This window comes from Variovorax fucosicus (genome assembly GCF_030316825.1).
GTDB classification, from domain to species: Bacteria; Pseudomonadota; Gammaproteobacteria; order Burkholderiales; family Burkholderiaceae_C; genus Variovorax; species Variovorax fucosicus.
Genome location: NZ_JASZYU010000004.1, coordinates 1 through 56,895 on the forward strand (window position 1 = coordinate 1; position 56,895 = coordinate 56,895).

The 56,895-nt window shown below is 65.3% G+C and carries 47 protein-coding genes and 3 pseudogenes (1 of these 50 only partly in view); 32 read left to right on the forward strand and 18 right to left on the reverse strand.

Annotated features, from left to right (window positions below; all coding sequences use genetic code 11):
• The 3 genes from trbG to QTI05_RS22060 all read left to right on the forward strand — a co-directional run.
• Nucleotides 1–700: P-type conjugative transfer protein TrbG (gene trbG / locus QTI05_RS22050; protein ID WP_286619651.1), on the forward strand; the 700-nt coding region annotated here is incomplete at its 5' end.
• 2 nt (nucleotides 701–702) lie between these two features.
• Nucleotides 703–1,989 carry a TraB/TrbI/VirB10 family type IV secretion system protein gene (locus QTI05_RS22055; RefSeq protein ID WP_286619652.1) on the forward strand — a complete coding sequence of 429 codons (1,287 nt, stop codon included), beginning with the start codon at nucleotides 703–705 and terminating at the stop codon, nucleotides 1,987–1,989.
• Nucleotides 1,986–2,243, forward strand: coding sequence for a DUF2274 domain-containing protein (locus QTI05_RS22060; RefSeq protein WP_286619653.1), 258 nt, complete (start codon nucleotides 1,986–1,988; stop codon nucleotides 2,241–2,243). The genes QTI05_RS22055 and QTI05_RS22060 overlap by 4 nt, the downstream gene beginning before the upstream one ends.
• Nucleotides 2,244–2,563: 320 nt before the next feature.
• On the opposite strand, the pseudogene QTI05_RS22065 reads toward QTI05_RS22060, so the two are convergent.
• The 8 genes and pseudogenes from QTI05_RS22065 to QTI05_RS22100 all read right to left on the reverse strand — a co-directional run.
• Nucleotides 2,564–2,884: pseudogene (locus tag QTI05_RS22065) on the reverse strand (zinc-binding dehydrogenase); the annotation flags it as partial.
• A gap of 186 nt (nucleotides 2,885–3,070) precedes the next feature.
• The gene (locus tag QTI05_RS22070) at nucleotides 3,071–4,312 is read right to left on the reverse strand and encodes a diaminopropionate ammonia-lyase (protein ID WP_286619654.1); all 1,242 of its coding nucleotides are present in this window, start codon (nucleotides 4,310–4,312) and stop codon (nucleotides 3,071–3,073) included.
• Nucleotides 4,313–4,359: 47 nt separating this feature from the next.
• The gene (locus QTI05_RS22075; protein WP_286619655.1) at nucleotides 4,360–5,937 is read right to left on the reverse strand and encodes a gamma-glutamyltransferase family protein; all 1,578 of its coding nucleotides are present in this window, start codon (nucleotides 5,935–5,937) and stop codon (nucleotides 4,360–4,362) included.
• A 16-nt stretch (nucleotides 5,938–5,953) separates the two neighbouring features.
• Nucleotides 5,954–7,807, reverse strand: a complete 1,854-nt coding sequence (locus QTI05_RS22080) for a dipeptide ABC transporter ATP-binding protein (RefSeq protein WP_286619656.1) — start codon at nucleotides 7,805–7,807, stop codon at nucleotides 5,954–5,956.
• A gap of 12 nt (nucleotides 7,808–7,819) precedes the next feature.
• Nucleotides 7,820–8,701: a nickel transporter permease gene (nikC, locus tag QTI05_RS22085; RefSeq protein WP_286619657.1), complete on the reverse strand. Its 882-nt coding sequence runs from the start codon at nucleotides 8,699–8,701 to the stop codon at nucleotides 7,820–7,822.
• Nucleotides 8,702–8,755: 54 nt separating this feature from the next.
• Nucleotides 8,756–9,700 carry an ABC transporter permease gene (locus QTI05_RS22090; RefSeq protein ID WP_286619658.1) on the reverse strand — a complete coding sequence of 315 codons (945 nt, stop codon included), beginning with the start codon at nucleotides 9,698–9,700 and terminating at the stop codon, nucleotides 8,756–8,758.
• Nucleotides 9,701–9,788: 88 nt separating this feature from the next.
• A complete protein-coding gene (locus QTI05_RS22095) occupies nucleotides 9,789–11,303 on the reverse strand; it encodes an ABC transporter substrate-binding protein (protein ID WP_286619659.1) in 1,515 nt (504 codons plus the stop codon).
• A 183-nt stretch (nucleotides 11,304–11,486) separates the two neighbouring features.
• Nucleotides 11,487–12,215, reverse strand: coding sequence for a tripartite tricarboxylate transporter substrate-binding protein (locus tag QTI05_RS22100; protein WP_353505968.1), 729 nt, complete (start codon nucleotides 12,213–12,215; stop codon nucleotides 11,487–11,489).
• A 658-nt stretch (nucleotides 12,216–12,873) separates the two neighbouring features.
• Between QTI05_RS22100 and QTI05_RS22105 the strand changes: the two genes are divergently transcribed.
• Complete coding sequence (locus tag QTI05_RS22105) at nucleotides 12,874–13,344, forward strand: Lrp/AsnC family transcriptional regulator (protein WP_286619660.1); 471 nt, start codon at nucleotides 12,874–12,876, stop codon at nucleotides 13,342–13,344.
• 225 nt (nucleotides 13,345–13,569) lie between these two features.
• Here the strand turns inward: QTI05_RS22105 and QTI05_RS22110 are convergent.
• The 5 genes and pseudogenes from QTI05_RS22110 to QTI05_RS22130 form a co-directional block, all read right to left on the reverse strand.
• Nucleotides 13,570–14,067: pseudogene (locus QTI05_RS22110) on the reverse strand (Lrp/AsnC family transcriptional regulator).
• A gap of 93 nt (nucleotides 14,068–14,160) precedes the next feature.
• Nucleotides 14,161–14,866 (reverse strand): annotated as a pseudogene (locus QTI05_RS22115) (SDR family oxidoreductase).
• 34 nt (nucleotides 14,867–14,900) lie between these two features.
• Nucleotides 14,901–15,902, reverse strand: coding sequence for an NADP-dependent oxidoreductase (locus QTI05_RS22120; protein ID WP_286619661.1), 1,002 nt, complete (start codon nucleotides 15,900–15,902; stop codon nucleotides 14,901–14,903).
• A gap of 65 nt (nucleotides 15,903–15,967) precedes the next feature.
• On the reverse strand, nucleotides 15,968–16,780 hold the full coding sequence (locus tag QTI05_RS22125) for an oxidoreductase (protein ID WP_286619662.1): 813 nt from the start codon (nucleotides 16,778–16,780) through the stop codon (nucleotides 15,968–15,970).
• A gap of 89 nt (nucleotides 16,781–16,869) precedes the next feature.
• Nucleotides 16,870–17,469: a TetR/AcrR family transcriptional regulator gene (locus QTI05_RS22130; RefSeq protein WP_286619663.1), complete on the reverse strand. Its 600-nt coding sequence runs from the start codon at nucleotides 17,467–17,469 to the stop codon at nucleotides 16,870–16,872.
• A 742-nt stretch (nucleotides 17,470–18,211) separates the two neighbouring features.
• Here QTI05_RS22130 and QTI05_RS22135 point away from each other — a divergent pair.
• Nucleotides 18,212–18,643 (forward strand): helix-turn-helix transcriptional regulator, encoded by a 432-nt coding sequence (locus tag QTI05_RS22135; protein ID WP_444812952.1) that lies wholly within the window; start codon nucleotides 18,212–18,214, stop codon nucleotides 18,641–18,643.
• Here the strand turns inward: QTI05_RS22135 and QTI05_RS22140 are convergent.
• A complete protein-coding gene (locus tag QTI05_RS22140; RefSeq protein WP_353505967.1) occupies nucleotides 18,571–20,010 on the reverse strand; it encodes a tyrosine-type recombinase/integrase in 1,440 nt (479 codons plus the stop codon). The two genes, QTI05_RS22135 and QTI05_RS22140, sit on opposite strands and share 73 nt — an antisense overlap.
• A gap of 463 nt (nucleotides 20,011–20,473) precedes the next feature.
• Nucleotides 20,474–21,940, reverse strand: coding sequence for a hypothetical protein (locus QTI05_RS22145; RefSeq protein WP_286619665.1), 1,467 nt, complete (start codon nucleotides 21,938–21,940; stop codon nucleotides 20,474–20,476).
• A 179-nt stretch (nucleotides 21,941–22,119) separates the two neighbouring features.
• Here QTI05_RS22145 and QTI05_RS22150 point away from each other — a divergent pair, with 179 nt between their 5' ends.
• A complete protein-coding gene (locus QTI05_RS22150; RefSeq protein ID WP_286619666.1) occupies nucleotides 22,120–24,426 on the forward strand; it encodes a hypothetical protein in 2,307 nt (768 codons plus the stop codon).
• A complete protein-coding gene (locus QTI05_RS22155) occupies nucleotides 24,423–25,970 on the forward strand; it encodes a metallophosphoesterase (RefSeq protein WP_286619667.1) in 1,548 nt (515 codons plus the stop codon). The genes QTI05_RS22150 and QTI05_RS22155 overlap by 4 nt, the downstream gene beginning before the upstream one ends.
• A gap of 73 nt (nucleotides 25,971–26,043) precedes the next feature.
• Here QTI05_RS22155 and QTI05_RS22160 read toward each other — a convergent pair whose 3' ends face one another.
• Both QTI05_RS22160 and QTI05_RS22165 read right to left on the reverse strand, forming a co-directional pair.
• Entirely contained in the window at nucleotides 26,044–27,255 is a 1,212-nt protein-coding gene (locus QTI05_RS22160; protein ID WP_286619668.1) for a cystathionine beta-lyase, read from the reverse strand.
• 234 nt (nucleotides 27,256–27,489) lie between these two features.
• Nucleotides 27,490–27,819 carry a hypothetical protein gene (locus QTI05_RS22165; RefSeq protein ID WP_286542833.1) on the reverse strand — a complete coding sequence of 110 codons (330 nt, stop codon included), beginning with the start codon at nucleotides 27,817–27,819 and terminating at the stop codon, nucleotides 27,490–27,492.
• 342 nt (nucleotides 27,820–28,161) lie between these two features.
• Between QTI05_RS22165 and adhP the strand changes: the two genes are divergently transcribed.
• The 4 genes from adhP to QTI05_RS22185 all read left to right on the forward strand — a co-directional run bounded on the left by adhP (nucleotide 28,162) and on the right by QTI05_RS22185 (nucleotide 32,253).
• Entirely contained in the window at nucleotides 28,162–29,196 is a 1,035-nt protein-coding gene (gene adhP, locus QTI05_RS22170) for an alcohol dehydrogenase AdhP (RefSeq protein WP_286619669.1), read from the forward strand.
• Between the two features lie 189 nt (nucleotides 29,197–29,385).
• The gene (locus QTI05_RS22175) at nucleotides 29,386–30,459 is read left to right on the forward strand and encodes an NAD/NADP-dependent octopine/nopaline dehydrogenase family protein (RefSeq protein WP_286619670.1); all 1,074 of its coding nucleotides are present in this window, start codon (nucleotides 29,386–29,388) and stop codon (nucleotides 30,457–30,459) included.
• The gene (locus QTI05_RS22180; protein WP_286619671.1) at nucleotides 30,449–31,450 is read left to right on the forward strand and encodes a 3-hydroxybutyryl-CoA dehydrogenase; all 1,002 of its coding nucleotides are present in this window, start codon (nucleotides 30,449–30,451) and stop codon (nucleotides 31,448–31,450) included. Before QTI05_RS22175 ends, QTI05_RS22180 begins: the two co-directional genes overlap by 11 nt.
• Nucleotides 31,447–32,253: an alpha/beta fold hydrolase gene (locus QTI05_RS22185; protein WP_286619672.1), complete on the forward strand. Its 807-nt coding sequence runs from the start codon at nucleotides 31,447–31,449 to the stop codon at nucleotides 32,251–32,253. Before QTI05_RS22180 ends, QTI05_RS22185 begins: the two co-directional genes overlap by 4 nt.
• Before the next feature lie 23 nt (nucleotides 32,254–32,276).
• Here QTI05_RS22185 and QTI05_RS22190 read toward each other — a convergent pair whose 3' ends face one another.
• Nucleotides 32,277–32,765: a MarR family winged helix-turn-helix transcriptional regulator gene (locus QTI05_RS22190; RefSeq protein WP_286542841.1), complete on the reverse strand. Its 489-nt coding sequence runs from the start codon at nucleotides 32,763–32,765 to the stop codon at nucleotides 32,277–32,279.
• Between the two features lie 141 nt (nucleotides 32,766–32,906).
• Here QTI05_RS22190 and QTI05_RS22195 point away from each other — a divergent pair, with 141 nt between their 5' ends.
• From QTI05_RS22195 to QTI05_RS22295, 21 genes are all read left to right on the forward strand, one after another.
• Nucleotides 32,907–35,090, forward strand: a complete 2,184-nt coding sequence (locus QTI05_RS22195) for a thiamine pyrophosphate-dependent enzyme (protein WP_286619673.1) — start codon at nucleotides 32,907–32,909, stop codon at nucleotides 35,088–35,090.
• Between the two features lie 3 nt (nucleotides 35,091–35,093).
• Nucleotides 35,094–36,593: an indolepyruvate oxidoreductase subunit beta family protein gene (locus tag QTI05_RS22200; RefSeq protein ID WP_286619674.1), complete on the forward strand. Its 1,500-nt coding sequence runs from the start codon at nucleotides 35,094–35,096 to the stop codon at nucleotides 36,591–36,593.
• 22 nt (nucleotides 36,594–36,615) lie between these two features.
• Nucleotides 36,616–37,608: a PDR/VanB family oxidoreductase gene (locus tag QTI05_RS22205; protein WP_286619675.1), complete on the forward strand. Its 993-nt coding sequence runs from the start codon at nucleotides 36,616–36,618 to the stop codon at nucleotides 37,606–37,608.
• A 15-nt stretch (nucleotides 37,609–37,623) separates the two neighbouring features.
• The gene (locus QTI05_RS22210) at nucleotides 37,624–38,946 is read left to right on the forward strand and encodes an aromatic ring-hydroxylating dioxygenase subunit alpha (protein ID WP_286619676.1); all 1,323 of its coding nucleotides are present in this window, start codon (nucleotides 37,624–37,626) and stop codon (nucleotides 38,944–38,946) included.
• 1 nt (nucleotide 38,947) lies between these two features.
• The gene (locus QTI05_RS22215; RefSeq protein ID WP_286619677.1) at nucleotides 38,948–39,430 is read left to right on the forward strand and encodes an aromatic-ring-hydroxylating dioxygenase subunit beta; all 483 of its coding nucleotides are present in this window, start codon (nucleotides 38,948–38,950) and stop codon (nucleotides 39,428–39,430) included.
• A 7-nt stretch (nucleotides 39,431–39,437) separates the two neighbouring features.
• On the forward strand, nucleotides 39,438–41,063 hold the full coding sequence (locus QTI05_RS22220; RefSeq protein WP_286619678.1) for an AMP-binding protein: 1,626 nt from the start codon (nucleotides 39,438–39,440) through the stop codon (nucleotides 41,061–41,063).
• Complete coding sequence (locus tag QTI05_RS22225) at nucleotides 41,060–42,232, forward strand: thiolase family protein (protein ID WP_286619679.1); 1,173 nt, start codon at nucleotides 41,060–41,062, stop codon at nucleotides 42,230–42,232. Before QTI05_RS22220 ends, QTI05_RS22225 begins: the two co-directional genes overlap by 4 nt.
• Nucleotides 42,229–43,482, forward strand: coding sequence for an SDR family NAD(P)-dependent oxidoreductase (locus QTI05_RS22230; protein WP_286619680.1), 1,254 nt, complete (start codon nucleotides 42,229–42,231; stop codon nucleotides 43,480–43,482). The genes QTI05_RS22225 and QTI05_RS22230 overlap by 4 nt, the downstream gene beginning before the upstream one ends.
• 15 nt (nucleotides 43,483–43,497) lie before the next feature.
• Nucleotides 43,498–44,304, forward strand: coding sequence for a cyclase family protein (locus tag QTI05_RS22235; RefSeq protein WP_286619681.1), 807 nt, complete (start codon nucleotides 43,498–43,500; stop codon nucleotides 44,302–44,304).
• A gap of 7 nt (nucleotides 44,305–44,311) precedes the next feature.
• Nucleotides 44,312–45,055 carry an SDR family NAD(P)-dependent oxidoreductase gene (locus tag QTI05_RS22240; RefSeq protein WP_286619682.1) on the forward strand — a complete coding sequence of 248 codons (744 nt, stop codon included), beginning with the start codon at nucleotides 44,312–44,314 and terminating at the stop codon, nucleotides 45,053–45,055.
• Between the two features lie 187 nt (nucleotides 45,056–45,242).
• The gene (locus QTI05_RS22245) at nucleotides 45,243–46,409 is read left to right on the forward strand and encodes an ABC transporter substrate-binding protein (protein WP_286619683.1); all 1,167 of its coding nucleotides are present in this window, start codon (nucleotides 45,243–45,245) and stop codon (nucleotides 46,407–46,409) included.
• Nucleotides 46,409–47,551, forward strand: coding sequence for an ABC transporter substrate-binding protein (locus QTI05_RS22250; RefSeq protein WP_286619684.1), 1,143 nt, complete (start codon nucleotides 46,409–46,411; stop codon nucleotides 47,549–47,551). The genes QTI05_RS22245 and QTI05_RS22250 overlap by 1 nt, the downstream gene beginning before the upstream one ends.
• 44 nt (nucleotides 47,552–47,595) lie before the next feature.
• The gene (locus QTI05_RS22255) at nucleotides 47,596–48,921 is read left to right on the forward strand and encodes an aromatic ring-hydroxylating dioxygenase subunit alpha (RefSeq protein WP_286619685.1); all 1,326 of its coding nucleotides are present in this window, start codon (nucleotides 47,596–47,598) and stop codon (nucleotides 48,919–48,921) included.
• Complete coding sequence (locus QTI05_RS22260) at nucleotides 48,918–49,391, forward strand: aromatic-ring-hydroxylating dioxygenase subunit beta (RefSeq protein WP_286619686.1); 474 nt, start codon at nucleotides 48,918–48,920, stop codon at nucleotides 49,389–49,391. Before QTI05_RS22255 ends, QTI05_RS22260 begins: the two co-directional genes overlap by 4 nt.
• A 36-nt stretch (nucleotides 49,392–49,427) precedes the next feature.
• Entirely contained in the window at nucleotides 49,428–50,591 is a 1,164-nt protein-coding gene (locus tag QTI05_RS22265; protein WP_286619687.1) for an ABC transporter substrate-binding protein, read from the forward strand.
• A gap of 40 nt (nucleotides 50,592–50,631) precedes the next feature.
• A complete protein-coding gene (locus tag QTI05_RS22270) occupies nucleotides 50,632–51,687 on the forward strand; it encodes a branched-chain amino acid ABC transporter permease (RefSeq protein ID WP_286619688.1) in 1,056 nt (351 codons plus the stop codon).
• Nucleotides 51,684–53,483 carry a branched-chain amino acid ABC transporter ATP-binding protein/permease gene (locus tag QTI05_RS22275; RefSeq protein WP_286619689.1) on the forward strand — a complete coding sequence of 600 codons (1,800 nt, stop codon included), beginning with the start codon at nucleotides 51,684–51,686 and terminating at the stop codon, nucleotides 53,481–53,483. Before QTI05_RS22270 ends, QTI05_RS22275 begins: the two co-directional genes overlap by 4 nt.
• Complete coding sequence (locus QTI05_RS22280) at nucleotides 53,480–54,211, forward strand: ABC transporter ATP-binding protein (protein WP_286619690.1); 732 nt, start codon at nucleotides 53,480–53,482, stop codon at nucleotides 54,209–54,211. The genes QTI05_RS22275 and QTI05_RS22280 overlap by 4 nt, the downstream gene beginning before the upstream one ends.
• Nucleotides 54,201–55,844: an ATP-dependent acyl-CoA ligase gene (locus tag QTI05_RS22285; RefSeq protein ID WP_286619691.1), complete on the forward strand. Its 1,644-nt coding sequence runs from the start codon at nucleotides 54,201–54,203 to the stop codon at nucleotides 55,842–55,844. The genes QTI05_RS22280 and QTI05_RS22285 overlap by 11 nt, the downstream gene beginning before the upstream one ends.
• Nucleotides 55,844–56,623 (forward strand): SDR family NAD(P)-dependent oxidoreductase, encoded by a 780-nt coding sequence (locus tag QTI05_RS22290; protein ID WP_286619692.1) that lies wholly within the window; start codon nucleotides 55,844–55,846, stop codon nucleotides 56,621–56,623. The genes QTI05_RS22285 and QTI05_RS22290 overlap by 1 nt, the downstream gene beginning before the upstream one ends.
• Nucleotides 56,620–56,895: the 5' portion of a MarR family winged helix-turn-helix transcriptional regulator gene (locus tag QTI05_RS22295; RefSeq protein WP_286619693.1), read on the forward strand. Its footprint extends 255 nt past the window's final position; only the first 276 of its 531 coding nucleotides appear in the window; it begins with the start codon at nucleotides 56,620–56,622; the stop codon falls past the right edge of the window. Before QTI05_RS22290 ends, QTI05_RS22295 begins: the two co-directional genes overlap by 4 nt.

The following is a 56,895-nucleotide window of genomic DNA, read 5'->3' on the forward strand; positions in this document are numbered from 1 at the left end:
CAATGCGATCCAGGTCTGGCCCTACGCTGACGGCGCGCTGTATCAGGTCTACACCAGTCCGGGACGCGTCACCGTCATTGCCCTGCAGCAGGGCGAGGAGCTGGTGACGGTCTCGGCCGGCGACACAGTGCGTTGGATCGTGGGGGATACGGCTAGCGGTTCAGGTGTGACACTGCGCGTGAACATCCTAGTCAAACCCACGCGCATTGGCTTGAAGACCAACCTGGTGGTGACGACGAACCGTCGCACCTACCTGCTCGAACTCTCTTCGACGCCGCAGGCCTGGATGGCTTCCGTGTCCTGGGACTACCCGAAGGACCGGATGCTGGCCCTGCAGAAGCAGTCGCAGCAAGCCCAGGCCAGTGCGGCGGTGGAGACCGGCATGACGCTGGAGCAGCTCAAATTTCGCTATGCCGTCAGCGGCGACAGCCCGCCGTGGAAGCCGTTGCGCGCCTTCGACGACGGCGAGCGCGTCTACATCCAGTTCCCAGGCGGCATCGCGCAGGGTGAGTTGCCGCCGCTGTTCGTGATTGGGCCGCAGGGAGACGGGCAACTGGTGAACTACCGCTTCCGCTCGCCGTACTACGTGGTGGACCGACTGTTCGGCGCGGCAGAGTTGCGGCTGGGCGGCGACAAGGCGCAGGTGGTGCGCATCGAGCGCACGGATGGTGTCGCTGCGGGCGTCGTGCGGAGGAACTGAGCATGGGGACGTCCGACATGCCCGATGCGGCTCCAGCTGCGGCCCCGAAGGTCGCGCCAGAATCCGTGGCCTTGCGCGCTTCGCCGCGTCCCGTCACGCGCTTGAACCGCCGCATGCTGGCGGTCGGTGCCGGCACCCTTGCCGCTGCCGTGCTTGGTGGCACTCTGTGGTCGCTGCAGTCGAACAAGCGAGAGCGCAATCCGGCCACCGAGCTGTACAACGTCGATCGCGTCTCGCGCGCCGAGAACCTGGACCTGTTGCCCAAGGACTATGCCGGAATTCGGCCGGCATTGAAGCAGGCACCGCCCATGCTGGGCGAGCCGCTACCCGGAGATCTCGGCCCGGCCATCGTCAAGGCGCAGCAGCCAATGGAGACGCGGCCGCCGGGCGGCGGCGTCGATCCGGCGCAGGCCGAGCGGCTGACGGCCGAAGAGGCGGCCAGGTCGTCTGTGTTCTTTCGAAGCAGTGGCAGCAACACCGGGCCGAGACTGGGCGCCGTACAGGCCGTCGCTGACCCTTCGGCGCTCGCTTCAGGCAATCAGTCGTTCAACCCAATGGGGACCACCGCCACCGCAGCGCAGCCCTCGGATCCGACGGCTGTGCAGAACCGGCAGGATCAGAAGGAGGCGTTCATTGCGAAGTCCGGCGACACAGGGACGCGCAATCCCGGCAGCCTGCAGTTGGCGGCCTCGCCGTACCAAGTGATGGCAGGCACCATCATTACTGCGGCACTGGTGACCGGCATCAACTCAGACCTGCCCGGGCAAGTCATCGCCAACGTGTCCGAGGCGGTCTACGACACAGCCACGGGCCGACACCTGCTGATCCCACAGGGCTCGCGCCTGATCGGCCGCTACGACAGCCAGGTTGCCTTCGGTCAGCGTCGCGTGCTGCTGGTGTGGACCCGGCTGATCCTGCCGGATACGTCGTCCGTAGCATTGGACCGTCTGCCCGGCATCGACCCTGCCGGCTACGCCGGGCTTGAGGATGGCGTCGATTGGCATTGGGACCGCATCCTGGCCGGCGCTGCGTTGTCCACGCTGCTGGGGATCGGCGCCGAGCTGGCGGCGCCGGAGAGCCGCACCGATGGCAGCCGTGTCGTCATCGCCGGGCGTGAGAGCGCGCAAGAGACGGTGAACCAGGTTGGCCAGGAGATCACGAAGCGCAACATGAGCATCCAGCCGACGTTGACGATCCGGCCGGGCTTTCCGATGCGGGTGATGGTGAGCAAGGACCTGGTACTGCGGCCGTATCAGCCCTTGTTCTTTCAGCGGGGATCGTCGCAATGAGCACGAACAAGCTGCGGCTGGGACCCTTGCCGAAGGCCGAGATTGTCAAGCTCACAGTGATTTTGACAGCCGAGCTGAAGCAGCGCCTAGAGCTGTATGCGCAATTGCACAGCGAGGTGCATGGCGACCCAGTCGATGCAGTCGCACTGATTCCGCATATGCTTGATGCGTTCATTGCGCGTGATCGTGAGTTTCTCAAGTGCAGCCGAAAGAGCGGCAATTCGTCTGTGCCGCGGCCTTTTGCAAGCACCTGAATGCTTTGGTACCGTCCCGCGCGTGTACCGACTTCCCTTCGAGCAAGGTGTTCAGGGTCGCTGCAAACCCAACTGGAAGTTTCCAAGGGTCTGCGGCTGAGTCGCTCTTCGCGCAATGATATTCGCCGAAGAGATCACTCCTGGTCAGCGTGAGAGGAACTCAAGCGCCTTGGTCACGATGTCAGCATGAAAATGGACGGAATTGCCTGCCCCAAGTTCGCGATATGCGAACTCGGTGCCACCTGCGCCAATCATTTGGGTTGGAACGTTCTTCCAGGAGACCGTCGACCAGTGTGATGCACCCATGTTGCTGCCCTTCGCTATTTGCGTGACTGGATCAGTTCAGTACGCGATCCAGTCAGTTTCGGGCTCAGGAGGACGCCTGCGGAGGTAGCTGGGCCCTGCCGCTTCATCCCGCGCTTGACTTGCTGGGTGAGTTCATCGGCCAACATCTCATCGAAGCCGGATTCGAGTCCGTCACGCGCACGCTTGACCTTGACAACTACCTTGACTTTGGTGCGGCCCGGTTCGACATAGGCCGGGGCCTCATTGGTGGATTCGAACGGGAAGACCCGGTCCATCACTGGGCGGATGACACCGGCATCGAAGAGGCGCGTGATCTCGCGCAGTTGGCTCCCATGACCAATTTCACGAATCCGGCTACCGAAGCGATGTCGCACATCGGCATCGGCTCACCATGCAGACTCTCGCAATCGTCCGAGAACCGGTTCCTTGGTTGCCGCAACGACCTGTTGAAGCGTCAAACCCAGGTGTCGAAGCGACGTCTTTCTTGCCGATACAGAGCGGCCTTGCGGATGCTCCTCGAATCAATGGTTCGAGGACTGCCGGTTTCGCAGCCAACGATCTTGCGCCTCCAGGACTTCTCTGCCGGACCTGCCGACCAGCTCCTGATAGAGGCGGGGAGCGGTGCTTCCCTCGGTGTTGATCAGCAGAACCCTTGACGAGGGGTCGAGGGCGAGCTCGGCGCGGTGGTTGTCGCTCGATGCCGCCATCCCCGTGAGATAGGCCAGACCTGCGACCCCGGACTCTCCAGCCAGGATGGGAACATCGCCGAAACTCCCCGACGCAAGCAGACGCATTGCGTCGGGTACCTGCGAGTCTTCAATAGTGACAAAGCAGTCGACCACAGGCTCCAGAAAACGCCAGGCCAAGGGGGATGCCTCACCACAGGAGAGTCCAGCCATCAACGAGTCGACGGAGCCTGTCGCCCTGGCTGGCCGGCCCAGTAAGGCGCTCTGATAGAGGCAATCTGCCTGCTTGGGCTCGACAACGATGAGGGTGGGGCGCCGGGACCCGTAGCGTTCGTGCAGATAGCTCGAGACGCCCGCCGCGAGGCCTCCGACACCTCCTTGCAGCAGCACGTGGGAGAACGGTGGCTCTTCCCCGACGGCGGAACACTGTTCCAGTACTTCATCAGCGATCGTTCCATAGCCTTGCATCACGTCACGAGGAATCTCCTCATACCCGTCGTACGACGTATCCGATACAACCTGCCAGTCGTTCTCTGCGGCCAATCGAGCCGCTTCGGCCACCGACTCGTCGTAATTTCCCTCAATGCGCACGATCCGGGCGCCAAGCGCCTCGATCGGCGCCTCGCGCTCAAGACTCACGTTCTTGTGAAGAACAATCACACATTGACATCCGATGGTCTTCGCGGCCGCCGCCAGTGCCCGGCCGTGGTTCCCGTCCGTTGCACTGATGACAACGAAATCGCGCAGTTCATCCGCATGGCGGCCAATGAAGATATCCGCAGGCACGAAGCCCTTGTGTGGCCATCGACGCAGAACCAGGCGCAGCAGTGCAATTGGAGCGCCCAAGGCCTTGAAGCTTCCGAGCGTCGATCGGCAGGATTCATCCTTGATCAGCAGCTCGTGCACACCGAGCTCCTGCGCAAGTCCGGGGAGCCGCCACAGCGGCGTGGGCACCCGGTTGAGCCCTGACCATTGTGAGAGCCAATGACGGCTTCGACGAGCCTCATCGATGCTCATGATGGACTTCAAGTCCTCACTGTAAGGTTGGCGCCGAGCGCGCGAGTTTTTCAGAACCATGCTGCTTACCTCTCTAAAGTACCTACTGTTCAGTCGCTCGCGGAGGGTTAGATCGCTCCGACGGAGCCTTCCCGTCGATCGTCGGCCCAGGCGCCCAGCGATCCGTCCACGAGGCGACCGACGAGCTTGCTGCTCCCAATCCTTGGCATCTCCGTGGTCCTGAGCTCATGGCCCTCGTCCTGCAGCGCTTTCCTCTTCTCTGCGGGAACCCCAGGTTCACATTCGATGTAGGGCGGCTTGGCCGGCGCGGTGTTGTCCCTCGGATCCGTCCCCGGATTAACCGCCCAGCGCCGGGCCGAGACCGCATGCGCGGGAGATGCGCCTTCATGCAGCAGGTGCAGCAACACGTGCAGGTTGGCCTGAGGTTGGTTGTCTGCGCCCGGAGAGCCACCGGCCCACCGGATACCCTGTGCATCTCGCACGATGTACGAGTGCAGCGTGTGCATCGAACGCCGACCGGGCTGCAGCGCGTTGGCGTAGCGCTCATCCAGGAAAAACGCGCTCAGTCGGTTGTTCAGCAGCACACCACTGCGCGGCGCCACGAGACCGGATCCGAAGTCATTGAAGACGCTCAGAATCACGGATGCCGCATTGCCTTCCGCGTCCATGACGGCCAGCGCGGTGGTGTCGCCTCCGGTATGGGCCGTGAACGGAACGAATGGCTGCAGAGCCATGGGCTTCGAGTGGATCATGGCCATGGCCTTGCGATGCGATCCTTCCTCGTCCCGCAGGTATGCGAGCCGTTCGCCGAAGGCCTGCCTCAGCGCATCGGTGGCTGCCAGCCATAGGTCCGATGGACCCGGATCGCGCTGCGCGAGCAGGCTGAGTGCGCGCAAAACGATGTAGCCCTGTGAGACAGGTGGTTGGGTTAGCACCGTCAAGCCGCGGTAGTCGAACGCCAGCGGCTCACACACCTCGGCCTTGACGGCGAGGATGTCCTGCTTCGTCATGAAGCCCCCGTCCGCCTGAACGGCAGCGGCGATGTCCTCGCCCACCCAGCCATTGGCGAAAGCGGTGGCACCTTCCTCGCCGATGAGCCGAAGGGTCTTGGCCAGCGCCGTTTGACGAAACGCCGCGCCTGCCTGAAGAGGAGTGCCCTGCGGGCAGTACAGCCTGCGCCATACCTCGAACGACTGCAGTTCGGGCTGACGCGCCGCGATGTAGCTCGCCAGGCGAGGGCGGATGGCGAAGCCCTCTTCGGACAGCTTGATGGCCGGCCGGAGCAGTTCGCCGAGCGTCCTGCTGCCCCAATGACTGACCAGCGCCTCGAGGCCGGCGGGCGTCGCCGGGGTCTGCGCAGACAAGCCGCCGGCGACGGGAACGAAGCTGTGGCCGAGCCTGCGATAGGCCTCGATGCTCGCGCCTCGAGGCGATGCGCCCGTTGCGTTCACGGCCATGGGCGATCTGCCCTTCATGCACACCAACGCAAAGAGTTCGCCCCCGATGCCGGTCATGTGTGGCATGGCCACACACGATGCGGCCGCGGCTGCGACCGCTGCGTCGACGACATTGCCTCCCTGCTGCATCACATCGAGGGCCGCATCGACAGCCTCGGGACAGCCGGCCGAGACGGCGAATCTCCGGCCGATGGCCTGTCGGTAGGTGGGTTGCGGTGCGGACGTCATGCTTGAGCGCTCCGGTTCATGCGTACACGCCGATCGGGTGCCGAGCGACGAAGTGACCTGGGCTTGCTTCGACCAGGCGCTGCAAGCGAGGCTCGTCGCCTACGGCGCGCACGGGGCTCGGAATCTCGTCCACCAGCAGGCTCCGCGTTCGATTCCTGCGCCGGGGATCGGCGATGGGGACCGCCGCCATCAGCTTGCGCGTGTAGGGGTGCTGCGGGTTCTCGAAGATCGCCCGGCGAGGGCCGATCTCCACGATCTGCCCGAGGTACATGACGGCCACGCGATGGCTGATGCGCTCCACCACGGCCATATCGTGCGAGATGAACAGGAAGGAGACGCCCAGCTCCTGCTGCAGCTCGAGGAAGAGATTCACGATCTGAGCCTGGATGGAGACATCCAGGGCCGAGACCGATTCGTCGGCCACGATCACCTTGGGCCGCAGCGCGAGCGCCCGCGCGATGCAGATGCGCTGCCGCTGTCCGCCCGAGAATTCATGGGGGTAGCGGTCCGCCATCTCGGCCAGCAAGCCGCAGCGGTGCATCAATCCACGCATCTGTTCGCGCGCTGCCTCGCCGCGCGCCACGCCATGAACGATCAATGGTTCCATGATGGAATCGCCGACGGTCATCCGCGGGTTCAGCGATGCGAACGGGTCCTGGAAGATGTACTGGATGTTGCGACGCTGGGCCTGTAGCGCGCGCCCACGCAGCGCACCGATGTCATGGCCATCGAACTCCACCTTGCCGGACGAGATGGGCGCGAGCTGAAGAAGCGAGCGGCCGGTGGTCGTCTTTCCACACCCCGATTCACCGACCAGCGAAAGCGTTTGTCCGGCGTGGAGATCGAAACTCACGCGCTCCACGGCGTGCACGCGCTTTCGCACCCGTCCGAATACGCCTTCCCGAACATCGAAGCGGGTCACGAGATCCCTGACGCGCAGCACGGGGTCATCCGGTCGTTGGATGGCCTGCGCCAATTCACTGCGCCTTTCACCGGTGCGAACCGCTCCGTTCAGCGCCAGCAACTCAAAGGGCGCAGGATTGTCCGTGCCACGCATGGAGCCGAGGCGCGGCACTGCCGAGAGCAGCGCTCGTGTGTAGACATGCCGGGGCTCGGAGAAGACGGCCTCGGTCGTGCCTTCCTCGACCTTTTCGCCGCGGTACATCACCAGCACACGATCGGCGACTTCGGCCACGACCCCCATGTCGTGGGTGATGAACACCACGCCCATCTGCATCTCGGCCTGAAGCTCCCGGATCAGCTGAAGGATCTGCGCCTGGATGGTCACATCGAGCGCGGTCGTCGGCTCGTCCGCGATGAGCAATTGCGGCTTGCACGACAACGCCATGGCGATCATCACGCGCTGGCGCATGCCGCCCGACAACTGGTGCGGGTAGCGGTCGAGAATGGCCCGCGCATCCGGAATGCGCACCCGTTCCAGCATGCGCAGCGTCTCCGCGCGCGCGGCCAAGGCATCGAGACCCTGATGCAGTCTCAGGGCTTCGGCGATCTGATTGCCGGCCGTGAAACTGGGGTTCAAGGAGGTCATCGGCTCCTGGAAGATCATCGCGACATCGGCGCCTCGCACTTCCTGGAGCGCCCCTTCATCGGCGGTGAGAAGATCGATCACCTCACCGTTGCGACGGCGCAGCTGCATGTCGCCCCGCATGATAGTGCCACCTCCATACTCGACCAGGCGCATCAGGGAGAGCGAGGTCACCGACTTCCCCGAGCCGGACTCCCCAACGATGGCCAGGGTCTCCGCGCGGTCGACGTGGAACGAGAGATTGCGAACCGCCTCCACCTGACGGTCTTCGGATCTGAAATGGACGACCAGTTCCTTCACTTCGACGACACGGCGCTCATCCATGGTGATCGCTCCTCATTTTTCCTGGCGCGGGTCCAGCGCATCGCGCAGGCCATCGCCCAGCAGGTTGAACCCCAGCACGACCAGGAAGATCGCGGTGCCAGGAAAGATGGAAAGCCACGGCGCCTGCAGCATGAAGTTCTTGGCCGTGTTCAGCATCGAGCCCCAGGAGGGACTCGGCGGTTGCAGCCCCAGGCCCAGGAACGAGAGGCTTGCCTCGGCGATGATGGCCGTGGCGATCGTGATCGTCGCCTGCACGATCAGGGGTGGCATCACGTTCGGGAGGATATGTCGAACGATGATGCGGGCATCGGAAGCTCCGATGGCACGCGCGCTCTGGACATACTCGTCGTTCTTGAGCGACATCACCTGACCCCGCGTCAACCGCACGAACTTCGGTGCTGCCGAGATCCCGATGGCGATCATGGCATTCATCAGACTGGGTCCGAGAAAGGCCGCCAATGCGATGGCGAGAATTAGGAATGGAATGGCCAGAAGCGCTTCCGTGGCGCGCGAGATGATGCTGTCGACCCAGCCGCCGAAGTAGCCGGCTAGGAGGCCCAGCGGAACGCCGAGGACAACGGCGATCACCACGGAGACCAGGCCGGCCATCAGCGACGCCTGCGCGCCGTAGAGAATGCGACTGAGCACGTCGCGCCCCAGCTCGTCGGTCCCGAGCCAGAAGGCCGCGGACGGCGCCTTTCGAACCAGGCTGAAGCTGGTCTGCGTCGGGTCGAAGGAGGAAAGCAGTGGCGCGAGCAAGGCGAGCAGTGCGAACGACGCGACGAGGATGGCGCCGAACATCGCGGTCCGGTTGCGGCGGAACTTTCGCCAGGCTCTGTTCTTTCGCGCAGCGGGCACGGCGAGCTGGGTTGCGGTCGATGTGTCGTGGCTCATCGGGCGTCTTCTCCTGGAAGTGATGGCGAGATGGACGGCGTCAGGCGGAACCGCTCAGCTGTGACGCAGGCGCGGGTTCACGAGGACGTAGAGCACGTCCGCGAGCAGGTTCAGAAAGATGAAGCCGACGGCGACGCACAGCACCACGCCCTGGACCACCGCATAGTCGCGGGTGAACACCGCGTCGACCATCAACTTGCCGAAGCCCGGGATCGTGAAGACCTGCTCGGTGAGCACGGCGCCGGCCATCAACTCGCCGAACAGCAGCGTCACCAAGGTCACGATCGGCACCAGCGCGTTCCGCAGCGCATGCAGCAAAACGACCTTGCGGGGCGGAACGCCTTTTGCGCGCGCGGTCCGCACATAGTCCGCGCTCAAGGCCTCCAGCATGGCCGACCTCGTGTGGCGCATGAGGTAGGCGGCGATTGCCGTCGACAGCACGATCGCGGGCAAGAACAGCGTCTTCATGCTCATCCAGAGGTCTTCCGAGGGCGGCACGTAGCCCGAGGCGGGCAGCAGCCGCCACTGGACCGCGACGACCATGATCAGGATGATCCCGAACCAGAAGTTCGGGATCGACATGCCGGACAAGGCGGCGACGTTTGCGGCCGCCTCGACCGCCGTGCCCTTGCGTACCGCAGCGGCGATTCCCGCGGGAATGCCAACGATGGCGGCCAGCAGCATGGCTAGAACCGACAGCTGCAAGGTCACCGGCAGCTTCTGCGCGATCAAGGTGGTCACCGGCACGTCCGTGCGCATGGACTTCCCCAGGTCTCCCCGCGCCACCTGCGCGACCCATGCGAGGTACTGCGCCGGCAGCGGATCGTTGAGCCTGTATTTCTCTCGCAGGAAGTTGAGCGTCGCGGGGTCGCGGTCCTCTCCCGCAAGCACCAGGACGGGATCGCCCGGCAGGATCTTCTGCAAGGTGAAGACCATGATGGACACCAGGAACAGCGTCGGCAGGGCAACCACCAAGCGGCGAAGGATCAATCTGAGCATGGTCAATCGAGGGCAAGAGGGACGAACCGACCCACGGAGCCGCGCATGGCGCGGCTCCGGTGAAGCGGAGGGTGGGGTGCGACGCGCTCTACTTCTGGCCGAAGTGGACGCCGCTCAGGCGGATCATTCCATCGGGTGAAGGAACGAAGCCCTTGACCTTCGATGCCGTCGCGAACGGCCAGGGCTGGTAGTAGAGGAAGATTGCCGGCAATTCATCCTGGATGATGGTTTGCACCCGTTCGTAGATCGCTTTCCGCTTGGCGACGTCATTGATCGACCGCGCCTCGTCGAGCAGCCCGTCCAGCTGGAGATTGCAGTACTTCCCTTCGTTGATCGAGCCCTTGCACGAGAAGTGCTGCGCGATGTTGGCATCGGGATCGACGCGACCCGACCAGATGTTGAAGCGCGCCTGAAAGTTGCCGCTTGCGCCTTCCGATTCCAGCGCAGCGTTCTCCACCGGACGGATGCTCAGCTCGAATCCCGCTTGTGCCGCCATGGCCTGCACCATCTCCATCACGGAGGAGGCGGTCGTGTTGTTCGGAAAGAGCACCTCGGCCTTCACCCGAGATTGTCCGGCCTCCTTCAGCAGCTCCCTGGCCTTTTCGAGATTAGGACGTGTGACGGCGTACTTGTCGCTGTAGAAGGGGCTGGCCGGAGGCAGCGGTTGCTGCGCGGGATCGAAGATCCCGCCGCCGGCCACCTCGTTGATGGCCTTCCGGTCCAGCGTCCACTGAAGCGCCTGACGGACACGCTTGTCAGCGAAGGGATTGCCCTTGGCCCGGTTGCCGTTGTTGACGTTGAACATCAGCATCACGTAGCCCAATCCCGGCGTCGATTGCATCTGCATCGAACGATCGGACTTGATCAAGGGCACGTCGGTCGGGTTGACCCGCTCCACGAGATCGAGATCGCCCGCGCGCAGATTCGAAAGTCGGACCGTGGCGTCTCCGATCGGATAAAAGGTCACGCGCCTGAAGGCGTAGTTCCTTGCTTCGTAGTAGGCATCGAATTTCTCCAGGACGATGCGATCGTTCTGGATGCGATTGACGAATTTGTAGGGCCCCGAGCACACGGGCTGGCGCCCTGGGACCGCGGCCTCGACGCCAGTGAAGGACTTGGGCGAGAGCATCATGCCGGCACGGTCGCTCAATTGCGCCAGCAAGGTTGCATCCGGCCGCTTCAATGTCAGCACCAGCGTTGTCGCATTGGGTGCCTCGATCTTCTGAAGGGATGCAAGGTCCGCCTTGCGCATGCTTTCGGGAAGCGTCATGGCACGTTCGAGATTCGCCTTGGCCGCGGACGCATCGAATCTCGTACCGTCATGGAAGGTCGTGTCGTCGCGCAGCGTCATCGTCAGCACCATGCCGTCCTGGCTCCAGGACCAGGCCTTGGCCAGCTTGGGAACGAATTGCAATCTTGCGTCGGTATCCAGCAACTTGTCGCACAGCGATGCAAAGACGATGCGACCGACGTAGGTGCGCCCGCGATGGGGGTCCAGCACGTCGACATCTTCCTGCAATCCGATGCGCAACTCCTGCGCAAAGGCCGCGAGAGAGGACGCCATCAGGATCATTGACGTCAGCAGACGGTAGTGCGATTTCATGAATCTTCTCCAAGATTTCTTATCTGGCCATGGCCGCGCTCGAAGGCGCTCGACCGGTCCATCGGGTCACATGGCATCGCCATGCGTTCCAGTGCGCGATACCTAACCCAGCGGGTGCGTCCACACTCGGCGCGATGAAAGATGATAGGAAAGGAGGCCTGCAACAGTTGCCGAATATCGAGGCTAAAAACGCAAAGTCGTTGCGTTCTCAGGATTCCGTTGATCTCGCAGGTTCGCCAAGCGCCACACTCGATCACTCGACAGAACAATCGCTCGCTCATGGTGCATCGATGCAACCGTTGCGTGTGCTGTGCTTTCAGTCGATACAAGCATTGCCGACGCGATGAAGCTTCTCGACAAGGCGGTCGCGACCACATCAAAGCGTCTCGTTCCAGACAAATGCGGGCCTCTTTGGCCGCCTTCATCCATGTCGCAGCGGCGGCCTCGAGGATGGATCGGAGATGCGCCGACCGCCTGCAAGCGGCGCGATGTTGAGCGCCGCATATTTCTCCCGGCCACCGGCAATGCGACGATATGGGTCAATTCGGTCTGGAGCCTGGCGATCACCGGCGCAGGTATGCCGATGGACTCGACCTGGCGCCACCAGGTGTCCACCTTCATCTCGCGGAAGCCCAGTTCCTCGAAGGTCGGCACCTGCGGGAAAACCGCCAGCCGACGACGCTCGCCGGTGACGGCGACCGGACGGAGCTTCCCTGTGTCGACCAGCGCCTTCCCGGACGCAAATGAAGAGAAAGCGGCATCGACATGGCCGGCGGCGGTGTCGGCGACGATGATCGGCGTGGAGCCACGATAGGCGACATGGTTGAAGGTTGCGCCCGCGCGACATTGCAGCATCTCGGCCACTAGGTGCGCGAGTGAGCCGGCACCGGGGGTCGCAATGGCCAGTCGGATTCGCCTTGGCGAACGCGATCAACTCGGCGGCAGTCCTCTTTCCCGCCGCGGGCACGAACATGAAATGCGGCGCCGTCCCGACAAGAGAGATGGTCTGGAAATCCTGCAGCGGCCGGCGTGCGGTCCGTCTGCGCGTCGATGCCCTTCGGGCAGCGGCTGTTCGGGGTTCTGCAGATCGCGCCCGAATTGGCCGGTCAGGTATACGAGGCCATCGTCGCTTTCAACGGCGTGGCTGCTAGTGGAGACCGATGCAGGAATCCCGCAATAAGCTGATAGGTGGGCATGCAGTGTCCTTTTCGATTCGAACTCGATCCGTCTCGAGGCAGCCCTCTGGATGCGGCCTTCGCGCCATGCATGAAACGAGCCGTTCGATCCATCGCTTGGAATCGGGCCGTTGACTGCACGCGATTCGGTCACGCGCAGTGGCCATGAGATACCTCGGCCTACCGCGTTTCAACGCCTCGCAGCGATGCGACATCGCAGGGGGCGCAGGAGCAACAGTGTTTTAATATGGGTTCGTCGAAAGCAATTCCGTTGTTCTTTTCACCCCACTTTTGACAGCCCGATGCATGCGCGCGCATGCTCAATTCTTTTTGGGCGATATCGTCTTTTTTTGTGCATGATTACGGCCATCACGTACCCTTAGAACGCCTAGGCAATGAGTCACTCGCTCGACCCCTACGACAGGAAGCTCTTGATGCTTCTCCAGGAAAACAACAGGACGTCGCAGCGTGACCTAGCCGATGCCGTGAACCTCTCGCCGTCAGCGGTGAATCGCCGGATCGCAGCGCTCGAGGCCAGCGGCGTGATCTGCGGGAATGTCAGCGTGGTGGATCCTGCCGCCGTCGGTCGACCGATCACGGTCATAGTGGAGGTTCAATTGGCGGATGAACGCCTGGATCTTCTCGAAGAGGTGACCCAACGCTTCGTGAACTGTCCTCAGGTTCAGCAGGTGTACTACGTGACCGGGGACTTCGACTTTCTGCTAGTCATGAGTGTGAGCGAGATGACCGAGTACGAGCGCCTGACGAGGGAGCTCTTCTTCATGCCTGGCAACATTAGGACCTTCAAGACCTATGTGACGATGCGTCGCTTCAAGCAGGGTCTGAAAGTGCCAATCGACGTCTGAGCGCGAAGCCTTGGCTAAACGCGAGCGTGCAGGCCGGCCATCGGCCGGCCCTGCTCGACGCCCTTGGCAGCGGGTCGCAGTCTCAACGCCTCTGTCGACGGCGCGGGCTGGCAAGCCAGCGGCAACTCCGGCTCGCGTCGAGACGTATCTCCACTCTCACCCAACAGCTCAGTCAACGCGATCGCTGCGCGCTTCGAATCTCTGCTTGGGTAGCCTTCTCAGCCCTCAGGCATGACTCAACGGCAGCGCCGTCGTGTACTTGATCTGCTCCATCGCGAACATCGAATTGACGTCCGCCAGCTTGACGCCATTGATGAGCATCTTGCACACCCGGTCGTAGCCCTCGATGCTCGGAACGGACACCATCGTCAGGTAGTCAGCGCTTCCGGTCGAGCGAAAGAACTCCGTGACTTCGGGAATGGCGCTCATGAGACGATGAAGCTTGTCGTACCACTCGATGTCGTGCTGATTCGTTTAGATCGACATGAACACGCTCACGCCGACGTTCAATTGCTTGGGATCGAGGAGGGCCACGTGTTTGCGGATGATGCCGCGCTTCTCCAGGATTTGGATTCGTCGCCAGCGCGGCGTGGTCGTCAGTCCCACGCGCTCGGCGATGTCATTCACCGCGGTCGGCGCGTCTTCCTGAATGATGGCCAGGATCTCCCGATCGACTCGCTCTAGGCGCTCATGGGGCGAAGAAGAGGCGGAACGTTCTTCCAGGGGACCTTCGACCAGTGTGGCGCACCCATGTAGCCGCCCCTCGCGATATGCCTGGCTGGGTCGGTTCAGTACGCGATCAAGGCAGTTTCGGGCTCAGGAGGACTCCTGCGGAAGGTAGCTGGGCCCTGCCGCCTTCATCCCGTGCTTGACCTGCAGGGTGAGTTCATCGGCCAGCACCTCGTCGACGCCCGATTCGAGTCCGTCCAGTGCACGCATGACGATGTCTTCAGGGCTGGACTTCGGCACATCGAACCCGCGCGTGAGGTCGGTGTCGACGTAGGCCATGTGCAGCCCTAGCACTTGGGTCTTCTGCGCCGCCAGTTCATTGCGCAGGGCATTGGTGAGCGACCAGGCTGCGGACTTGCTGGCCGAATAGGCCGCCAGCTCACCGCCGTTCACCCATGAGGCGACCGACAGGACGTTGAGCAGCGCGCCGCCACCGTTGGCCTTGAGAATTGGCGCGAAGGCCTTGCTCATGCGCAACACGGCGAAGAAATTGGTCTCGAAGATGCGTCGTGCGACGTCTTCGCTATCGGCTGCGAGAAAGCCTCCCGGCTGCGCAATGCCGGCGTTGTTGATCACCAGCGTCACATCGGACGCCAGCGCGGCGGCCGCCGCCACGTCTTCCGGCTTGTTGACGTCCAGGCGCAGGGCCTCCACACCGGATTGGGTGATGGCCGCAGGGTCGCGCGCGCCGGCGTAGACCTTGCGCGCACCGCGGGCGAGCAGCTCGCGCGCGAAGGCCAGGCCGACACCGCGATTGACCCGTGACGAGGGCAATAGCGTTTGCAATCTTGATGGGAGTCCCCAAAAGCTGGGGTGGGGAACTAGGTTCACTTGATCTTGATGACGACCTTGCCCTTGGCGCGGCCTGCTTCGACATAGGCCAGGGCCTCGTTGGTCGACTCGAACGGGAAGACCCGATCCATCACGGGGCGGATGACGCCAGCATCGAAGAGACGGGTGATCTCGCGCAGCTGGCTCCCGTTCGCCTTCATGAAGAGGAACGAGAAGCCAACGCCACGGCTCTTTGCCCTCCGTCTGATTCCCGAGCTCAGCAGCCGCATGACCAGCTTCACGAAGCCGGGTGCCCCGATGTCCTTGCCGAATTCGGGATCGGGCGGTCCGGAGATGGAGATGAGCTTGCCGCCCACCTTGAGCACGCGAAGGGATTTTTCGAGCGTCTTGTTGTCCTGGCTGTTCAGGACCACGTCGTAGTCCCGCAAGACATCCTCGAAGTCCTGCGTCTTGTAGTCGATGACGACGTCTGCGCCCAGACTCTTCACGAGCGCGACATTGGTCGTGCTCGTCGTCGTGGCCACGGTGGCGCCCAGATGCTTGGCCAGCTGAATGGCAAAGGTGCCCACGCCGCCGGAGCCAGCCTGGATGAAGACCTTCTGCCCCTTCTTCAGGCCGGCCTTCTCGATCAGTGCCTGCCAAGCCGTCAAAGCCACCAGAGGAATGGAGGCGGCTTCTTCCATCGTGAGGCCCTTGGGCTTGGGCGCCAGCGAGGCTTCCTTGACGGGGACGAATTCGGCGAACGTACCGATGCGGAAGTCGTCCGCCCGCGCATAGACCTCATCACCCAGCTTAAACTGGCGCACGCGTGGGCCGACTTTGACCACCACCCCGGCCACATCGTGACCGAGGATCAGAGGCAGACGATAGGGCAGTATGAGCTTGAACTCTCCGTCCCTGATCTTGGAGTCCAGCAGGTTTACGCCAGCGGCGTGGACCTGCACCAGGACTTCGTCATCGCGCAGTTCCGGTGTCGGCATGTCTGCCAAGGGCCATGCGAGCTTTTTCCCATATCGACCGAGAACAAGAGCTTGCATGTCTTTCCTTGGTTTTTTTGTGCCGAGGTTTGCGAACGGCCCAAGACGGTCACGCGGATAGCCGCCTAAGCTTCGAGTCGAAGGTCTTTTCGAACCCCTGCATCTAACACCCTGGCGGGCGCAAATCTACGCAGCAGCCGCATGCGGCTAGCAAGGCCCGGGGTGTAGTGGATCTTTGGATGCGCCACCGTTGCCGCCTTCAACACGATTTCGGCGACCACATCAGGCCCGTCCGCGCCCACTAGCGCTTCCTTGACACGTTTCGCCACGCCCTCGCGAATCTCTCGATACACGTCGAGGGGCGCATCGGGTTGCATTAGGTTCGCGTCGAATGGCGTATTGATGTAGGCAGGCTCGACCACCGAGACGCGAATGCCCTGCTTGCGCAGTTCATGGTCGAGCGATTCCGAATAGCCCGCGACCGCATGCTTGGTGGCGGAGTACAGCGCCATGTAAGGCAGGGGCAGGAAACCCAGCACGGAGCCGATATTGATGATGCGCCCACCCTTTTGGCTGCGCATATGCGGCACAACGGCCCGGGTCATCCGCACCAGTCCGAAAAAGTTGGTATCAAAGATCGACTGAGCCTGCTCGATCGAACTTTCTTCAGCGCCGGCTGCTGCGACCCCGAAGCCTGCGTTGTTGACGAGAAGGTCGATGCGGCCTTCCAACTGCATCACCTTCTGGACCGCAGCTTCGACCGACTCGTCCTTGGTCACATCAAGGGGCAGCATCTCGAACGATCGTCGACCCGCCTGATCTCCACGTCTGCTGGTGCCGTAAACCTTGTAGCCAGCCTTCGCAAGCCGCTGCGCAGTCGCTTCGCCGATGCCTGAAGAGGCCCCTGTAATGAGCGCAACCTTGTTTGCCATGTTCATCATGTTTCTCCTTGAACTGCGTATTGTGCTATTGAAATGATGTTCATCATATGTTCTGGCGAGCGAATAGGCTGCATGCTTCAGTGGGTTCAGGTGGGGGGTAGATGCTTCAATGCGGCAGCGCACAGACTGTCCGACAGTGCGGGCTCGTCGACCGCACGGGCCAGCAGCAATGTGCCCACCATAGTGGCGACGGTCACGAGTGCCCGTTCGTGGGCACCGGGCTGCCCCCAGTCAGGCGACTGACGGGCGACAAGATCGATCATTTCCTTGACGTGCCGGGTGGTCACCCGGCGTACTTCGGGTGCCTGGCGAGGCGTCTCCGAGCCCAGTGCGGCCAGGGGACATCCCATTTCAACCTGTTCCAGGTGCTCGCGCGAGAGATAGATGCGAAGCATGGATGGCAAAGCCTGCTCGGAAGGCACGCTGGCGACAACCTCCGCCGCTACGGCGGCTGACTCAGCGCACGCCCGACTCGCTGCTTCGGTGAGCATGGCTTCGCGCGACGTGAAATGAGCATAGAAGGCGCCATGGGTCAGGCCGGCCTCCTTCATGATGTCGGCGACTCCGGTGCCGTCGTAGCCGCTACGACGGATCGCCCGCGCAGCTGCGGACACGATGCGCTCGTGCGAGGCTTCCTTAGCCGCAGTTCTGACATTGTGGTTCGTCTTTCGCATGACAATGATCATACATGATTCGCGAAACATGCGCTGTGACGTTCTTGGCGATGCCGTTAGGCGGCACCGCATCGCAATGAGACGAGCGAATACGGGAGCCGAATTAACGTCAGGACATGACCGAATACGAGAGGCTCATCCGAGAGTTGTGCTTCATTTCCGGAAACATCAAGGCGTTTAAGACCTACGCTGCCATGCAGCGAATCAAGGTGTCGCTGCAGGTGCCTTTGCAGACCTAATTTCTTTCTTCCTCCTTGAAACAATTGATGCGCAACCTTGAAGTTCCTGGCAGATCCGTGGCCGTAGGGAACCGCGGTATGGTGGCCACCTCGAACCCCCAAGCGGCGCTGGCGGCCTTCGATATCCTGCGTTCCGGCGGAAACACCATCGATGCCGCGGTGGCGGTGGGGCCATGCTTTCTGTCGTGGAGACCACCCAGACAGGCATCGGCCGAGACTGCTTTGTAATGCTCAAAAAGCGGGGGCAAGCACCCGTAGGACTCAATGGCGCAGAGTGGGTTTTCTGGCCGAGGCGGGGCGCGTGATTGACTTCTTCTCTGCGGAATCTACGCCTTCACGCCGGCGTGGTAGCTGGTGAAATTGCGCGGAGCTGTGTACAACTGCTTCCCTGCTCTTCCTCTCTGTCTACCGCCCAACACGAGCTAAGTTGATGTGAGTTTGCATGAGCGTGCCTACGCTGCGGTATGCCTGGATGGGTCGTTCGCGGCTGCACCGCAGGGCAATCTGTTGACCTGATGTTCTCAGGAGTGTGCAGCTTGTCTACCAATGAATCCGATGATCTCGGGAAGTCCGGCGCTGGTGCTCCACGCCTGCTGACCGCTGCGCCGGCGTTCTTCCGTATCGCCGACGTCATGCGCATCACCGCCTTGAGCCGCGCCACCGTGTATCGGCGGATCGCTGACGGGATTTTTCCGCCTCCGGTGCATTTGGGTGGGCGCGCCTGTGGCTGGACGCCGGCATCGCTCCAAGCCTGGATCGACGATCCCGGCGGCTACCGCGCACCTCGCACGCCACATGATGACGACGCTGAAATGATGCCAGCATCGCCAGGGAAGAGGAGGGCGGCGACAGACGCCGTGAAGCAAAGAAGGGGTCAGCCTTCGAGCAGGACTGCGTCGAGCCGCTCGCCGAGCTTGCGCCAGGCGTCGCGTTTCTCGTCGGCGTAGTCGTGGTGAAGGTAGTGCCGGCGCACCTTGCTGCCTGGCATGACGTGGTTCTCGCAACGGTCGATGACATCCAGGCTGATGCCGAGCGCCTGCATCATCGTGGCCGCGGTGCGACGCAGATCATGCGTGGTCCATTCCCCGTTCTCGCCTTTGGACAGCACCAGCGTGTCGTCGTTTCGGCGGTTCTTGAGCGGCTTCCGGTTCTTGAAGCGCATCTGCCTGTCGCCGACCTGCTTGGAAACGGTCTTGACGTCGATGTGCCCCTCTTTCTGGCGGGCAGGGAAGCACCACTCGCTCTTGCCTTCACCTTCGCCGGTGAGCCCATGAAGCTCCTTGAAGTGGCGCAATGCGAAGTTCGACAGGTAGACCTGCCAGTCCACGCGCGTCTTGGTGTTCTCGCGCGGAACGAACCAAGTCCCGGCTTCAAGGTCGATGTGTTCCCATCGGGCCATCAGCAGCTCACCGATGCGGCATGCTGTGCCGAGGCAGAGCCACAGGGCCAGTTGCGTTTCTCGCTGCAGCGGGCGGTCGGCGCTGCGCCGGTTCTCGGCCGATTCGTACTGCTCCAACGTCGTGGCGAAGATATCGCGCAACTGGCGGATTTCGGCGGGCTTGAGGACACGCTCGCGGATGACGGGTTCGTAGCCGCTGGGCACCACCTGCTTGGTCTCGACCAACTCGGCCGGGTTGCCCTCGCTGAGCAACGCCTTCCATGGTTGGCGCTTGATCGCCCAGCGGTACATCTGTCTGATCTCGGACAACATGCGCTCTGCCGTGCGCCCACGGCCACGGTCGCGGCCGACCTTGCGCAGCGCGTCGCGCAGTTCGAAGTCGGTGATGCCGCGCACGGGCTCGTTGCCAAGGCGGGGCAGGATGTCCTTATCGAACGTGCGGCGCAGTTCGGCGTTGCCGTCGGAGCGCTGCACGCCGTTCTCGAGCCAGGCATCAAACATGTCGCCCAGGGTGGATGCCTCACGTTTGCGCTGGATCTCCGCAGCGATGAGGGCCTCGCGCTGAACTGCCTGCTCGGTCTCGCGTTCCATCATCGCCACACGCGGGTCGGCACCAGAGGCGATGCGGGCGCGCTCCTCGGAGGCGACTTCGCGTGCCTTCGCGAGCGATACGTCAGCGGCGTTGCCCAGGGCCAGTTTCTGGCGCTTGCCGTTGAAGCCGTAGACCAGCATCCACGACTTGTAGCCAGTTGGCAGGACACGCAGGAACAACCCGCCGCCGTCGGCCATCAGGCGTTCTTTCTCTGTTGCTTTGGCGGTCTTGACCGCCCGATCTGTCAATTGAAAGTGAGCCATCCTGTGCTTCCTGGGGAAGGCGGTCGCAAGGGAGGGCTGGGCATTTGTTCCCACGCTCATGGCGTCGATCTGCGCCCCCCGGCAAGATGGAAACAGAATAGCTCAAAAACGGGCTCTGTGGGAACACCGTGGGAACATTTTGCACGCGCTTGAACAATCCGATCTAAGATCGCTTGAATCTGCATGAGACGGTAAAGTCTTTTATAAACAATGACTTAAGCTAAAATTTCTAGGTTCAGAACGTCTCAAGTTGTCGCACTAAGTTGGTGCGATTTTGTATTTTTACGGCCTGTCACGCCGGGGGTCGCGGGTTCGAGTCCCGTCCACTCCGCCAATAAAATCAACGGGTTGCAGCAGAAATGCTGCAACCCGTTTTTCTTTGTTTGGGGCTTGGGAACACTTGAACTCGGGGTCGCGATCCCGTGGCAGGCACAGCCACGGTGAGACACACCGATTCCGGTTCTGTGCCATCGTCTAGCATGCCCTCCGGACTCGAGCGAAGTCGGTCGGAATCGACGTCGCCCTAGGATCGCGCCTTGTAGTCGACTGCAGGGTTCTGCTGCTTGGGGATGGCCGGCGCAGGCGTGCTCTCGCGGGTGTCCAGGAGCTGGTTGATCCAGCAGACCAGGTTGAGGCCGCCGATGTCGTTGTGGCCGTCCACGATCTTCTCGTCGACCGCAGCGACGATGTAGGGCGAGCCGTCAATGCCCTGTCCGGCGAGGCGGCGGATCCGGATGCGGGAGTCGGGAAAGTGATCTGCCGTCGCGGCGCCTTCCGGCTGGTTGAGGAGACGCCGCAACTCGGCCGGCGCTACCGGCTTGCAGGAATCGCGAAGGCCAGCCGCGAGATCCTTCTCCGGTGCCTGCTGCGCGGCACCGGGGTCGGCCGCTGCAAGCTCGATGGTCGCGTGCGTCTGGAAGTTCCAGAAATTGCCAACCGTCTTGATGTCCATGTTCCATTCGACGTACGCACCTTCGTTGTCGGGGCTGTTGCTCTCGGACACGCGTGCGTGCGTCTCGAAGGCTGTCGTCAAGACTCGGCCTGCCGGGAACAACCTTCGCGTTGGGAAATCGGTGGTCGACGACAACACGACCAACGACGGCCGCATCTCGTGCGAGAAGTCGAGCTTCGGTCGGGTCGAAATGCGCGAGTAGTAGTCGAGCGCGCTCTGGAAGGGCATGTAGCGCATCGCTTCGATGGCCGGATTCACCAGCACCACGAGATCGCCGTAGCCGCGAAATCTCGGCTTGCTGTCGCTTGAGTAGATGCCGTCGAGGAAGCGCGACAGGTACACATGTGCCAGCGCATTGAAGGTCACCGATGCGCCAAAACTGTGACCGACTAGCACCAGCTTGTTGTTGTCCTGCGGGTTCATCTTCACCTCGTGTTCGAGACGCAGGAGAAACTCCAGCAGCGCGCCGCGTCCCACCTCGTCGCTGGTTCCCTTGCGATCCCAGAAGGTGAGGTTGTTGACGAAGGGCACGTCGACCGACTCGCCCCGCCAGCCGACGTAGATGCCCTTGATCTTGCGGGTCGGGTTCCACCTGCTCACCGACGCGAGTGCGTCGTAGAAGCCCTGCACGTTGCCGTCACCGGTCTTCGCACGGTGATGCCAGCCGTGAACGAACACTACGACGTAGGATCCTTCGGCTTCGGACTTGACAGCGTTCGCGATCGCCGCTTCGGCCTGGCGCCGGTTTGCGAATACGCCCTGGTCGTCGAACTCGACGAAGTTGACGGTGAATGGCACGGGCTTCGCAATCGACACCTGCCACGCGTCACCGCAAGGCCTGCCATCGGCCCCCTTCGCCTCCCACAGGTAGTTGTCGTCCTTGTCTTTCGGAGCCTCTGGAACCTCACAGTTGCGGCCCGAGATGCGGTAGGGCTCCTTGGAGCTGCATCCGCTCGACAGGATGATCATCAGAATCACGGCGACGAGCCACAGCAGGCGCGGGCTTGGAGGATCGAAAGCGTGGGGATCCTGGCGCATGAGCTTCTCCTCGGTTCGATCAGCAGTGTCTACCGAGCCTTTGAATATTGGACTCCCAAGAAGTGGGGATGAACCCGAGTCGTGGTGCGACAAATGCATGTTCATGGCTTGTCAGCATATGACAGGGCTCGCACAATCCACGGCGTTCGACGGTTCTCCAACCCGAAGACGGAGGTTCTATGCAAGCTTCCGAAACTGCAGCGATCCCGATATCGGGCAGTCCATCGACGGCCACCAGCACGAAGGCCGTCCTGCTGGGAGGGGCGATCGTGGCGATCGTCCTGCTGCTCGTCGCATTGTTCGTACAGATCCTCGACCGGCAACCACCGCCAACTCCGACGCCGCCTGTGGCAGCCCAACGCCAAGAGTCCGAGCAAAGGCAGAGCAGCGCGTCCGTGGAGCCTCCTGCGATCGCGAGTATTCCCACTCCTTCACTTCCGCCCCTGGGCGCTGTGCCTGAGCTGCAAGCGCGTGAGTTTCGACAGTCGATCGATACTGCGGGCCAGACCGCAAAATTCACTGCGTCTTCGGTGGCAGTTCGCGAGGCTGCCATGGCGGCGACTGCGGCCGCCAAAGGAATGGTCGTTGCCGACCCGATCCGTCCCGAAGGCAGCCAACCGGGGATCGACCCCGTCATTTGGAACTACTGGCTCACGCGGCCAACCCCGGCGACTGCCAAGTCGGCCTTCGGCGCACGCCCCTTGCCCCAAGCCGGCGAGATCGAACTGCAAGCGCTGAACCGGCTGACCCTACGTCTTTCCACCGTCGACCTTGGGACAATCGCACCCGTGGCGTCGATCAAGCCGTCGGCAGCGTTGACCTCGACATTGAAGACGGCCATCGCCGATGTGTCGAGGAAACAACTTGCGCTCGACGTCTTTGTCACTCCTTCCGACGAACAGCGCCTGCGTATTCCACAGGCGGTGCGGCGCCAATCGATGACCATCGACCTCGAGCGGCTGCGGGCGATGCCGCCGGGCTTGCGCGAGATTCCGGGCCCCGCCTGGACAGATCAACTGATTCGCGAAGCCACGGTGGCAGAGTTCGGCTTCGACTTTCGGATCCTGGTCGCGGGCACCCACCAGGTCGGTGTCGCGATCGTCGATGCCCTCTCCGCAGTCCCCGTCCAGTCGATGGTCATCAACCTGTCTACCGGTAAGGCCTGGCCCGACAGCGTGGCAGTCGACACCAGCGCGCAAGGTTTTTTCCATCCGGGCAGCCTGCCCGTCGATCTGTCTCTCATCCTGCAAGCCCTCGAGGGAAAGGCGGACGGCTCCCTGTACCGGCGCCTCACGGCCAGGCTGCTCTACAGGAGGGCGGGCGCCGACGCCACGCCCAACGCATCCGGATACGACGAGATTGAGTGGACAAGCCAGCAGGACATCGAGGCGCTGAAGCAGGCGACCGAAAACTTCACATCGATCGTGGGCAGCAGCAAGAACGCAGACGCACTGCTTTCACTGGGCCACAAGTTCGCGCGGCCGCTTTTCGATCCGGATCCAGCCCCTGGACGCGAACTCGAGCAGGACGAGATAGTCAACAGGGATCGTGCAGCAAAGGCGAGACAGATCATCGTCGACACGGCGAACGATCCGAAGGCGAAGCTACCGCCGACGATGCTCGTGCTCATCGTCAAGGAGGGGGCGCAATCGCACTACGCGTCGACCATGCTGCCGATCGGGGCCATGGGTATCTCCAAGGAGAAGGACGGGCCACCCATCTTCCTTGGCGAAAGGTTCGCGCTGGCCCTCAGGCTGACCGACCAGGATCTGAGTCCATCAAGACCCTGCCCACGCGACTGGTATGTCGCCTTTCCCAAGAACGTGGCCGGTGTCACTGACAACGCGTTGCAGACGGCACTGAACGGCCTGAAGCCGCTCCAGCAAAATTGGCGCTCGCACATCTACCCCCAGTCCCCGACACTCGACGAACTCGGCATGTGGCTCAACAAGCCCGACAAGGACTCGGCAGATCGGCCGTACGTGCTGACCTACGTCGGCCATCACCAGAGAGGACAACTCTCGCTCGGGGCGGATGCCGCTCAAGGGATAGGTGCCAGCGACATCCGCCGCGACTTCCAGGGATCGTCCATCGCCATCCTCAACGCATGCAACTCGGCCATGAGCGAGATCTCAAACGGCATGCCGATCGGCATGCTGGCGCAGCGGCGCGTCGCGGCCATCGTCGCGACCACGTCGGGCATTGACGGCGACCTGGCCGCCAACTATCTCGTCTGCATGGCCTCGGTGCTTGTCACGCACACCGAAGAACTGACCATTGGCCAGACGCACGCGCTGGCGACGCGCTGCCTGTGGTCTAGAGCGGAAGGGGGCATGTTCACTTACAAGGGCTCCGCGCTCAAGTACGTGCTCGTGGGCAATCCGTTCCAGAAAATCTGCGCGCCGGCTGCTGCCGCGGTGGGGGTTCCCGCATCCATGCCGATGGCGGCGCCGCAACCCGAGGCACCCAAGGGCGACATCTCATGAGAAAGCTACTGATCCGGCTCCTGGTGTTCGCCGCGGCCGTGCTAGCCATGGCGTCTGCCTGGGCCGACAGCGATCGGCATGTCGTGCTTGTCAGCGACCTGCATGTTGGGGCCGGTAAGGTCGGGAACGACTGGAACAAGATCGAAGACTTTCGATGGCAGGCCGACTTCGATTCGTTCCTCGGATGGGTAGCTGCTCGCGGCGGGAAAGGCAGCGACCTCGTGTTCGTGGGCGACACTTTTGAGCTCTGGCAGTCGCCCACAATGACTTGCACCGGCGATCTCTCCAACCCGGCATGCAAGATTCCGGACTGCAACGAGGACGACACCGAGATCGGCTGCAACGAGCAGGAGGCTCTGGCCCGGCTCGAGCACGTGATCAAGGCGCACGCGGACTTCGTCAATTCATTGCGCAGTTTCGTCGCCGCGGGAGACCATCGGGTTTTCTTCATCCCCGGAAACCACGACGCTGCACTGCTATTTTCGAAAGTCCAGGCACGCCTGCTCGCCGAGTTTGCAGGGCTCCCCGTAACCGTAGAGAGCCGTGGTTACTGGCTGTCGGGGGACGGAGAGATCTACTCCGACCACGGTCACCAGTTCGACGACTTGAACCAGTTCGATCGATGGCCTGCGCCTTTCGTCGATCGCAAGGGCATCACCTACTTGCGCAAGCCCTGGGGCGAGAACATGGTGCAGCAGTTCTACAACCAGTACGAATACGTCTTCCCGATTGTCGACAACCTTTCGGACGAGTGGACGGGCGTCAAGTTCGCGCTCGATCAAGCGAGCTTCCGGCAGACCTCGGTGGCGATAGGCAAACTGTTTCGCTTTGTTCTGCTGCAGGAGTCCATCCGGCAAGCTTTCATCGCACTTGGGGAAGACCAGCTTCCTCAATGGGATCGAAAAACCGTGCGTCGGATGCCGACCGATTTTTTCCTCGACATCCTCAAGCCTGAGCCCCGGCTATACGCCGCAGCCAGCGCGTCGAAGAAGAGCGGGGGACTTGTGTTCGACGGGGCGAGCCTCACAGATAACGAGGTCGACGCCATCTGCGCGGCCAAGAACAACCTTGCAGGTGCGACCCCTTGCCCGAAGCTTTCGACCGAGCTCGGCGCCGCTGTCAAGGGCATCTTCATCGGCAAAAGACAGATGGAGGTCGACTACCTGCGTCGCGTGTTGCCGCAAGTGGCCGCTGACCCGCGGCAGGTGGCATCCGTCTATGTCTTCGGCCACACGCACAGCGCGGTTGAGCCGGCCACACTGCCCCTGGGCGAGATGAAGGGCGGATCGGTCAACGTGGTGCATGCCAACACCGGTGCGTTTCAGCGCGTTGCGTCACCGTCCCAGATCGAGGCGATCCTGGCTCAACCCAAGATGCGGACCAAGGTGGCACTCGACCTGCAGCCTGAGGATCTGCCGGCTTGCTACAACTTCGTCTGGGTTCAGCCATACAAGGGGAGTCCGGGCGTAAAGCTGCTGCGCTGGTCGCAGCGGGCCGACGGCAGCTTTGCGGATTCGCAGGGTACCTGCCTTGACGCGAACTGAGCTGGGTGCTGCACAGCGTTCGTTTCCCAACCACGTGGGCACCGCGAGAAGCTTGCCGTCACCGCAACGTAGCTCAGGATTCCTCTTGCATGACCCTGATCGCGCGATCGAGGTCTGCGATCAAGTCGGCGGTCTCCTCCAACCCTATATTCAAGCGAACGAGCCGACCACCATAGTCTTTGCCCGCCCGATCGAGGGTGGGATAGGCGAGGACGAGACTGGTAACGCCTCCCCAACTGAACCCGATCCTGAACAGTTCGAGTGCATCCACGAAAGCGGCGACCTGCGCGCAAGCGATTTGTGGTGCGAAGAGTATGGAAAACACGCCGGAGGAACCGGTGAAGTCGCGCTGCCAATGCACGTGACCAGGACAAGAAGGCAGGGCCGGATGAAAAACCGACTCAACCGGAGGCTGATGCTGAAGCCAGTGCGCGATCTCCAACGTAGCGGATTCGAGATGCGCGAGCCTGACGCCCAGCGTCTGCAGGCCCCTAAGCGCCAGACTGCAGTCATCCGGGGAGACGGCCATCCCGAGTTGCTTATAGACCGCCCCGGCTGACTCGTATGTCTCTTTGCAGTTCACCGACATCGAGCCAAGCAGTAGGTCGCTATGGCCGCCGACGTATTTGGTCAGCGCCTGGATACTCACATCAATGCCGTGCGCGAACGCGTCGAAAAGTACACCGGCCGCGTAAGTGTTGTCGAGCGCTACTGGCACGCCGCGAGCGTGCGCGGCAGCCACGATCGCGGGCACGTCCTGAACCTCCATCGTGACCGAGCCCGGGCTCTCGGTCCAGATCAACGCAGTATTCGGACGTATCAACGCGGCGACGCCGGATCCAACCAGGGGGTCGTAGGCTTCGACTTCAATTCCGAGGCCTTTGAGAAGACCTTCCCCCATTTCCCGATTCGGGCCGTACCCGCTGATCGGCACGAGCGCATGGCTACCGCTGCGACAGAAGGTCAAATAAGTCAGCGCTATGGCGGCCTGTCCGCCCGGCACGATGAAGGTGTGGAACGCACCCTCCATCTCGGCGATACGCGCCCCCAATTCCAGGACGGTGGGCGTGCCGTAGAGGCCGTAGCTGTAGCCGTGTTCCGTCTGACGCCAATCGTCGATGACATCGGCCTGGCGGTCGAACAACACCGTTGAGCCTCGATGGACCGGCGTAGCCAAGGACTTGAAGTCACCTGGCGCGTGGACGGTCGGCTGCACGAGTTTGGTTTGCCACCGATTGGTTCGGGATTTCTTTGGCTCTCTTGGATCTTCAGGTCTTGTAGCCATAGGCGCTCCAGTTCTTCAGAACCATGTCGCGCACCGCCCGATCGCGATGAACTCCTTGGGAAGAGCGCGCATCCGCTGCGAGCAAAGACATAGCCTCGGGTGCGGCACGCCTTCGCCACCAATCTGCTCGAACGGAAGGTCGACATCGGCGTCATCCAGGTTCAGCGCACCCTGGCAGCGACGACGTCGGCTGTCAGTACCTTCAGTGTATCGCCCACTGCGAAAAGTACTGGGTCAAATGGGCCTGCCTTTGGCCCACCAGATGCTGGCGCGTGAGCGTGCTGACCAGGCTGAGGTAGCCGGCAGCAATATCGGCCTTGTTGTTCGGCAAATTTCGGTCGAGGTGGCGTGGTTGAAAAAGGTGACCGAACCGTCAAGATGCAGCGCGCCGCCGATGACTCTGCGGCTGAGCACCGGGGCGCGTTCTCCGTTGAGCGAGTACGTTGCGAGCATGCGCGACGACTCCATGTTCTCGGGATGCGCTTGCACGACATAGGCCGAACTGACGACGGGTGAGAGCACCTGGACCAGAAAGGCGCAAGCCTTCTGCTTCGGTGATCGCATCGCATGCGAACGAGGTCGGCACGATCAACGGCAAGGTGCGCCCTGGCAGCAAGACGGAAGCGTTTGTGAAGGCAGTGAAGGTTCCGGTGCACATCCCGCGCTCTGGTGTGCCCATGGGCTTTGACGCTGCCGGCACATGCGTGTCGGGCTGTTGAGTCGACACTGACGAAGGCACTTGAGCGCACCTATGGGCGTGGGCCAGCGCACAGACGGCTCGCCCTGCTGCGCGCACCGTGCAGGATGCGCATCGAGGCTCGGCGAGCTCTTCGCCGATAGCAAAAGTTGGTTCGCGCCAATTCGATCGACGCGCCGGCATGACCTCGCCATCAACAGGAGTGACTCATGACACAAAAGATGCAAGCTGCAGTCGTCGAGCATTTCGGAAAACCCTTGGTGCTTCAGGAATGGGACATCCCCACGCCCGGGGCCGGCCAGATCCTGGTCAAGACCGAGGCCTGCGGCGTCTGCCACACCGATCTACATGCCGCGCATGGCGACTGGCCCGTGAAGCCCACGCTGCCGTTCATTCCCGGCCATGAGGGCATCGGGCGCGTGGCGGCCGTCGGAGCCGGCGTGACGAGCGTGAAAGAGGGCGACCGGGTCGGGGTGCCCTGGCTCTACTCGGCCTGCGGTCATTGCGAGTACTGCCTGACGGCCTGGGAGACGGTGTGCGCCCAGGCGCAGTTCGGCGGCTACACCAAGAACGGCGGCTTCGCCGAGTACATCCTGGCCGACCCGAACTACGTCGCCCGCGTGCCTGTCGGCCTGGCGGCCCGGGATGCAGCACCCATCATCTGCGCCGGCATCACCACCTACAAGGGGATCAAGGAGACCGCGGCAAGGCCTGGGGAATGGATCGCCGTCTCCGGCGTCGGCGGGCTCGGGCATCTGGCGATCCAGTATGCCAAGGTCATGGGTCTGCATGTCTGTGCGGTCGACATCGACGAGGGCAAGCTCGCCCACGCCAAACAACTCGGGGCCGACGTCGTGATCAATGCCAGGAACGGCGACGCGGCGGCTGCCGTGAAGAAGGAAACCGGCGGCGGAGCGCATGGCGTCCTGATCACAGCGCCCTCGCTGGTCGCATTCAAACAGGGCGTCGCCATGACCCGCAAGCTTGGCACCTGCGTCCTGGTCGGGCTGCCACCAGGCGAGTTCCCGATCCCGCTCTTCGATGTGGTGGCGAACTGCATCACCGTGCGCGGTTCGTTCGTCGGCACGCGCAGGGACATGGCCGAAGCGCTCTCCTTCGCCGCCGAGGGCAAGGTCAAGGCCGACATCGAACTGCAGCCCCTGACATCGATCAACGGGGTCCTCGACCGGCTCCAGCGCGGCGAAGTGGCGTCGCGCGTGGTCATCGAATTCGCGGAAGCTTGAGTCGAGAAGAGGGCACTCGAACAGTCGCGCAGAACGCCGCACAGACTGAGCGGTGTGTGGTGCAGTTCAACCGCCCATGAAAAATGTGGTTGACACATGAATTGATGAAAAGTAATGTAATAACGCATTGCTCCTCCGGTTCCGCAGCGCGGCGCCGGTTCATCGACTCCTGTTCTTGCGCTTTCGACCATGAAAATTGCAATCCTCGGCGGTGGGCACGGCGCCTATGCGGCCGCTGCCGACCTGTCCGAAGCCGGCCACGAGGTGCGCCTGTGGCGCCGTGACGCCGCCGCGCTCGAGTCGGTCATCCGTGCCGGCGCGATCACGCTGAAAGATGCCGCCGGCACGCGCGAAGTGCCGCTCGCGCTCGCCACACCGGACATCGCAGACGCCCTGCGCGGCGCCGAACTGATCGTCGTTCCCACGCCGGCCATCGCACAGCACGACATCGCTCTGGAGATGGCGCCGCACCTGGCGGACGGGCAGGTCGTCTTTCTGCCGCCGGGGACCTTTGGCAGCTTCGTGATGGCGCGAACGGTTGCGCAGGCGGGCAGCCACGCCGACGTGGCCTGGGCCGAAACGGGCACCTTGCCCTACCTGGCGCGCAAGCACGGCGAGCGCGAGGTGAATCTGACGATACGCGCCGTCCGCCTCCCCACCGGGGTCTACCCGGCGCGCAAGGCGACCGAGGCGATCGCGGTGATCCGCAAGGCCTACCCGAGCGTGCATGGCTGCGGCGACGCGCTGTCGGGCGCCCTGATGAATGCCGGGCCGGTGATCCACCCGCCGCTCATGGTCATGAACGCGGCGCCGCTGCAGCATTTCGAGCGCTGGGACATCCACAACGAAGGCACGCAGCGCGCCGTGCGCGACGTGACCGACCGGCTCGACCAGGAGCGCATCGCGGTGCGCGAGGCCTTCGGGCAGGGCGCGCCGCACTATCCGCTGGCCGACCACTACAACAACGAGCGGTGGATGTACGGCGATGCGCACAAGCAGCTCGTCAAGTCGGGCGACTGGCGCGAGAACATCGACCTCTACGCGCACCGCTACGTCACCGAAGACACCGAACTCGGGCTGGCCTTCCTCGCGTCCGCCGCGCGCTACGCCGGCGTCGATGCACCCATTGCCCACGGCCTGCTGGCCATCGTGGGCGGCTTTCTGGGGCGCGACCTGCGGCTTGGCGAGCGCACCTTCGAAACGCTGGGGCTCGCCGAGCTGACGCCGGCGCAGCTCACGCAGAGGCTGCACGATGGCGAATGAAGCGCTGCCGCGTTTCGCGGCCGTCGGCGCGGGCCGCATGGGGCGCGGCATCGCGATCGCGTTTGCCTACGCGGGCCACCGCATCTCGCTGATCGATCTGCGTCCGCGCAGCGACGACGCCTGGCACAAGCTGGCGGGCGAGGCGCGGGCCGAGATCGAGAGCAGCCTGGACGGGCTGGCACAGCTGGGCGTCATCGACGCGGCGCAGGTTGAGGCCATCGCGTCGCGCGTCGATCTCGTGAATGCGGCCGGGGCGCCTGCTGCACTGCAAGCGGCCGAGCTGGTGTTCGAAGGTGTGCCCGAAACGCTCGATGCCAAGCGCGATGCCTTCGCGCAGTTGAACCGCCATTGCCGCGACGACGCGATCCTGACCTCCACCACCAGCAGCATCCTCGTGACGCAGCTGGCCGCGCTGGTTCGCAACCCCGGCCGCTTTCTCAACATGCACTGGCTCAACCCGGCCTATGTGATTCCGGTGGTCGAACTGAGTTGCCATCCGGCCACCAACCCCGCCGTGCTGGCCCGCGCCAAGGCGCTGATGGAGGCGATCGGCAAGCTGCCGGTGGTGTGCGGCGCATCCCCGGGCTACATCGTGCCGCGGCTGCAGGCGCTGGTGATGAACGAGGCCGCACGCATGATCGAGGAGGGCGCCGCCACCGCCGAAGAGATCGACAAGGCCACGCGCTACGGCCTGGGCCTGCGCTTTGCCGCACTCGGGGTGGTGGAGTTCATCGACTTCGGCGGCTGCGACATCCTGCACCACGCCAGCCGCGAGATGGCCGCGTCGATCGACCGCGGGCGCTACACCGCGCCCGCCATCGTCGACCGCATGGTGGAAGAGGGGCGCCTCGGCCTCAAGAGCGGCAGCGGGTTCTACGGCTACGAAGGGCGCGACATCGCCGTCTACCGGCGCGATGTGCTTTCCAGAACGCTGGGCGCGCTCCGGCACGCGGGCCTGTGGCGCGCGCCGGCGACCGGGACCTTGGAATGAGCCCGATCCGCCGCGCCTTTGCCGACCTGTCGGTGGGGCAGGTGCACTATGCCGCGTGCGGCCAGCCGCAGGCACCCGCCGTGCTGCTGCTGCATCAGTCGCCCCGCAGCTGGGCCGAGTACCGCGAGGTGCTGGCGCTGCTCGGCGCGCACCGGCGCGCGATTGCGATGGACACCGCAGGCTTCGGCGATTCCGCGGCCGGCGAGGCGCCCGCCAGCATCGAACAATGGGCGCGTGTGGCGTGCGAGCTGCTTGACGCGCTGGGCATCGATTGCGCCGACGTGGTCGGCCACCACACCGGCGGCGTCATCGCGGTGGAGTTGGCCGCCGCCTTCCCCGGGCGCGTGCGCAGCCTGGTGCTCTCGTCCACGCCCTTCACCGACGAGGCCTTTCGCCGCGCGCGCGCCGAGCGGCCGCCGATCGACGAGGTCGAGCCCAGCGACGATGGCCAGCACCTCGCGGCGCTGTGGCAAAAGCGCCAGGGCTTCTACCCGCCAGGCCGGCCCGAACTGCTCGAAGCCTTCGTGCTCGATGCATTGAAGGTCGGGCGCCGCCTCGAAGAAGGGCACCGCGCGGTCGCCGCCTACCGCATGGAAGACCGCATCGACCGTGTCGTGCAGCCCGTCCTGATCATCCGCGCCACCGACGATCCGTTCGCGGCGCCGCATGCCGCCGAACTGCTGCAGCATCTGCCGCAGGCGCGCGTGGTCGACATCGAGGGCGGCATGGTGCCCTTGCCCGATCAGATGCCTGAAGCCTTTGCGCGCGCGGTGCTGGCGTTTCTGGAACCGTCGGCGTCCTGAACGCCATGCGGGCCGATGCAGGCTCAGCCTTCGTCGGTGTCTTCGGCGTCCGCGTCGGCCGGCGTGTGCGCGTGCAACTCGATCATCTGGCGCAGCGTGTTCTTGAGCTCCTCGGCGCGGCGCAGGCCAAAGGGTTCGAGCACGCGCAGCTCGTGTTCGCGCGCCAGTTCCATCAGGTGCTCCACCGCCTTCGTCCCCTTGCGCGTGATGCGCACCAGCGTGATGCGGCGATCACTCTCATGGGGCAGCCGCTCGATCTGGCCGCGCGCCTCCATGCGGTCGAGCAGGCGCGTCACCGTGGGCTGCTTGGTCACGGTCACCTGCGCGAGCTCACCGATGCTGACCGGCTCGCTGCCCGCCAGCGAGGCCATCACGCGCCACTCCGACACCGAAAAACCGTGCTGGCGCGCCACCACGTGGAACTCCGACGAGATGAGCTGGCTGGCCTGCGCCAGCAAGGCGGGCAGGTAGTCATCGACGAAGCGATGCGATTCAGCGGGCGCTGCGGCCATGAAGGTCTCCCAGGGCTGATTCGGGCATGCCGCTTGCTTGTCTAGGGTAATTCATGATTGTGAATACATTCAGTTGTCAACATTATAGAAAGCATGGCGCGACGCCCCATCGCACCGTTCCCCGAGAGATGAAAGACCACCATGGCTGAGCGTTCATTCGTAGAAGAAGTCAAGAAACTGCGGTTGTCCGGCGGCGAGGTGTTTCGCGGTGAAGGGATTCTGGCCGTAACCAAGGCGTTGCTGGAGTCTGGGGTTTCCTATGTTGCCGGCTACCAGGGTGCACCCATCTCGCACCTGATGGACGTGCTGGCCGACGCGCAGGACATCCTCGCCGAGCACGGCATCCGCTTCGAAAACAGCGCCAGCGAGGCCACCGCCGCCGCGACGCTCGCAGCCTCGGTCAACTACCCGCTGCGCGGCGCCGTGACGTTCAAGGCCACGGTGGGCACCAATGTCGCGTCCGATGCGCTGGCCAACCTGGCATCGGGCGGTGTCACCGGCGGTGCGCTGATCATCGTGGGCGAGGATTACGGCGAAGGCTCGTCGATCATGCAGGAGCGCAGCCACGCGTTCGCGATGAAGTCGCAGATCTGGCTGCTCGATCCGAGGCCCAACCTGCCGAGCATCGTCGATGCGGTCAAGCAGGGGTTCGATCTGTCCGAAGCCAGCAACACGCCCGTGATGCTGCAACTGCGCATCCGCGCCTGCCACGTGCATGGCCACTTCATTGCCGGCGACAACCGGCGCTCCAAATTCACGCTGAAAGACGCGCTCGAAAACCCGCAGCGCGATGTCGGCCGCATCGTGCTGCCGCCCGCCAGCTTCGTGCACGAGCAGGAAAAGGTGCGGGATCGCTGGCCCGCCGCGGTGCGCTTCATCGAGGAGCGCAAGCTCAACGAGTTCTTCTCCGAAGACGCCGACGACATCGGCATCATCGTGCAGGGTGGCAGCTACAACACGCTGCTGCGCGCGCTCGAACGCCTGGGCCTGGCCGACGTCTATGGCGAGACGAAGGTGCCGCTCTACGTGATGAACGTGGCCTATCCCGTCATCGAAAGCGAGGTCATCCGCTTCTGCGAGGGCAAGCGCGCAGTGCTGATCGTGGAAGAGGGCCAGCCCAACTTCGTCGAGCAGAACCTCGCCACCATCCTGCGCCAGGCTGGCTCGACCACCGCGCTGCACGGCAAGGACATGCTGCCGGTCGCCGGCGAATACACCGCGGCCGAACTGCTGAAAGGCGCTCGCAGCTTCTGCGAACGCTACGAGCGCCTTGCGCCGCTGCCCGTGCCCGCACCGGTGCGCAAGGTGATCCCTCTCAAGGAAGTGGCCGCTATCGGCGTCGACGGCGCACCCGAGCCGGCCTTGCCACTGGGCGACAGCGTGCATGCGCGCCCGCCGGGCTTCTGCACCGGCTGCCCGGAGCGGCCGATCTTCAGCGCGATGAAGCTGGTGGAACGCGAGCTCGGTGCGCACCACGTCAGCGCCGACATCGGCTGCCACCTGTTCTCGATCCTGCCGCCGTTCAGCATCGGCAACACGACCATGGGCTATGGCCTCGGCGGCGCCGGCGCTTCGGCGCTCAATGCGCCGGCGGGAAAGCGTGCGATCTCGGTGATGGGCGACGGCGGTTTCTGGCACAACGGGCTGACCAGCGGCGTGGCGAATGCGGTCTTCAACAAGAGCGACAACCTCACCATCGTGGTCGACAACAACTACACCTCGGCCACCGGCGGGCAGGACATTCTTTCGTCGCACGCCGTCAACGCGACGCGCAGCACGGGCCACGAGATCGAGCGTGCGGTGCGCGGCGTGGGCGTCGAGTGGGTGAAGACCTTGCGCCGCACCTACGACGTGGCCGGCATGCGCGATGCGCTCAGGGATGCGTTGACCACCAAGCAGAAGGGCCCCAAGGTTCTGATCGCGCAATCGGAGTGCATGCTCAACAAGCAGCGCCGCGAGAAGCCGCAGGTGCGCAAGGCCATTGCCAGCGGCAAGCGCGTGGTGCGCGAGAAGTTCGGTGTCGACGCCGACACCTGCACCGGCGACCATTCGTGCATCCGCCTGTCGGGCTGCCCATCGCTGTCGATCAAGCCCAATCCCGATCCGCTGCGCACCGATCCGGTGGCCACGGTGCTCGACAGCTGCGTGGGCTGCGGCGTGTGCGGCGAGGTGTCGCATGCCGCCGTGCTGTGCCCCTCTTTCTACAAGGCGCAGATCGTCAACAACCCGAACCGCTGGGATCGCGTGCGCGAGCGCGTGCGCAGCGGCGTGATCGGCTGGCTGCAGCGCGGCGAAGCGAAGCGGCGCGAAGCCTGGGCGTTCTGAACCATGAGCGGCGCGCAACCTATCAAGATCGCAATCCTCGCCATGGGCGGGGAGGGCGGCGGCGTCCTGGCCGACTGGATCGTCGACATGGGCGAAGCCAATGGCTATGTCGCCCAGACCACCTCGGTGCCGGGCGTGGCCCAGCGCACCGGTGCCACCATCTACTACGTCGAGCTCTACCCGGCTGCGCAGGCAGCGGCCGACGGCGGCCAGCCCGTGCTCGCGCTGATGCCGCTGCCGGGCGATGTCGACGTGGTGCTCGCCTCGGAGCTCATGGAAGCAGGCCGCGCCGTGCAGCGCGGCCTGGTCACGGCGGATCGCACCACGCTCGTCGCGTCGACCCACCGCGTCTATTCGATCGCCGAGAAAAGCGCGCTCGGCGACGGCCGAGTCGACAGCGGCGAACTGCTCGCGCATGCGAACAAGGCCGCCAAGCGCTTCATCCGCTTCGACATGCAGCAGGCCGCCGAGGCCTCGGGCAGCGTGATCAGCGCGGTGCTCTTCGGCGCGCTGGCGGGCGCGGGCGTGCTGCCCTTCGCCCGGGCCCAGTTCGAAGCCACCATCGAGCGCGGCGGCGTCGGCGTGAAGCCCAGCCTCAAGGCCTTCGGTGCTGCTTTTCTGCGGGCACAAGGCGCGACTGAAGAAGAGGCGCCAGGGGTAGCGGCCGTGCCGGTGCCGCAGCCGAAGCACCCGGCCGTGCGAGCACTGGTCGAACGCGCGCAGCGCGACTTTCCGGTCGAGGCGCATTACTTCCTGCTCGAAGGCGTGCGCCGCCTCATCGACTACCAGGACACGGACTACGCGGGCCTCTACCTCGATCGCATGGCTGCGATGGCCAGGCTGCCCGCGAACGACGACGGCCGCCTGCTGCGCGAGACCGCACGCTACCTCGCGCTCTGGATGTCGTACGAAGACACGGCCCGCGTCGCCGCGCTCAAGACCCGTGCCACGCGCTTCGAGCGCGTGCGCGGCGAGGCGAGCGTCAAGGACGGACAGATCCTTGCCATCAACGAATACATGCATCCGCGGATCCAGGAGATCTGCGAGACGCTGCCAGGCGGCATCGGCCGCTGGCTGATGAACTCGGGCCTGCCGCGGAAAACGGTGGAGCGCTTCACGCAGCACGGCCGCGTGATCCAGACCAGCTCGCTGCGCGGCTACCTGATGCTGCGCACCGTGGCCGCCATGAAGCGCTGGCGCCGTTCCACCATCCGCTACGGCGAAGAAAACCAGCGCATCGAGGCATGGCTCGCACGCATTGCCGAGACTGCACTGCGCAACCCCGATCTCGCGGTGGAGCTTGCGCAATGCCAGCGGCTGGTCAAGGGCTACAGCGACACCCGCGAGCGGGGCCTGCGCAACTACGACACGGTCATCGGTGCTTTCCAGCGCGCCGGTGCCACTCTCGCGCCCGCCACGCTGCGCGAGCTGCGCGATGCCGCACTCGCCGATGAACATGGCCAAAAGCTTCAAGCCGCGCTGGCGCGGCATGCGCTGGCCTGAACAAGAGACCCCAGGAACAGCGATGACCGCCCAGCCCGCCACCATGTCCCTGCGCGTCGCCGAGGCGCGCGAACTGAATCCGGCGATCCGCATGTTGCGCCTGGCCGCCGAAGATGGCCGCGCGTTGCCCGGCTTTAGCGCCGGCGCCCACATTCGCGTGCAGGTGACGCTACCAGGCGGCGCCATCGACTGGCGTCACTATTCGCTCATCAACTTCGCAACCGCGCGCAATGCCACCAACGCGCCCACCGAGTACGTGATCGCCGTGCGCAAGGAGGCCGAAGGCCGCGGCGGCTCGCGCTTCATGCACGAGCGCGTGAACGCCGGCGACCTGCTCACGATCGAACTGCCGAAGAACGACTTTCCGCTGCACACCGGCCCTGGCGGCACCGTGCTGGCGGCAGGCGGCATCGGTGTCACGCCACTGGCCAGCATGGCGGCCCGCCGCCGCGCCGAGGGCCTTCCGGTTCGCATGCACTACGCCGGCCGCAGCCGCGACCTCATGGCCTTCCTGCCCGAGCTGCAGGCGTTGCTGGGCGAGGATCTCCGGATCCACGCCGACGCGGAAGCCGGCGCGCCGCTCGACATCGACGCGCTGCTCGACGCATGCCCCGTCGGCGATCGCCTCTACGTCTGCGGTCCCAAGGTCATGCTCGATGCCGTGTTCGCCCGCACCCAGGCGCGCGGTTGGGAACACGACCGCGTGCACTTCGAGCTCTTCACCGAGCCGGTCGCGGAGGCGGGCGACAAGCCCTTCGAGGTGGAGCTTGCCCAGTCGGGCCAGCGCTTTACCGTGCCGGCCGACCAGAGCGTTCTCGACTGCCTGATCGAGCACGGCTGCGACCCGATGTTCGACTGCAAGCGCGGCGAGTGCGGCGTTTGCGCGGTGCCAGTGCTCGAAGGCGACATCGACCACCGCGACTACGTGCTGACCGCGCGCGAAAAGGCGCTGGGCAATGTCATGCAGATCTGCATCTCGCGCGTCAAGGGCCCGCGCCTCGTGCTTGACATCTGAAGGAGAAAGCCGAACATGACTTCCTACCGGAACAACCCCGACGCCGTGCGCGCACTGGTTCAGAACGACCGCGTGCACCGGGACCTCTACATCAGCCAGGAGCTGTTCGAGGTCGAGCAGGAGCACTTCTTTGCCAACACCTGGAACTACGTCGGCCACGAAAGCCAGATTCCCAAGTCGGGCGACTGGTTCAGCAACGACATCGCGGGCCGGCCGCTGATCGTCGTGCGCCACACCGACGGCTCGGTGCGGGCCATGATGAACCGCTGTGCCCACAAGGGCTCCCGGCTCGTGAGCGGGCCTTGTGGAAACACCGGCAAGTTCTTTCGCTGCCCGTACCACGCGTGGACTTTCAAGACCGACGGCGCGCTGCTCGCCATCCCGCTCAAAACCGGCTATGAAAACACTGCCCTGCACGAGTGCGAATCGGCCAAGGGGCTGACCACGGTGAAGCACGTGCGCAGCCACCGTGGGTTCATCTTCGTCAAGATCAACGATACGGGGCCGGACTTCGACGAGTACTTCGGCGATTCGCTCAGCTCGATCGACAACATGGCCGACCGCTCGCCCGAAGGCGAACTCGAGATCGCAGGCGGCTGCCTGCGCTTCGTGCACCAGTGCAATTGGAAGATGTTCGTCGAGAACCTCAACGACACCATGCACCCGATGGTGGCGCACGAATCTTCCGCCGGAACCGCCAAGCGCATGTGGGCCGACAAGCCGGCCGACGAACCCAAGCCGATGGCGGTCGAGCAGTTCGTGCCCTTCATGTCGGACTACAAGTTCTTCGAGGACATGGGCATTCGCACCTATGACCACGGCCACAGCTTCACCGGCGTTCACTTCAGCATCCACAGCAAGTACAAGGCGATTCCCGCGTACGACGACGCGATGAAGGCACGCTACGGCGAGGAGCGCACCGCGCAGATTCTGGGCATGGCGCGCCACAACACGGTGTACTACCCCAACCTCACCATCAAGGGCGCGATCCAGGCGATCCGCGTGGTGAAGCCGATCGCGGCCGACAGGACGCTGGTCGAGAGCTGGACGTTCCGGCTCAAGGGTGCGCCGCCTGAACTGCTGCAGCGCACCGCCATGTACAACCGGCTCATCAACTCGCCATTTTCCGTGGTGGGCCATGACGACCTGCAGGCCTACCGCGGCATGCAGGCCGGCCTGCATGCCAGCGGCAATGAATGGGTCAGCCTGCACCGCAACTATGACCCTTCGGAGCTGAAGGGCGGCGAGATCACGACGGGCGGCACCAGCGAGCTGCCCATGCGCAACCAGTACCGCAGCTGGGCCGAACGCATGACAGAAACCATGCGGAGCCGCTGAAATGCATGCAGTTACTCGCCAGGATTTGATCGACTTCGTCGTGAACGAAGCGCATCTGCTCGACACCCGCCGCTACGAGGAATGGAACGCGCTCTTCACCGACGACGCCTTCTACTGGGTGCCATTGGTGCCGGACCAGGAGGACGGCCTCAACCACACATCGCACCTCTACGAAGACAAGCTGCTGCGCGAGTTGCGCATCGAGCGCCTCAAGAGCCCGCGCGCCTTTTCGCAGCAGCCGCCGAGTCGTTGCCACCACCTGCTGCAGGTGCCGGTGGTCGAAGCCTTCGACGAGGCCGCCAACCGCTATGTGGTGCGCACGGGTTTTCACTACACCGAGTCGCAGGGCGATGAGCTTCAGTTTTACGTCGGCACCTTCTTCCATCACCTTTCGGTGCAGGACGGCGCACTGCGCATGACGCTCAAGCGCGTCAACCTCCTCAACTGCGATGCCGCGCTGCCGGCGGTGCAACTCTTCATCTAGGGACGCAATGCAGCACGCCACCGTCCACGACGTATTCAAGACCACCGCGGCACGCACGCCGGAGGCCGAATTCCTGTTCACCGAATCGGTGACGGCAGCGGCCTATGGCATCTCTGCCGGCGCCATCCGCTGGGGCGAGGCGGCGGCGCAGGTCGAGCGCCTGCGCGCAGCCTATGCGCAGGCGGGCTACGGGCACGGCCACCGCGTCGGCCTGTTGCTGGAGAACCGGCCGGCTTTCCTGTTCCACTGGTTCGCGCTCAACGCACTGGGCGTGAGTGTGGTGCCTATCAATTCCGAGATGCGCTCGGCCGAGCTGGTCTACCTGATCGGCCACAGCGAGATCGGCCTGGCCGTGACGCTGCCCGGGCGCGCCGCCGACCTGCGCGCCGCGGCGGTGCAGGCCGGGGTCGCCTTCGAAACGATGGGCCCCGATGACGAGGTGCCACCCGCCAGGACAGTGGCGCCGCGCGCAGGCGAGGCCATCGGCCTCGATTCCGAGTGCAGCCTGCTCTACACCTCGGGCACCACCGGGCGGCCCAAGGGCTGCATCCTTGGCAACGCCTATTTCCTGCGCGCCGGCGAGTGGTATGCCGCGCTCGACGGTGTGTGCGGCATCCGGCGCGACACCGAGCGCGTCATCACGCCGCTGCCGCTCAATCACATGAACGCGATGGCGTTCTCCACGATGCTGGTGCTGGTGGCTGGCGGCTGCCTGGTGCAGCTCGACCGTTTCCACCCGAAGACCTGGCTGGCCAGCGCACGCGAGAGCCGCGCCACCATCGTGCATTACCTCGGCGTGATGCCGGCCATGTTGCTGTCCGCGCCGGCATCGGTGGGCGATCGCGACCATGCCATCCGCTGGGGCTTTGGCGCGGGTGTGGATCGCAAGCACCATGCGTCATTCGAAGCGCGCTTCGGCTTCCCGCTGGTCGAGGCCTGGGCCATGACCGAGACCGGCGCCGCCGCCTGCGTGATGGCCAACCGGGAGCCACGCCTCGTCGGCACCAGCTGCTTCGGGCGGCAGGAGGACTTCGTGCAGATCCGCCTCGTGGGCGAAGACGGCAACGACATCGGCGTCGACACGCCGGGCGAGCTGCTGGTGCGCTCCGCCGGCAGCGACCCCAAGCGCTACTTCTTCTCGGGCTACCTGAAAGACGAAGCGGCGACGCGCGAGGCCTGGGCCGACGGCTGGTTCCACACCGGCGACCTGGTGCGGCGCGATGCGCAAGGCAACTTCTTTTTCGTCGACCGCAAGAAGAACGTGATCCGCCGCAGTGGCGAGAACATTTCGGCGGTCGAGGTCGAAAGCGTGCTCAACCAGCACCCGGCCGTGAAGACCTCGGCCGTGGCCGCCACGCCCGACGCGGTGCGCGGCGACGAAGTACTGGCCTGCATCGTGATGCGCGAGGACGCGGACGCGTCTCAGCGCGAGCAGCTCGCGGCCAGCATCGTCGCGCATGCGCTGGCGCAACTGGCCTATTACAAGGCGCCGGGCTACGTCGCCTTCGTCGACGCGCTGCCGCTCACCGCATCGCAGAAGATCCAGCGTGGCCAGCTGCGCGAACTCGCGCACGCACTTCCCGGGCAGGCGCACTGCATCGACACACGCGCCATGAAAAAGAGGCAGACATGACCAAGCGGCGGCTTTCCTACGAAGGCGTGGCAGTGGCCGTGCCGGTCACCGTGCCGTACGTGCGCTACTCGACGCACACGGCGCATTGGTTCATCGGGCAGGCGCTCGAGGCGCTGGTGCAGGCCAGCGGCGTGCCGAAGGCGCAGATCGACGGCCTGTGCCTCAGCAGCTTCTCGCTGGCACCTGACACGGCCGTGGGCGTGACCCAGCACGTGGGCCTCTCGCCGCGCTGGCTCGACCATGTGCCGACCGGCGGCGCGTCGGGCGTGATGTGCCTGCGCCGCGCCGCACGTGCGGTGCAGGCAGGCGACGCGGACATCGTGGCTTGCGTCGGCGCCGACACCAACCACGTCGATTCCTTCCGCCAGACGCTCGGCAGCTTCAGCAATTTCGCGCGGGACGCGAGCTACCCCTACGGTTCTGGTGGACCGAACTCGATCTTCGCGTTCATCACCGCGAACTACATGCGCACCTATGGCGCGCGGCGGGAGGATTTCGGCCGCATCGCAGTCGACCAGCGCACCAATGCGCTGGGCAACCCCCATGCCATGTTCAAGAAGCCGCTGACGCTCGACGAGTACATGGCGGCGCGGCCCATCTCCGACCCCATTCACCTGTTCGACTGCGTCATGCCCTGCGCGGGTGCCGAGGCCTTCCTCGTCATGAGCGAGGAGCGGGCGCGCGACCTGGGCCTGGCGCATGTGGTGATCCGCGGCGCCATCGAGCGGCACAACGCCTTTGCCGACGATCCGGTGATGGTGCAGGGCGGCTGGCGCGTGGACCGCGACGACCTCTACGCACAGGCCGGCGTGCAGCCCGCGGCGCTTGACTTCGTGCAGACCTACGACGACTACCCGGTGATCGCGATGATGCAGTTCGAAGACCTTGGCTTTTGCGAGAAGGGCGAAGGCCCGGCTTTCGTGCAGTCGCACACGATGACTTTCGACGGCAGCTTTCCGAACAACACCAGCGGCGGGCAACTGTCGGCCGGGCAGGCCGGCGCAGCGGGCGGCTTTCTCGGCATGGTCGAGGCGGTTCGTCAGCTGACCGGCCAGGCCGGGCCGCGCACGGTGCCCGATGCACAGCTGGGCCTGGTCGCGGGCTTCGGCATGGTGACCTACGACCGCTGCCTGTGCACAGGCGCGGTCATCCTGGGGAGATCCGCATGACGATGCCCATGATGCGCCCCCCGCGCAAGAACCCGGTGCTGCGCACCCGCCAGATGAATCTGCCGCCGTGGGCGCGCGGGCGCGTTGCGCTGGGCATCACGGCCGCCGCGGCCGAAGGGCGCTTCGAGCTGCAGACCTGCGAAGACTGCGGCACGGTGCAATACCCGCCGCGCGAGGCCTGCCACAAGTGTCTTTCGCCGCGCCTGCACTGGCGGGCGCAAGGCGGCGAGGGCAAGTTGCTCGCCAGCACCACGCTGCATCACAGCAATGACCTGTTCTTTCGCGAGCGGCTGCCCTGGCGGCTGGGCCTGGTGCACCTCGACGCCGGCCCGACGCTCATGGTGCACCTGCATGGCGAAGTCGGCGATGCGCCCACGCGCGTGCGCGTCGGTGCCCGGCTCGACCGCGCGGGCCAAGCCGTTCTCATTGGTTTTCCGAATGAAGGGAGTGCCCATATGGCCGACGACAAGATGCTCCGTGAAATGACCAGCGACCCCAAGTTCCGCAAGGCGCTGGTGACCGACGGCAAGACCGAAACCGGGCAGGCCATCGTGCGTGCGCTGGTCAAGTCCGGTGCCGACATCGTCTGGGTCGGCCATGCCGAGCCCTGGAAGAAGATGGGTGACGGGCTCGACGACATTTCGGCGCTGCCGCAGGTCACGCTGGTGCCGCTCGACCTGACCAACGGGCGCTCTGTCGTCGAGCTGGCCGGCGAGATCGGCGGCAAGGTCGACATCGTCATCAACAACGCAGAGGTGCATCGAACCTTCGGCATCGGCGCCCGGCGCGGCACCGATGTGGCCAAGGCCGAGATGGACATCAACTACTTCGGCCTGCTGCGCCTCGCGCAGGAGTTCGGGCCGGCGCTCAAGGGGCGCTCCGCCGACGGTGCGACCGGTGCCACGGCCTGGGTCAACCTGCTGTCGATCTATGCGCTCAGCAACTTCCCGCCGCACGGCACCTTCAGCGCGTCGAAGGCGGCAGCGCATTCGCTCGCGCAGTGCCTGCGTGCCGAGATGCGACCGGCCGGCATCCGGGTGATCAACGTGTTCCCGGGGCCGATCGACGACGAGTGGAACCAGCACATGCCGCCGCCCAAGCTGGCGCCGGCCACGCTCGCCAGCGCCATCGTCAAGGCGCTGCGCGATGGCGTGGAAGACATCTACCCGGGCGACGTGGCGCAGGAATGGCTGGAGCGCTGGCGCGACAACCCGAAGGTGCTCGAGCGCGAGCTGGCCGCAGGCGGCTGACACCAGGAGCAACACATGACGACGACAACCGAACTGATGTCCGCCGCCGAAATCCTCGGCGGCCTGGTGGGCGCGATGGCCAGTGGCCGCATTCGCGTGATCGACCTCACGCAGACGCTCACGCCTGAGTTCCCGCAGATCGCGCTGCCGCCAGAGATGGGCCAGTGCTGGCCGTTCCGGATCGAGGAAGTGTCGAAGTACGACGAGCGCGGACCGGGCTGGTACTGGAATAATTTTTCCTGCGGCGAGCACACGGGCACGCACTTCGACGCGCCGATCCACTGGATCTCGGGCCGCGACCTACCGAACAACTCGGTCGACACGATCCCGGTGCAGCACTTCGTGGCGCCGGCCTGCGTGATCGATTGTTCGGCCGCCGTGCAAACCGACGACGACTACCTGCTGAGCGTGGCCGACATCGAACGCTACGAAGCGAAGCACGGCCGCATTCCGAAGGGTGCGTGGGTGCTGATGCGCACCGACTGGTCCAAGCGGAGCGACCCGGAGGCCTACCAGAACTTCGACGAAACGGGGCAGCACACGCCGGGCCCTGGCACCGAGGCCGTGCGCTTCCTGGTGGAGCAGCGCGACGTGCTGGGCTTCGGCTCCGAGGCCATCGGCACCGATGCCGGGCAGGGCTACCACCTGCGCCCGCCATACCCTTGCCACTACTACATGCATGGCGCCGGGCGCTATGGCCTGCAGTGCCTGAGCAACCTCGACCTGCTGCCGCCATCCGGTGCGGTGCTGATCTGCCCGCCGCTCAAGATCGAGAAGGGCAGCGGCAGCCCGTTGCGCGTGCTCGCGCTGGTGGCCGCGTGAGTCGACCATGACGAACGGCTCCACAGGGCAACGCCGCGTCGCCGCGGTCACTGGCGGCAGCGCCGGCATTGGCAAGGCCATCTGCGAAGACCTGCTGGCGCTGGGCTACGACGTGGTCTCTCTCGCCCGGCGCAAGCCGGCGGGCGATCATCCGCGGCTGCACAGCATCGAAGTCGACCTCGCCGACCGTGCGGCCACGGCCGAGGCGGCGGCCGACCTGGTGCGGCGCTTCGAAGTCACGACCGTGGTCCACAACGCCGGCGTGATCCGCGCCGCGCTGCTCGCCGACGTGAAGCTCGAAGACCTCGATGCGCTGGTCGAGTTGCACCTGGGCTGCGCAGTGCAGCTTGTCCAGGCGGCGCTGCCCTGCATGCGGGCCCAGCAGTTCGGGCGCATCGTGCTTCTGTCGTCACGGGCCGCAGTAGGCATGCCCACGCGCACCGCCTATTCCGCCACCAAGTCCGGGATGCTGGGCATGGCGCGCACCTGGGCGCTCGAACTGGCGGCCGACGGCATCACGGTGAACGTGGTCGCACCGGGCCCGATCCGCACCGACATGTTCTACGACGTGGTGGAAGCCGGCAGTGACAAGGAGCGCGCGCTGGCGGCGTCGGTGCCGGTACGGCGCCTTGGCGAGTCGGCCGACGTGGCACGCGCGGTGCGCTTCTTTGCGGAACCCGCCAACAGCTTCGTGACGGGGCAGGTGCTCTATGTGTGCGGTGGCACCAGCGTGGGCAGTCTCGCCCTGTAGCGGTGCGCGCCAGGCACGCCGAAATCGCGGATTTCTCAGCGTTGTTTCTATTGTCATGACCTGGATGCTTGGCTAATATGCTTTACACCTAAACATTTCATAAATCATAAGGTTGGCACGAAGCTCGCATTGCACCAACCACTTGCGCATCCATCCGTCGTCCCGTGAAACCTTCTGGAGCATTGCCATGAAAGTCCTGATCCGAATCTGTGCATCCGCGGGCATTGCCCTCGGCCTTGGCGCCCTGTCCACCGCGGGCGCATGGGCGGCCGATCTCAAGGTCGGTTTCATCACCTCCCTGTCGGGGCCGGTGTCGTCGCTCGGGATCCCGTACGAGAAGGGCATGAAGGCGGCGGTCGCCTACAAGTCCGAGCTGGGTGGCCACAAGATCCAGCTGGTTCAGCTGGACGATGCGTCCGACCCGTCGACCGCAGCGCGCAATGCCCGCAAGATGATCGACGAGGACAAGGTCGACGTGATCATCGGCACCGCCGGCTCGCCCGGCGCGCTGGCCATCGCCGCCGTTGCCCGCGAAACGAAGACGCCGCTGATCTCCATTGCCAACGCGAACCTGCCCGGCGAAGACGGCGCCTGGATGGTCACGCTGCCGCAGCCGGCGCCGCTCATGGTGAGCGCGGTGGTCGAGCGCATGAAGAAGTCGGGCGTGAAGACGGTCGGCTACATCGGCTTCTCCGATGCATGGGGCGACCTGGTGTACGACGCCCTGCAAAAGAGCGCCGAGCCGGCCGGCATCAAGGTCGTGTCCAACGAGCGCTATGCGCGCGCGGATACGTCGGTGACCGGACAGGTGCTCAAGATCGTCGCGCTGCGGCCCGACGCGGTCATCACCGGCACCTCGGGCACGCCGGGTGCGCTGCCCTACCTGGCGCTGGCCGAACGTGGCTACAAGGGCCAGATCTACGGCATGCATGCATTGATCAACCCCGACTTCGTGCGCGTCGGCGGCACAGCGGTCGAAGGCCTGCTCGCGCCGACCGGCCCGGTGATCGTGGCCGAGCAGCTGTCGGCCGACAACCCGATCCGCAAGGTGTCGATGGACTTCCGCGCCGCCTACCAGAAGGCGAACGGCGCGCCGCCGACCGATGCGTTCTCGGCCTACACCTTCGACGCCTGGCTGCTGTTCCTCGACGCGGCGCAGCGTGCGGCTGCCACCAAGGCCGAGCCCGGTACGCCGCAGTTCCGCCTGGCGCTGCGCGATGCCATCGTGGCTACCCGCGAGCTGGTGGGCACGCACAGCGTCTACAACTTCAAACCGACCGACCGCTACGGCTCCGACGAACGCTCGCGCGTCGTCGTCAAGCTCGAAAAGGGCCAGTGGAAGCTGGACAAGTGATGAACACCATTCCCCGCATCCTTGGCGCCACGGCGCTCGCTCTGGCGGCCGCGCAGGTCATGGCGGCCGATCTGAAGATCGGCTTCATCAGCTCGCTCTCGGGCCCGGTGGCCGCGCTCGGCGTGCCGTATGAAAAAGGCATTCGCGCCGCGCTCGCCGAGCATCCGCAGATCGGGGGGCGCAAGGTCGAACTGATCGTGCTGGACGACGCCTCCGATCCCACCACCGCCGGGCGCAACGCGCGCAAGCTGGTGGTCGAAGACAAGGTCGACGTGCTCATCGGCACCTCGGGCGTGCCGGGCGCCATGGCCATCGCGGCGGTCGCACGCGAACTCAACACGCCGCTCATCTCGCCCACGCCGGTCACCATTCCGGGTGCGGACGGCGCATGGACGGTGACGGTGTCGCAGCCATTCCCGCTCATGGTCGCTGCGGTGGTCGAGCGCATGAAGAAGTCCGACGTGAAGACGGTCGCCTTCATAGGTTTTTCCGATGCGCTCGGCGATCTCGCCTACGACTCGCTCATGAAAAGCGCCGCCACCGCCGGCATCAAGGTGGTCGCGAACGAGCGCTATGCGCGCAGCGATTCGTCGGTGGCGGGCCAGGTGCTGAAGATCATCGGCAGCCGGCCCGACGCGGTCTTCGCGGGCAACTCGGGCACGCCCGGCGCGCTGCCGTACCTCGCGCTGGCCGAGCGCGGCTACAAAGGAAAGATCTACGGCACGCACGGGCTCATCAACGCCGACTTCGTGCGCGTGGGCGGTGCGTCGATCGAGGGCCTGCAGGTGCCCAGCGGCCCGGTGCTGGTGGCCGACCAGCTGCCCGAGAGCAACCCGATCCGCAAGGTGTCGATGGCGTTTCGCGCGGCCTACCAGAAGACACACGGGGCGGTGCCCACCGATGCCTTCTCGTCCTACACCTACGACGCCTACCTGCTGCTCGCCGATGCGGCCTCGCGCACCAAGGGTGAGCCCGGCACGCCGCAGTACCGCGCCGCGTTGCGCGAGGCGATCGTGGCTACCCGCGAGCTGGTCGGCACGCACGGCATCTACACCTTCAAGCCCGACGACCGCTACGGCTCCGACCAGCGCGGCATCGTGATGGTCCGGATGGAAAAGGGCCAGTGGAAGCTGGTGCCCTAGGCCCCGGGCACGCCCACCCATCCACCACCCGCCCAGGCCGCACCATGACTGTCTACCGCAACCGCCCCGATCTTGTCGCGGCGCTGGTTCAGGACGACCGGGTTCACCGCGACCTCTACCTGAGCGAGGAGCTCTTCGCGCTGGAACAGGCGCACCTCTTCGCCACGACCTGGACCTACATCGGCCACGCCAGCCAGGTGCCGAATGCCGGTGATTTCGTCTCCCTCGACATTGCCGGGCGGCCATTGCTGCTGGTGCGACAGGCCGACGGCGCCGTGCGCGTGCTCTACAACCGCTGCGCCCACAAGGGCACGCGGCTGGTCACCGACGAGAGCGGCAACACCGGCCGGTTCTTTCGCTGCCCGTACCACGCCTGGACCTACAAGCTCGATGGCGCACCGCTGGCGATTCCGCTGAAGAGCGGCTACGAAGGCACGGGCCTGAAGGCGTGCGAATCGGGGCAGGGCATGGCTGCGGTGAAGCACGTGGCGGTGTATCGCGACTTCGTCTTCGTGCGCCTGTCCGACGCCGGCCCCGCGTTCGAGGACTATTTCGGCGAGGTGCTCGGAGCCATCGACAACATGGTCGACCGCTCGCCGGAAGGCCGCCTCACGGTGGCCGGCGGCGTGCTGCGCAACATCGTCCATTGCAACTGGAAGATGTACCTGGAGAACATCAACGACACGGTGCACCCGATGTCGACCCACGAATCGGCCACGCAGGCGGCCGAAGCGCTGTGGCAGGGGCATGCGCCCGACGCCCCCAAGCCCATGGCGATGGAGCAGATCCTGCCGTTCGGCGCCGGCTACGATTTCTTCGACAAGATGGGCGGGCGGATCTTCCCCAACGGGCACAGCGTGCTGGGCGTGAACTTCAGCATCCACTCGGGCTATGCCCAGTTGCCCGAGTACGAGGCCGCGATGCGCGCAGCGCACGGCGCCGAGCGCGCGGCGGACATCCTGGAGCGCTCGCCGCAGAACTCCGTCCTCTATCCGAGCCTGTCGGTCAAGGGTTCGCCGCAAGCCATCCGCGTGATCCGGCCGCTGGCTGCCGACCGCACGCTGATCGAGGCCTGGAGCTTTCGCGCAGCGGGTGCGCCCGATGTGCTGCTCGAGAGGGCCATGACCTACAACCGGCTGGTGTTCTCGCCCATGTCGGTGGTGGCGCACGACGACGTGCACCTGTTCGAAAGCATCCAGCAGGGCCTGCGCGCCGATGGCAACGACTGGGTCAGCCTGCACCGGAATTTCGACCCGGCCGAGCTGGCGCAATCCACGCTCACGACCAACGGCACCAACGAACTCCTCATGCGCAACCAGTTCCGGGCCTGGGCCCGGTACATGGCGCTGGGCATGGAGGCTGCCGCATGACCGCCGATCCGCGCGAATTCGTCGTCGCCGAAGCCGCGTTGCTCGATGCGGGCCGTTTCGACGAATGGCTGGCGCTGTTCGCCGAAGACGGCCACTACTGGGTGCCGCTGCTCGGGGCGGCGCAGGCCGACCCGCATTCGCACAACTCCATTGCCTATGAAGACCGCCTGCTGCTGACGCTGCGGGTGGAGCGCCTCAAGAACCCGCGCGCGCATTCGCAGCACCCGGCGAGCCACTGCCAGCACGTGCTGCAGCAGCCGGTGCTGGAACGCGACGACGCTGCCGGCGACACGGTCACGCTGCGTACGCCGTTTCTCTATGTGGAGGCGCGCGGCGACGCGCAGGTGCTGCTCGCCGGCAGCTGCCGCCATCTGCTCGCGCGCACGCCGACGGGCTGGGCCATCCGGCAAAAGCGCGTCGACCTTCTCCAGGCCGGGCGCGCGCTGCCGGCCATCCAGTTGTTTATCTAGGCGTTTTCAACCCTTCCACCTACCAGGAGCTAAGACATGAAGAGCTTGATGCAGACCCTGACCCGCAACGCGGTTGCTGCCGCCCTGATCGTCGGCGGCGCCGCGGGTTCACTCGCGGCCGACCTGAAGGTTGGCCTGAGCGTTTCGCTGTCGGGACCGAATTCGTCGCTGGGCGTTCCGTATGCCAAGGGCATGCAGGCCGCGCTGGCCTACCGGCCCGAGATCAACGGGCGCAAGATCCAGCTCATCGTGCTGGACGACGGCTCCGACCCCACCACGGCGGGCCGCAATGCGCGCAAGCTGATCGAGGAAGACAAGGTCGACGTGATCATGGGCACCTCGGGCGCGCCCTCGGCGATCGCGATGGCGCAAGTCGGGCGCGACGCGAAGACGCCGATGATCGGCCTCACTCCGATCTCGCTCGACCCGGCCGAGAACCCGTGGGTAATGACCGTGGCCCAGCCCCCGCAGCTGATGATCGATGCGGTGGTCGACCGCATGAAGCGCGATGGCGTCAAGACGGTCGGCTACATCGGCTTCACCGATGCCTGGGGCGACCTGGTCTACAACGCGCTCATGAAGGCCACGCCGGCCGCCGGCATCAAGGTGGTCAGCAACGAGCGCTACGCGCGCGCCGACGCATCGGTGACGGGGCAGGTGCTGAAGATCGTGGCGCTGCGGCCCGATGCGGTCATGACCGGTGGCGCCGGAACGCCCGGTGCACTGCCGTTCCTCGCCCTGGCGGAGCGCGGTTTCCGCGGTGGTGTGTATGGCCAGCACGGGCTCATCAACCCCGATTTCGTGCGCGTGGCGGGCTCCTCCGCGCAGGGTGCGCTGATGCCCACCGGCCCGGTCATCGTGGCCGAGCAACTGCCGGCCGACCATCCTGCCAAGAAGATTGGCATGGACTTTCGCGCCGTGTTCCAGCGCGTGAACAACGCCCCCACCAACGATGCCTTCTCGGCCTATTCCTTCGACGGCTGGTTGGTGTTCGCCGACGCGGCATCGCGCGCGATGAAGAAGGCCGAACCCGGCACGCCCGAGTTTCGCGTGGCGCTGCGCGACGCCATCTTCAGCACCAGCGAGGTGGTCGGCACGCACGGCGTCTACAGCTTCAAGCCCGGCAACCTGTATGGCGTGGACGAACGTGCCCGCGTCATCGTGAAACTCGACAACGGCCAATGGAAGCTCGCCCCGTGAACCTCCTGCATGCTGCTTCCGTGGGCTGGAGGAACGCCCGATGACGTGGGACGTCGCACTCATCCTTTTCACCGACGGGCTGGCCAACGGTGCGGTGTACCTGCTGGCCGGGCTCGGCCTGGTGCTGATCTTCTCCGTCACGCGCGTGGTGTTCGTGCCGTTCGGCGACATTGCGGCGTTTGCCGCGCTCACGCTTGCCGCGTTCGAAACCGGCCGCGTGCCGCCCACCATCGGCCTCGTGGCGGTGCTGGCAGTGCTGGCGATGCTGACCGAAATCGGCAGCCTGCTGCGCAGGGGCGACGCGCGGCACATCCCCCGAGCCGTGCTGACCTGGGGCGTGCTGCCGGCCATTCCCTGCGCACTGGCCTGGCTGGTGGCGCGCCCGGGCATGCCGGTGGCGGTGCAGATCGCCATGGCGGTGCTGCTGGTGGTGCCGATTGCGCCGCTGCTTGCGCGCGTGGTTTTCCAGCCGATCGCCGATGCGTCGGTGCTGGTGCTGCTGATCGTTTCGCTCGCGCTGCACTTCCTGCTCTCGGGGCTGGGCCTGCTGTTCTTCGGGCCGGAGGGCTCGCGCACCACCGCGCTCACCAACAGTGCATTCGCGCTGGGTGACGGATTCACGGTGAGCGGGCAGGTGGTGCTCATGGTGAGTGCGGCCATCGTCCTGAGCGGACTCTTCTTCCTGGTGTTCGAGCGCACCGTGGCCGGCAAGGCGCTGCGCGCCACGGCGGTCAACCGCGTGGGCGCCCGCCTGGTGGGCATCCGCCCGGTGCGCACGGCGCTGCTGGCCTACGGCTGCGCATCCTTGCTGGCAGGGCTGATCGGCGTGCTGATTGCACCCGTGACCACCATGTACTACGACTCCGGCTTCATCATCGGCCTGAAGGCCTTCGTGGCCGCGATCATCGGCGGGCTCGTGAGCTACCCGTTGACGGCCGTCGGCGCGCTCGCCGTGGGCGTGGTGGAGAGCTTTGCCTCTTTCTGGAGCGGTGCGTTGAAGGACGTGATCGTCTTCAGCCTGCTGATCCCGGTGCTGATGCTGAGATCGTTCCTGGTCAAGCACGTCGAAGAGGAAGAAGAAGAGGTGGACCAATGAACCCCGCCCAAAAGCGCGGCCGCAACCGCATGCTGCTGACCGGCGCCGTCGTCCTCGTGCTGGCCCTGGTGCCGGCGCTGGCCGGCAACTTCACCGTCTCGCTGCTCAACGACATCGGCATCGGCGCCCTGGTGGCACTGGGTCTGGTGCTGCTCACGGGCGTGGGCGGGGCCACGTCCTTCGGGCAGGCGGCCTTCGTCGGCATCGCGGCCTATGCCACTGCCTGGCTCACCACGACGCAGGGCTACTCGCCCTGGATCGGGCTCTTGTTCTCGCTGCTGCTGACCGGCCTCTCGGCGCTGGCCATCGGCATGCTGACGCTGCGCCTGGGCGGGCACTTCCTGCCGCTCAGCACCATCGCCTGGGGCCTGTCGATCGCCATGCTGTTCGGCAACGTCGAGGCGCTCGGACGGCACACCGGGCTTTCCAACATTCCGCCGTTGCACATCGCAGGCTGGTCGCTGGCCGATCCGCGCGCCATGTACTACCTGATCTGGGCCCTGGTGGGACTGGCGTGCCTGTTCAGCCACAACCTGCTCCAGTCGCGGCCGGGGCGCGCCATCCGGGGCCTGCGCGGCGGCGCCACGCTGCTCTCCAGCGTGGGTGCCGACGCCTACCGCGTGCGGCTCACGCTGTTCGTGACGGCGGCGCTGCTGGCGGGTCTGGCGGGGTGGCTCTACGCGCACATGAACCGCTTCGTCAGCCCCTCGCCGTTCGACGTGCGTGCCAGCATCGAATACCTGCTGATGGCGGTGGCCGGTGGGCTGGGCCAGCTGTCGGGCGCGCTGGTGGGGGCGGCGCTGGTGCTGGTGCTCAAGAACGGCCTGCAGGACGTGCTGCCGATGCTGACCCAGCGCGCCGGCCAGCTCGAGGCGGTGGCCTTCGCGACGCTGTTCATCCTGCTGTTGCACTTCGCGCGCGGCGGTCTCATGGGACTGCTGCGGGGCTGGTCGCGCCGGTGGTCGGGTACACGCCAGCCAGCGCGCTACGACGCGGCAACGGTCGAGCCGCTCGCGCACCGCAAGCTGCCCGAACGCGGCGCGCAGGTGCTGACGGTCAACGGTGCGGTCAAGCGCTTCGGCGGCCTGGTGGCGGTCAATGACGTGAGCTTCGACGTGAAGGCGGGCGAGATCGTCGGGCTGATCGGCCCCAACGGCGCGGGCAAGTCGACCATGTTCAATCTGCTGACCTGCACGCTGCCGATGACGGCCGGGCAGGTGCGCTTTCTGGAGCACGACATCGCCGGCCTGCCGCAGCGGCAGGTGGCGCGCCTGGGGCTGGCGCGCACCTTCCAGCACGTCAAGCTCAGGCCGCACATGAGCCTGCTGGACAACGTGGCGCTGGGCGCGCATTCGCGCACGAGCGCCGGCGTGCTGAAGGCCGGGCTACGGCTCGACCGCGTCGAGGAGCGCCAGATCCTGCAGGAAGCGCAGCGCCAGCTCGACCGCATCGGCCTCGGCGACCGCGCTTACGAGCTCGCCGGCAGCCTGCCGCTCGGCACGCAGCGCATTCTGGAAATCGCACGCGCGCTGGCCGCCGACCCGGTGCTGCTGGTGCTCGACGAGCCCGCCGCCGGCCTGCGCCGCAAGGAAAAGATGGCGCTGGGCGACCTGCTGCGCAAGCTGCGCGACGAGGGGGTGACCATTCTCATCGTCGAACACGACATGGACTTCGTCATGAAACTGGTGGACCGTCTGGTGGTCATGAACTTCGGCTCCAAGCTGGTCGAGGGCGTGCCGGCCGCCGTGCGCGCCGACCAGCGCGTGCAGTCCGCCTACCTGGGGAGCGTCGTATGACCGCCATGCTGGAGATCGGCGATCTGCATGTGTCGTACGGGCAGGTCGAGGCCGTGCGCGGCGTCTCGCTGAGCCTGGAGCCCGGGCAGATCATCTCGGTGATCGGGCCCAACGGCGCCGGCAAGACGACGCTGCTGGCCGCCGCGATGGGGCTGTTGCCCTGCAAGGGCACCCTGCGCTTCGAAGGCGAAGACCTGCAGGGCCTGGATGTCGAGTCGCGCGTGGAGCGCGGGCTGTGCCTGGTGCCCGAGAAGCGCGAGCTGTTCGGCGAACTCAGCGTGCTCGACAACCTGCAGCTCGGTGCCTATGCGCGGCGGCTGCGCGGCGATGCCATGAAGCGGCAGCTGCAGTCGGTGTACGACCGCTTTCCGCGGCTTGCCGAGCGCCGCGCGCAGCGTGCCGACACGCTGTCGGGCGGCGAACGCCAGATGCTCGCGGTGGGGCGCGCGCTGATGTCGGCGCCGCGGCTGCTGATGCTCGATGAGCCGAGCCTGGGGCTCGCGCCGCTGATCGTTCGCGACATTCTCACCATCGTGCGCAAGCTGCGCGACGACGGCGTCTCGATCCTGCTGGTCGAGCAGAACGCGCGTGCCGCGCTCGAAACCTCCGACCACGGCTATGTGCTCGAAACCGGCGAGATCGCGCTGTCGGGCGCTTCCGATGCGCTGGCCGATGACCCGCGTGTGCAGGCGACCTACCTCGGCGGGGGTACGCAGGATGAAGACTGAGGCCGGCGTCGTCGCCGATCCGTTGCCGCCCGCGCAGCGCACGCTGCCCGAGATGCTGCGGCGCCAGGCCGATCTGTTCGGCGACCGGCCGTTGCTGCGGCTTGCGGGCGGGCAGTGGTCGCACCGCTCGGCCACGCACGCGGCCGCCACGCGCGCGGGCGCACTCGCCCGATCCGGTGTGCGGCGCGGCGACCGCGTGGCCGTGATGACCAGCAACCGCATCGAGTTTCTGGAAGTCTTTCTGGGCTGCGGCTGGCTCGGCGCCGTGGTCGTGCCGGTCAACACGGCGTCCATGGGGCCGCAGATCGGGTATTTCGTGTTCGACAGCCAGGCCGAACTGCTGGTGATCGAGGCGCAGTTTCTGGAGCGCCTGCAGACGGCCGACCTGGGCCGCACGAAGCTGCGCGAAATCTGGGTGGTCGGCGCGGTGGATGGTGCGGGGGATGGTGACGTTGGCGCCGTCCCGCTGCGCGCCGTGCCTTATCCCGCCGGCGCCGATGCGGTCGCGGCGGCCGGGGTTCAGCCCGGCGACCCGCTCGCGATCCTCTACACCTCGGGCACCACCGGCCCCGCCAAGGGCGTGGTCTGCCCACATGCGCAGTACTACGCGTGGGGCGTGAACAGTGCCGACGTGCTCGGCGTGCGTGCCGACGACGTGCTGTGCACAACCTTGCCGCTGTTCCACATCAATGCACTCAACACCCTCGCGCAGGCCTCGATCACGGGCTGCGAAGTGGTGTTCGAAACGCGTTTCTCGGCCTCGGGCTTCTGGCCCGCCATGCAGGCCTGCGGCGCAACCGTGGTCTACCTGCTCGGCGCCATGGTGCCGATCCTGCTGGCGCAACCCGAAGGGCCGGCCGAGCGTGCGCACCGCGTGCGCATCGGCCTGGGGCCGGGAGTGCCCGCGGCGGCGGGCGCCGCATTCCGGGCGCGCACCGGCGTGTTGCTGCTCGAAGGCTACGGCTCGACCGAGACGAACTTCGTCATCGCCACCGCGCCCGATTCGCCGCGCACGGGTGTCATGGGCTGGCTGCGCCCGGGCTTCGAGGCCCGCGTGGCCGACGAGGACGACGTGCCCGTTGGACCGGGCGAGGCCGGCGAATTGCTGCTGCGCGCCGATGCGCCCCATGCCTTCGCGGCCGGCTACTTCAACATGCCCGCCAAGACGGTCGAGGCTTGGCGCAACCTGTGGTTCCACACCGGCGACCGCGTGGTGCGCGACGACGACGGGGCTTTCCGTTTCGTCGACCGCATCAAGGACGCGATCCGGCGCCGCGGCGAGAACATCTCGTCCTTCGAGGTCGAGCAGGTGCTGCTGAGCCATCCTGGCGTGGCGGAATGCGCGGTCTATCCGGTGCGCTCGGAGCTGGCCGAAGACGAGGTGATGGCGGCGCTGGTGGCACGCGCGGACCAGGCGGTCGATCCGGCCGAACTCGCGCGCTTCTGCGAATCCCGCCTGCCGTACTTCGCCATTCCGCGCTACATCGACGTGCTGGCCGACCTGCCGCGCACCGAGAATGGCAAGGTACAGAAATTCAGATTGCGCGAACGCGGTGTGACCACGGCCACATGGGATCGCGGCGCCGCGCCGGGAAACTCGATGAAGAAACACAGAAGCGGGGAGCGCGGTTGATGGCCGCCACCCACACGATGGCGGGCCGCCATGCGTTCGTGACTGGCGCCGCGCGCGGTATCGGCGCGGAAATCGCCAGGACGCTGGCCGCCGAGGGCGCACGCATCACCCTGGTCGGGCGCGACGGCGCCGCGCTGGCTCTGGTGCGCAATGCATTGCCGGGCAGCCAGCACGGCATTGCGGTGGCCGACGTGAGCGATCCTGCAGCGGTCGCCGCCGCGTTCGCCGCGGCGCGGGCCGCCTCGGGCCCGGTGACGGTGCTGGTCAACAACGCCGGCCAGGCCGAGAGCGCGCCGTTCCTCAAGACCTCGTTCGAACTGTGGCAGCGCATGCTGGCCGTGAACCTGACCGGCAGCTTTCTCTGCTCGCAGGCCGCGCTGCCCGACATGCTGGACGCGGGCTGGGGCCGGGTGGTCAACATCGCGAGCACCGCCGGGCAAAAGGGCTATGCCTACGTGGCCGCCTATACGGCGGCCAAGCACGGCGTGATCGGGCTGACGCGGTCGCTGGCACTGGAGGTGGCGCGCAAGGGCATCACCGTGAACGCGGTCTGTCCGGGCTACACCGACACCGACATCCTGCGCGCCAGCGTGGCCAACGTGGTCGGCAAGACCGGCCGCAGCGAGGCCGACGCGATGGCCGGGTTCGCCGGTGTCAACCCGCAACAGCGCATCGTGCAGCCGGCCGAGGTGGCCGACGCCGTGCGGTGGCTCTGCGGCGAGGCTGCGGCCTCCGTCAACGGCCAATCGATCTCGGTGTCGGGCGGCGAGGTCACATGACGCGCAACGACGCCTCGCACGCCGCGCTCAGCGATGCCGAAGAACTGGGCCATGAAGCGCGCGCCGGCCGCGGAGACCACGCGATGCTCAGGCTGTGGCTGCGCATGCTGGCCAGCACCACGCAGATCGAGGGCGAGATCCGGCGGCGCCTGCGCGCGCGCTTCGGCATTTCGCTGGCGCGATTCGACTACATGGCGCAGCTCTACCGCCACCGCGACGGACTCAAGATGCGCGTGCTCTCGCGCTACCTCATGGTGACGGGCGGCAACGTG

Excerpts from the sequence above, each read along its gene's own strand:
- QTI05_RS22055 (WP_286619652.1), top strand. The coding sequence starts at position 703 with ATGGGGACGTCCGACATGCCCGATGCGGCTCCAGCTGCGGCCCCGAAG.
- QTI05_RS22060 (WP_286619653.1), top strand. The coding sequence starts at position 1,986 with ATGAGCACGAACAAGCTGCGGCTGGGACCCTTGCCGAAGGCCGAGATT.
- QTI05_RS22070 (WP_286619654.1), bottom strand. The coding sequence starts at position 4,312 with ATGGTTCTGAAAAACTCGCGCGCTCGGCGCCAACCTTACAGTGAGGAC.
- QTI05_RS22075 (WP_286619655.1), bottom strand. The coding sequence starts at position 5,937 with ATGACGTCCGCACCGCAACCCACCTACCGACAGGCCATCGGCCGGAGA.
- QTI05_RS22080 (WP_286619656.1), bottom strand. The coding sequence starts at position 7,807 with ATGGATGAGCGCCGTGTCGTCGAAGTGAAGGAACTGGTCGTCCATTTC.
- nikC (WP_286619657.1), bottom strand. The coding sequence starts at position 8,701 with ATGAGCCACGACACATCGACCGCAACCCAGCTCGCCGTGCCCGCTGCG.
- QTI05_RS22090 (WP_286619658.1), bottom strand. The coding sequence starts at position 9,700 with ATGCTCAGATTGATCCTTCGCCGCTTGGTGGTTGCCCTGCCGACGCTG.
- QTI05_RS22095 (WP_286619659.1), bottom strand. The coding sequence starts at position 11,303 with ATGAAATCGCACTACCGTCTGCTGACGTCAATGATCCTGATGGCGTCC.
- QTI05_RS22105 (WP_286619660.1), top strand. The coding sequence starts at position 12,874 with ATGAGTCACTCGCTCGACCCCTACGACAGGAAGCTCTTGATGCTTCTC.
- QTI05_RS22120 (WP_286619661.1), bottom strand. The coding sequence starts at position 15,902 with ATGCAAGCTCTTGTTCTCGGTCGATATGGGAAAAAGCTCGCATGGCCC.
- QTI05_RS22125 (WP_286619662.1), bottom strand. The coding sequence starts at position 16,780 with ATGAACATGGCAAACAAGGTTGCGCTCATTACAGGGGCCTCTTCAGGC.
- QTI05_RS22130 (WP_286619663.1), bottom strand. The coding sequence starts at position 17,469 with ATGATCATTGTCATGCGAAAGACGAACCACAATGTCAGAACTGCGGCT.
- QTI05_RS22135 (WP_444812952.1), top strand. The coding sequence starts at position 18,212 with ATGTTCTCAGGAGTGTGCAGCTTGTCTACCAATGAATCCGATGATCTC.
- QTI05_RS22140 (WP_353505967.1), bottom strand. The coding sequence starts at position 20,010 with ATGAGCGTGGGAACAAATGCCCAGCCCTCCCTTGCGACCGCCTTCCCC.
- QTI05_RS22145 (WP_286619665.1), bottom strand. The coding sequence starts at position 21,940 with ATGCGCCAGGATCCCCACGCTTTCGATCCTCCAAGCCCGCGCCTGCTG.
- QTI05_RS22150 (WP_286619666.1), top strand. The coding sequence starts at position 22,120 with ATGCAAGCTTCCGAAACTGCAGCGATCCCGATATCGGGCAGTCCATCG.
- QTI05_RS22155 (WP_286619667.1), top strand. The coding sequence starts at position 24,423 with ATGAGAAAGCTACTGATCCGGCTCCTGGTGTTCGCCGCGGCCGTGCTA.
- QTI05_RS22160 (WP_286619668.1), bottom strand. The coding sequence starts at position 27,255 with ATGGCTACAAGACCTGAAGATCCAAGAGAGCCAAAGAAATCCCGAACC.
- QTI05_RS22165 (WP_286542833.1), bottom strand. The coding sequence starts at position 27,819 with ATGCGATCACCGAAGCAGAAGGCTTGCGCCTTTCTGGTCCAGGTGCTC.
- adhP (WP_286619669.1), top strand. The coding sequence starts at position 28,162 with ATGACACAAAAGATGCAAGCTGCAGTCGTCGAGCATTTCGGAAAACCC.
- QTI05_RS22175 (WP_286619670.1), top strand. The coding sequence starts at position 29,386 with ATGAAAATTGCAATCCTCGGCGGTGGGCACGGCGCCTATGCGGCCGCT.
- QTI05_RS22180 (WP_286619671.1), top strand. The coding sequence starts at position 30,449 with ATGGCGAATGAAGCGCTGCCGCGTTTCGCGGCCGTCGGCGCGGGCCGC.
- QTI05_RS22185 (WP_286619672.1), top strand. The coding sequence starts at position 31,447 with ATGAGCCCGATCCGCCGCGCCTTTGCCGACCTGTCGGTGGGGCAGGTG.
- QTI05_RS22190 (WP_286542841.1), bottom strand. The coding sequence starts at position 32,765 with ATGGCCGCAGCGCCCGCTGAATCGCATCGCTTCGTCGATGACTACCTG.
- QTI05_RS22195 (WP_286619673.1), top strand. The coding sequence starts at position 32,907 with ATGGCTGAGCGTTCATTCGTAGAAGAAGTCAAGAAACTGCGGTTGTCC.
- QTI05_RS22200 (WP_286619674.1), top strand. The coding sequence starts at position 35,094 with ATGAGCGGCGCGCAACCTATCAAGATCGCAATCCTCGCCATGGGCGGG.
- QTI05_RS22205 (WP_286619675.1), top strand. The coding sequence starts at position 36,616 with ATGACCGCCCAGCCCGCCACCATGTCCCTGCGCGTCGCCGAGGCGCGC.
- QTI05_RS22210 (WP_286619676.1), top strand. The coding sequence starts at position 37,624 with ATGACTTCCTACCGGAACAACCCCGACGCCGTGCGCGCACTGGTTCAG.
- QTI05_RS22215 (WP_286619677.1), top strand. The coding sequence starts at position 38,948 with ATGCATGCAGTTACTCGCCAGGATTTGATCGACTTCGTCGTGAACGAA.
- QTI05_RS22220 (WP_286619678.1), top strand. The coding sequence starts at position 39,438 with ATGCAGCACGCCACCGTCCACGACGTATTCAAGACCACCGCGGCACGC.
- QTI05_RS22225 (WP_286619679.1), top strand. The coding sequence starts at position 41,060 with ATGACCAAGCGGCGGCTTTCCTACGAAGGCGTGGCAGTGGCCGTGCCG.
- QTI05_RS22230 (WP_286619680.1), top strand. The coding sequence starts at position 42,229 with ATGACGATGCCCATGATGCGCCCCCCGCGCAAGAACCCGGTGCTGCGC.
- QTI05_RS22235 (WP_286619681.1), top strand. The coding sequence starts at position 43,498 with ATGACGACGACAACCGAACTGATGTCCGCCGCCGAAATCCTCGGCGGC.
- QTI05_RS22240 (WP_286619682.1), top strand. The coding sequence starts at position 44,312 with ATGACGAACGGCTCCACAGGGCAACGCCGCGTCGCCGCGGTCACTGGC.
- QTI05_RS22245 (WP_286619683.1), top strand. The coding sequence starts at position 45,243 with ATGAAAGTCCTGATCCGAATCTGTGCATCCGCGGGCATTGCCCTCGGC.
- QTI05_RS22250 (WP_286619684.1), top strand. The coding sequence starts at position 46,409 with ATGAACACCATTCCCCGCATCCTTGGCGCCACGGCGCTCGCTCTGGCG.
- QTI05_RS22255 (WP_286619685.1), top strand. The coding sequence starts at position 47,596 with ATGACTGTCTACCGCAACCGCCCCGATCTTGTCGCGGCGCTGGTTCAG.
- QTI05_RS22260 (WP_286619686.1), top strand. The coding sequence starts at position 48,918 with ATGACCGCCGATCCGCGCGAATTCGTCGTCGCCGAAGCCGCGTTGCTC.
- QTI05_RS22265 (WP_286619687.1), top strand. The coding sequence starts at position 49,428 with ATGAAGAGCTTGATGCAGACCCTGACCCGCAACGCGGTTGCTGCCGCC.
- QTI05_RS22270 (WP_286619688.1), top strand. The coding sequence starts at position 50,632 with ATGACGTGGGACGTCGCACTCATCCTTTTCACCGACGGGCTGGCCAAC.
- QTI05_RS22275 (WP_286619689.1), top strand. The coding sequence starts at position 51,684 with ATGAACCCCGCCCAAAAGCGCGGCCGCAACCGCATGCTGCTGACCGGC.
- QTI05_RS22280 (WP_286619690.1), top strand. The coding sequence starts at position 53,480 with ATGACCGCCATGCTGGAGATCGGCGATCTGCATGTGTCGTACGGGCAG.
- QTI05_RS22285 (WP_286619691.1), top strand. The coding sequence starts at position 54,201 with ATGAAGACTGAGGCCGGCGTCGTCGCCGATCCGTTGCCGCCCGCGCAG.
- QTI05_RS22290 (WP_286619692.1), top strand. The coding sequence starts at position 55,844 with ATGGCCGCCACCCACACGATGGCGGGCCGCCATGCGTTCGTGACTGGC.